47 protein-coding genes and 1 pseudogene (1 of these 48 cut by a window edge) are annotated in these 57,671 nt (G+C 39.8%); 22 read left to right on the plus strand and 26 right to left on the minus strand.

Annotation, left to right across the window (positions count from 1 at the left end):
* Positions 1 to 938, plus strand: partial view of a DHA2 family efflux MFS transporter permease subunit gene (locus tag J2X07_RS11005; RefSeq protein ID WP_310258757.1) — the 3' portion only. 490 nt of this gene lie to the left of the window's left edge; 938 of the gene's 1,428 nt are visible here — the last part of the coding sequence; its start codon lies beyond the left edge, outside the window; its stop codon occupies positions 936 to 938.
* A 108-nt stretch (positions 939 to 1,046) separates the two neighbouring features.
* Here the strand turns inward: J2X07_RS11005 and J2X07_RS11010 are convergent, their stop codons facing one another.
* Together J2X07_RS11010 and J2X07_RS11015 are read right to left on the minus strand one after the other, a co-directional pair.
* A complete protein-coding gene (locus J2X07_RS11010; RefSeq protein WP_310258758.1) occupies positions 1,047 to 1,643 on the minus strand; it encodes a hypothetical protein in 597 nt (198 codons plus the stop codon).
* 277 nt (positions 1,644 to 1,920) lie between these two features.
* Positions 1,921 to 2,688 carry a LamB/YcsF family protein gene (locus J2X07_RS11015; protein WP_310258759.1) on the minus strand — a complete coding sequence of 256 codons (768 nt, stop codon included), beginning with the start codon at positions 2,686 to 2,688 and terminating at the stop codon, positions 1,921 to 1,923.
* A 105-nt stretch (positions 2,689 to 2,793) separates the two neighbouring features.
* Between J2X07_RS11015 and J2X07_RS11020 the strand changes: the two genes are divergently transcribed.
* On the plus strand, positions 2,794 to 3,174 hold the full coding sequence (locus tag J2X07_RS11020; protein WP_310258760.1) for a hypothetical protein: 381 nt from the start codon (positions 2,794 to 2,796) through the stop codon (positions 3,172 to 3,174).
* 110 nt (positions 3,175 to 3,284) lie between these two features.
* On the opposite strand, the gene J2X07_RS11025 is transcribed toward J2X07_RS11020, so the two are convergent.
* The 4 genes from J2X07_RS11025 to J2X07_RS11040 form a co-directional block, all read right to left on the minus strand.
* Positions 3,285 to 4,424 (minus strand): glycerate kinase, encoded by a 1,140-nt coding sequence (locus tag J2X07_RS11025; protein WP_310258761.1) that lies wholly within the window; start codon positions 4,422 to 4,424, stop codon positions 3,285 to 3,287.
* 14 nt (positions 4,425 to 4,438) lie between these two features.
* Positions 4,439 to 6,112, minus strand: coding sequence for an alpha-amylase family glycosyl hydrolase (locus tag J2X07_RS11030; protein ID WP_310258762.1), 1,674 nt, complete (start codon positions 6,110 to 6,112; stop codon positions 4,439 to 4,441).
* A complete protein-coding gene (locus J2X07_RS11035) occupies positions 6,113 to 8,776 on the minus strand; it encodes a glycoside hydrolase family 38 C-terminal domain-containing protein (protein WP_310258763.1) in 2,664 nt (887 codons plus the stop codon).
* 312 nt (positions 8,777 to 9,088) lie between these two features.
* Positions 9,089 to 11,047 carry a fructose-specific PTS transporter subunit EIIC gene (locus tag J2X07_RS11040; RefSeq protein WP_310258764.1) on the minus strand — a complete coding sequence of 653 codons (1,959 nt, stop codon included), beginning with the start codon at positions 11,045 to 11,047 and terminating at the stop codon, positions 9,089 to 9,091.
* A gap of 170 nt (positions 11,048 to 11,217) precedes the next feature.
* Here J2X07_RS11040 and J2X07_RS11045 point away from each other — a divergent pair, with 170 nt between their 5' ends.
* From J2X07_RS11045 to J2X07_RS11075, 7 genes are all read left to right on the plus strand, one after another.
* Entirely contained in the window at positions 11,218 to 11,961 is a 744-nt protein-coding gene (locus J2X07_RS11045) for a MurR/RpiR family transcriptional regulator (RefSeq protein WP_310258765.1), read from the plus strand.
* Positions 11,962 to 12,194: 233 nt separating this feature from the next.
* Positions 12,195 to 12,920, plus strand: a complete 726-nt coding sequence (gene pssA, locus J2X07_RS11050; protein ID WP_310258766.1) for a CDP-diacylglycerol--serine O-phosphatidyltransferase — start codon at positions 12,195 to 12,197, stop codon at positions 12,918 to 12,920.
* Between the two features lie 162 nt (positions 12,921 to 13,082).
* Positions 13,083 to 13,412, plus strand: coding sequence for a hypothetical protein (locus J2X07_RS11055; protein WP_310258767.1), 330 nt, complete (start codon positions 13,083 to 13,085; stop codon positions 13,410 to 13,412).
* Positions 13,413 to 13,635: 223 nt separating this feature from the next.
* Entirely contained in the window at positions 13,636 to 14,406 is a 771-nt protein-coding gene (locus J2X07_RS11060; RefSeq protein WP_310258768.1) for a DUF2628 domain-containing protein, read from the plus strand.
* 245 nt (positions 14,407 to 14,651) lie between these two features.
* Positions 14,652 to 16,034, plus strand: a complete 1,383-nt coding sequence (locus J2X07_RS11065; protein WP_310258769.1) for a spore germination protein — start codon at positions 14,652 to 14,654, stop codon at positions 16,032 to 16,034.
* 7 nt (positions 16,035 to 16,041) lie between these two features.
* Complete coding sequence (locus J2X07_RS11070; protein ID WP_310258770.1) at positions 16,042 to 17,106, plus strand: GerAB/ArcD/ProY family transporter; 1,065 nt, start codon at positions 16,042 to 16,044, stop codon at positions 17,104 to 17,106.
* A complete protein-coding gene (locus tag J2X07_RS11075; protein WP_310258771.1) occupies positions 17,103 to 18,221 on the plus strand; it encodes a Ger(x)C family spore germination protein in 1,119 nt (372 codons plus the stop codon). Before J2X07_RS11070 ends, J2X07_RS11075 begins: the two co-directional genes overlap by 4 nt.
* Before the next feature lie 592 nt (positions 18,222 to 18,813).
* Here the strand turns inward: J2X07_RS11075 and J2X07_RS11080 are convergent.
* From J2X07_RS11080 to J2X07_RS11090, 3 genes are all read right to left on the minus strand, one after another.
* Positions 18,814 to 19,290, minus strand: coding sequence for a DinB family protein (locus J2X07_RS11080; RefSeq protein ID WP_310258772.1), 477 nt, complete (start codon positions 19,288 to 19,290; stop codon positions 18,814 to 18,816).
* 53 nt (positions 19,291 to 19,343) lie between these two features.
* Positions 19,344 to 20,426, minus strand: coding sequence for a glycerophosphodiester phosphodiesterase family protein (locus J2X07_RS11085; protein ID WP_310258773.1), 1,083 nt, complete (start codon positions 20,424 to 20,426; stop codon positions 19,344 to 19,346).
* Positions 20,427 to 20,589: 163 nt separating this feature from the next.
* Positions 20,590 to 20,748, minus strand: coding sequence for a hypothetical protein (locus J2X07_RS11090; protein WP_310258774.1), 159 nt, complete (start codon positions 20,746 to 20,748; stop codon positions 20,590 to 20,592).
* 226 nt (positions 20,749 to 20,974) lie between these two features.
* On the opposite strand from J2X07_RS11090, the gene J2X07_RS11095 reads away from it, so the two are divergent.
* The 4 genes from J2X07_RS11095 (at position 20,975) to J2X07_RS11110 (ending at position 26,428) form a co-directional block, all read left to right on the plus strand.
* On the plus strand, positions 20,975 to 22,252 hold the full coding sequence (locus J2X07_RS11095; RefSeq protein WP_310258775.1) for a helix-turn-helix domain-containing protein: 1,278 nt from the start codon (positions 20,975 to 20,977) through the stop codon (positions 22,250 to 22,252).
* A 231-nt stretch (positions 22,253 to 22,483) separates the two neighbouring features.
* Entirely contained in the window at positions 22,484 to 23,761 is a 1,278-nt protein-coding gene (locus J2X07_RS11100; RefSeq protein WP_310258776.1) for a helix-turn-helix domain-containing protein, read from the plus strand.
* 78 nt (positions 23,762 to 23,839) lie between these two features.
* A complete protein-coding gene (locus J2X07_RS11105) occupies positions 23,840 to 25,117 on the plus strand; it encodes a helix-turn-helix transcriptional regulator (protein ID WP_310258777.1) in 1,278 nt (425 codons plus the stop codon).
* Between the two features lie 24 nt (positions 25,118 to 25,141).
* Positions 25,142 to 26,428: a helix-turn-helix domain-containing protein gene (locus J2X07_RS11110; RefSeq protein ID WP_310258778.1), complete on the plus strand. Its 1,287-nt coding sequence runs from the start codon at positions 25,142 to 25,144 to the stop codon at positions 26,426 to 26,428.
* 499 nt (positions 26,429 to 26,927) lie between these two features.
* Here J2X07_RS11110 and J2X07_RS11115 read toward each other — a convergent pair.
* The 5 genes and pseudogenes from J2X07_RS11115 to J2X07_RS11135 all read right to left on the minus strand — a co-directional run bounded on the left by J2X07_RS11115 (position 26,928) and on the right by J2X07_RS11135 (position 31,713).
* Positions 26,928 to 27,984 (minus strand): annotated as a pseudogene (locus J2X07_RS11115) (IS3 family transposase).
* A 293-nt stretch (positions 27,985 to 28,277) separates the two neighbouring features.
* Positions 28,278 to 28,571 (minus strand): ferredoxin family protein, encoded by a 294-nt coding sequence (locus J2X07_RS11120; protein WP_137790879.1) that lies wholly within the window; start codon positions 28,569 to 28,571, stop codon positions 28,278 to 28,280.
* A complete protein-coding gene (locus tag J2X07_RS11125) occupies positions 28,572 to 29,867 on the minus strand; it encodes an FAD-dependent oxidoreductase (RefSeq protein WP_310258779.1) in 1,296 nt (431 codons plus the stop codon). It lies immediately after the preceding gene.
* A complete protein-coding gene (locus J2X07_RS11130) occupies positions 29,860 to 30,885 on the minus strand; it encodes an electron transfer flavoprotein subunit alpha/FixB family protein (protein WP_310258780.1) in 1,026 nt (341 codons plus the stop codon). The genes J2X07_RS11125 and J2X07_RS11130 overlap by 8 nt, the downstream gene beginning before the upstream one ends.
* A complete protein-coding gene (locus J2X07_RS11135) occupies positions 30,886 to 31,713 on the minus strand; it encodes an electron transfer flavoprotein subunit beta/FixA family protein (protein WP_310258781.1) in 828 nt (275 codons plus the stop codon). It lies immediately after the preceding gene.
* Positions 31,714 to 32,064: 351 nt separating this feature from the next.
* Here J2X07_RS11135 and J2X07_RS11140 point away from each other — a divergent pair, with 351 nt between their 5' ends.
* The 6 genes from J2X07_RS11140 (at position 32,065) to deoD (ending at position 39,043) form a co-directional block, all read left to right on the plus strand.
* Positions 32,065 to 32,946 (plus strand): DUF1672 family protein, encoded by an 882-nt coding sequence (locus J2X07_RS11140; protein ID WP_310258782.1) that lies wholly within the window; start codon positions 32,065 to 32,067, stop codon positions 32,944 to 32,946.
* Between the two features lie 27 nt (positions 32,947 to 32,973).
* Positions 32,974 to 33,852, plus strand: a complete 879-nt coding sequence (locus J2X07_RS11145) for a DUF1672 family protein (protein WP_310258783.1) — start codon at positions 32,974 to 32,976, stop codon at positions 33,850 to 33,852.
* Positions 33,853 to 33,909: 57 nt separating this feature from the next.
* Positions 33,910 to 34,833 carry a DUF1672 family protein gene (locus tag J2X07_RS11150; RefSeq protein WP_310258784.1) on the plus strand — a complete coding sequence of 308 codons (924 nt, stop codon included), beginning with the start codon at positions 33,910 to 33,912 and terminating at the stop codon, positions 34,831 to 34,833.
* Positions 34,834 to 34,849: 16 nt separating this feature from the next.
* Positions 34,850 to 36,967 carry an SA1320 family protein gene (locus tag J2X07_RS11155; RefSeq protein WP_396194127.1) on the plus strand — a complete coding sequence of 706 codons (2,118 nt, stop codon included), beginning with the start codon at positions 34,850 to 34,852 and terminating at the stop codon, positions 36,965 to 36,967.
* 114 nt (positions 36,968 to 37,081) lie between these two features.
* Positions 37,082 to 38,257, plus strand: coding sequence for an MFS transporter (locus tag J2X07_RS11160; protein ID WP_310258786.1), 1,176 nt, complete (start codon positions 37,082 to 37,084; stop codon positions 38,255 to 38,257).
* Between the two features lie 72 nt (positions 38,258 to 38,329).
* Complete coding sequence (gene deoD / locus J2X07_RS11165) at positions 38,330 to 39,043, plus strand: purine-nucleoside phosphorylase (RefSeq protein ID WP_310258787.1); 714 nt, start codon at positions 38,330 to 38,332, stop codon at positions 39,041 to 39,043.
* Between the two features lie 57 nt (positions 39,044 to 39,100).
* On the opposite strand, the gene J2X07_RS11170 is transcribed toward deoD, so the two are convergent.
* Together J2X07_RS11170 and J2X07_RS11175 are read right to left on the minus strand one after the other, a co-directional pair.
* The gene (locus J2X07_RS11170) at positions 39,101 to 39,859 is read right to left on the minus strand and encodes a TrmB family transcriptional regulator (protein ID WP_310258788.1); all 759 of its coding nucleotides are present in this window, start codon (positions 39,857 to 39,859) and stop codon (positions 39,101 to 39,103) included.
* A gap of 436 nt (positions 39,860 to 40,295) precedes the next feature.
* Positions 40,296 to 41,213: an aldo/keto reductase gene (locus J2X07_RS11175; RefSeq protein ID WP_310258789.1), complete on the minus strand. Its 918-nt coding sequence runs from the start codon at positions 41,211 to 41,213 to the stop codon at positions 40,296 to 40,298.
* Between the two features lie 261 nt (positions 41,214 to 41,474).
* On the opposite strand from J2X07_RS11175, the gene J2X07_RS11180 reads away from it, so the two are divergent.
* The gene (locus tag J2X07_RS11180) at positions 41,475 to 41,678 is read left to right on the plus strand and encodes a hypothetical protein (protein WP_310258790.1); all 204 of its coding nucleotides are present in this window, start codon (positions 41,475 to 41,477) and stop codon (positions 41,676 to 41,678) included.
* Positions 41,679 to 41,763: 85 nt separating this feature from the next.
* On the opposite strand, the gene J2X07_RS11185 is transcribed toward J2X07_RS11180, so the two are convergent.
* From J2X07_RS11185 to J2X07_RS11215, 7 genes are all read right to left on the minus strand, one after another.
* A complete protein-coding gene (locus J2X07_RS11185) occupies positions 41,764 to 42,843 on the minus strand; it encodes a Gfo/Idh/MocA family protein (protein WP_310258791.1) in 1,080 nt (359 codons plus the stop codon).
* On the minus strand, positions 42,840 to 43,481 hold the full coding sequence (locus J2X07_RS11190; RefSeq protein WP_310258792.1) for a YesL family protein: 642 nt from the start codon (positions 43,479 to 43,481) through the stop codon (positions 42,840 to 42,842). The genes J2X07_RS11185 and J2X07_RS11190 overlap by 4 nt, the downstream gene beginning before the upstream one ends.
* Positions 43,482 to 43,524: 43 nt before the next feature.
* The gene (locus J2X07_RS11195) at positions 43,525 to 45,831 is read right to left on the minus strand and encodes a glycogen debranching protein (protein WP_310258793.1); all 2,307 of its coding nucleotides are present in this window, start codon (positions 45,829 to 45,831) and stop codon (positions 43,525 to 43,527) included.
* Between the two features lie 16 nt (positions 45,832 to 45,847).
* Complete coding sequence (locus tag J2X07_RS11200; protein WP_310258794.1) at positions 45,848 to 46,723, minus strand: carbohydrate ABC transporter permease; 876 nt, start codon at positions 46,721 to 46,723, stop codon at positions 45,848 to 45,850.
* A gap of 3 nt (positions 46,724 to 46,726) precedes the next feature.
* Positions 46,727 to 47,674 (minus strand): carbohydrate ABC transporter permease, encoded by a 948-nt coding sequence (locus tag J2X07_RS11205; protein WP_310258795.1) that lies wholly within the window; start codon positions 47,672 to 47,674, stop codon positions 46,727 to 46,729.
* A 74-nt stretch (positions 47,675 to 47,748) separates the two neighbouring features.
* Positions 47,749 to 49,047: an ABC transporter substrate-binding protein gene (locus J2X07_RS11210; protein ID WP_310258796.1), complete on the minus strand. Its 1,299-nt coding sequence runs from the start codon at positions 49,045 to 49,047 to the stop codon at positions 47,749 to 47,751.
* 176 nt (positions 49,048 to 49,223) lie between these two features.
* Complete coding sequence (locus J2X07_RS11215) at positions 49,224 to 50,243, minus strand: LacI family DNA-binding transcriptional regulator (protein ID WP_310258797.1); 1,020 nt, start codon at positions 50,241 to 50,243, stop codon at positions 49,224 to 49,226.
* 290 nt (positions 50,244 to 50,533) lie between these two features.
* Between J2X07_RS11215 and J2X07_RS11220 the strand changes: the two genes are divergently transcribed.
* Together J2X07_RS11220 and J2X07_RS11225 are read left to right on the plus strand one after the other, a co-directional pair.
* Positions 50,534 to 50,809: a hypothetical protein gene (locus tag J2X07_RS11220; protein ID WP_310258798.1), complete on the plus strand. Its 276-nt coding sequence runs from the start codon at positions 50,534 to 50,536 to the stop codon at positions 50,807 to 50,809.
* 29 nt (positions 50,810 to 50,838) lie between these two features.
* Entirely contained in the window at positions 50,839 to 51,114 is a 276-nt protein-coding gene (locus J2X07_RS11225) for a hypothetical protein (protein ID WP_310258799.1), read from the plus strand.
* A 97-nt stretch (positions 51,115 to 51,211) separates the two neighbouring features.
* Here the strand turns inward: J2X07_RS11225 and J2X07_RS11230 are convergent, their stop codons facing one another.
* The 3 genes from J2X07_RS11230 to J2X07_RS11240 all read right to left on the minus strand — a co-directional run bounded on the left by J2X07_RS11230 (position 51,212) and on the right by J2X07_RS11240 (position 57,502).
* Positions 51,212 to 52,474 carry an O-antigen ligase family protein gene (locus tag J2X07_RS11230; protein ID WP_310258800.1) on the minus strand — a complete coding sequence of 421 codons (1,263 nt, stop codon included), beginning with the start codon at positions 52,472 to 52,474 and terminating at the stop codon, positions 51,212 to 51,214.
* Between the two features lie 584 nt (positions 52,475 to 53,058).
* Positions 53,059 to 54,696 carry a thiamine pyrophosphate-binding protein gene (locus J2X07_RS11235; protein WP_310258801.1) on the minus strand — a complete coding sequence of 546 codons (1,638 nt, stop codon included), beginning with the start codon at positions 54,694 to 54,696 and terminating at the stop codon, positions 53,059 to 53,061.
* 13 nt (positions 54,697 to 54,709) lie between these two features.
* On the minus strand, positions 54,710 to 57,502 hold the full coding sequence (locus J2X07_RS11240; RefSeq protein ID WP_310258802.1) for a sensor domain-containing phosphodiesterase: 2,793 nt from the start codon (positions 57,500 to 57,502) through the stop codon (positions 54,710 to 54,712).
* Between the last annotated feature and the right edge of the window lie 169 nt (positions 57,503 to 57,671).

Consider the following 57,671-nt stretch of genomic DNA (forward strand, 5'->3'; position numbering starts at 1 on the left):
CTTGGAGAGTCTTATTTTTCATTATTTTGCCTATAGCCCTTATCGATATTCTGGTTGCCTTTTTTGCCCTGAAAAATGTAACGGAGATCACCAAGCCTAGAGTAGATATTCCATCAATTGTTTTATCATCATTCGGATTCGGCGGCTTGCTCTATGGATTTACATGCGCTGGAAATAATGGTTGGCTAGCCTCCAGTACAATTATTTGGCTAGTGGTCGGTTTGTTGGCATTGGTGTTCTTTATTACAAGGCAACTTCGGTTAGAGCATCCGATGCTTGAGTTTAGAGTGTTTAAGAATTCCATTTTCCCCTTGACTGTCTCTATTGGAATGATTACCTTCATGGGATTGATCGGGGCAGAAACCATTATTCCGCTGTTCATGCAACATATGAGAAATTTTACAGCGTTTGAAGCTGGCTTAGCTATTTTGCCGGGTGCGTTAATTACCGGTATGATGTCACCAATTACAGGTAGAATCTTTGATAAAGTTGGTGCTAGATGGCTTGCCGTTACGGGCTTGTCGATTATTACTGTTTCTTCATTCGCCTTCTCAAATTTAAATCCCTCGACATCCTTTACTTTTATCATGGTCATGTACGGGGTGCGAATGTTCGGATTATCAATGGTAATGATGCCTGTTGCAACAGCAGGGTTGAACAGGTTACCTGAACGATTAATTCCTCATGGAGCAGCTATGGATAATACAATGAAAATGATTGCGGCGTCAGTCGGTACTGCCATACTTGTTACCGTAATGACGATGACAGCTGAGACTGCCAAACATCGTCCAGAAATCTCTTACCCTGATATGTATGGAGCGAATATGGCATTTATCGTCGTCTCCGTTCTTTCTTTACTAGGTCTTATCATCTCTTTTTTCATTAAAAATGATAAGGCACCGGAAAAAGAAGCAAATGATCAAGTACTAGATAAATAAGATTAACAAATAAAAAACAGCTTCCCGTTCAAAAGGGAGCTGTTTTTTAAATTGTGATTTCGATTTTCGTATCCTCACCCAAAATAGTAAATGTATTCATAACTAAATTCAGCGCCCCATTAGTTCGTCTTTATAATGAATAGCGGTCAGCAATTTAAGCCCCCGCAATGTTTTCATCTGGTCCTCGACGATCCCTAAAGCTTCTTCTTTTTTACCTGCAAGTGCTTTTTCTTCTGCTTCAAGCCAGGTTAAGTAAGCTGCATCATTTAGTTGGCTCTTACTCGCGGCATATTCTTGTAGATTTCCTTGTTTTTGTGCAATGACAGCAGTGTAATAATGTTTAAAATCATCATTTTTCATTCCGCTTAAAGTGCTCTTCGCTTCTTCATATTTTTCTTGCTTCGTCCACAGCATCACTTTTGCCATTTCCTTAACGGCATTTTGTTTTATTTCCGCTAGTGAGTTTTCCGCTTTTTCTTCATCCTGATAAAGCAGTTCATAAATAAATCGGTAATATGGATGTCTCGATTTCTTTAGAAATTTTTTGGTTTTTTCAGCGTTTTTCTCCCAAGCTAACGGATATATACGGGTAAGAATGATCCATATGAAAAAGGCTAAAATCACAAGAATGAAACACCACTTCGGTAATTCAAAAGCCGCCATGACAAAAGAGGCTAGAAATAAGAATACATAGGCCCAGATCATTTTCGTTCCTTCTCTCTATATTGATATTTTTATCTTACACAATTGTGGACGAAATGAGGAGAGGGTATGTTGGCTGAAATGTGTGTCGAAGTTTGGCTGCTCGTGGCTATTTGAACAAAAAATGTGGGTATTAGCGGAAAAAGTGTGGGATTAACTTTTAAAAATGTGGGATTCGAATTAAAAAGTCTGGGAATAAAAATCCAGAATGTGGAATCCTTCATGAAACGAGCTACATATATGGAAGAGGCTGACTCATTAAGCCAGCCTCTCTCTTCTTTTATAAACTTTCACTGATTTTCCTTACAGTAATTCCCGATTCTTCAAGCGTTTTTCTGATTTTTTCTGCAAACGACAAGGCGTGAGTTCCATCACCATGAATGCAAACAGTATCTGCTTGTATATCCACATCAACATCTTGCTGTGTGAGCACTTTCCCCTCTTTTGCCATGCGGATCACTTGTGCGACTGCATCATCATCGTTTTCGATCATGCAGTTCGGCAGCTTACGGGAGGTCAATGTGCAATCCTGCTGATACGTTCTGTCTGCAAAAACTTCAGATGCGGTTCGAAGCCCAATTTTCTCGCCTGCTTTTACTAGTTCGCTGTTCGCAAGTCCAAACAGGATCAGCTCTGGATTCACCTTATAAACCGCTTCAGCGATCGCGTTTGACAAACCCTTGTTCACAGCTGCCATGTTGTAAAGTGCCCCATGAGGTTTGACGTGCTGAAGGTTTCCGCCTTCAGCTTTTACAAAAGCCCACAAAGAACCGATTTGATAAACGACCATTTCGTACGCTTCTTGAGGTGTGATATCGATGTTCCGGCGGCCGAACCCAGCAAGGTCAGGCAATCCGGGATGCACCCCGATTCCCACGTTATGTTCGAGCGCGAGTTTTACCGTCTTAAACATCGTTGCCGGATCACCCGCATGGAACCCGCACGCAACGTTAGCGGACGTCACATACTTTAAAATCTCTTCATCCGTACCGAGCCGGTAAGCCCCGAAACTTTCACCCATATCACAGTTAATATCAATGACACTCATGCAAAGACCTCCTGTATGTTAAACACTTGTTTAATTTACCCCAACTGTACGACAAGAATAAACTGTTGTAAAATGATAAGAACGATGAAAAAGGAGGTGAGAAAGGTGGAAAAGGTCTTAAATGAAATTTTGTTAAAACTGAGCAATCTTGAGGATGGACAAAGAGGGCTAATGGGTACAGTAAGTCAGTTGGACACTAAAGTAGATAACTTGGATGTTAAAGTAGATTATTTGGATGTTAAAGTAGATAACTTGGATGTTAAAGTAGATAACCTGGATGTTAAAGTAGAAAACTTGGATGTTAAAGTAGATTGTTTAGAATCCAATCTCCATGAAATACGTGATATCGTGACGCGCATTGAAGTTAGCCAGAACGAAGATGTTATTGCTTTATTGAAGACATTCAACAGCAAGATTGACTCAAAATCGGAAGCGCTGAACAAAAGGTTATTTCGAGTAGAATCAAAATTGGAAGCCTCTAAATAAACCCCGAGAGTTTCAAATCCAAATTTTCCAATCAAATATCTCAAACCTATATAAGTTAGGAAGCCCCTTGAGAAAAAGGGGCTATTTCATTTGTATGACTACCTTTTTTATTAAACACGAATCTTCAGCACCCGCGCCACGTTTTCAGCCGTCTTTTCCACATTCACCGCACCGTCCAATAGTGCTTTTTCCAATGTGACTACTCCATTCACAACGCTAAACACTGCATCGATGCCATGTTCATAAACTGCTTCATATCCGTCGCTGATACTTCCGGCAATCGCGATTACCGGAATCCCATCCACTACGGACTTCGCTCTTTTTGCCACCCCAACAGGTGCTTTCCCATGAACAGTTTGTGAATCGATGCGGCCTTCTCCTATAAGTACGAGATCAGCATCTCGAACCGCATCTTCAAAACCGATTACATCGAGCACCAAATCAATACCGCTCTGCAATTCACCATTTAAAAACGCAACTACACCAGCTCCGAGCCCTCCGGCAGCCCCAGCTCCCGGCAGTTCGTCAACGTTTATTGCCAGATTTCGCTCGATGACTTCTGCGTATCTTTTTAAACAATTGTTTAAATTCACGACCATCTCTGGAGAAGCGCCTTTTTGCGGTCCAAACACGGCTGATGCGCCAAGCGGTCCAGTCAGCGGATTCGTCACATCACACGCGACATCTACCTTTACAGACTTTAAGCGAGGGTCGATTCCTGAAATATCAATTGCAAGAAGCTCTCCCAATGCCTCACCACCGAAAGGAAGTTCGTCTCCGTTCACATCGCTGAATTTCACGCCGAGTGCCTGTGCCATCCCAGCTCCGCCATCGTTTGTTGCTGAACCGCCGAGTCCGAGAACGATCCGCCCCACTTTTTTATCTAGCGCATCTAAAATGAGCTCTCCCGTACCAAACGTTGTTGTAACCATTGGATTTCGAAGCTCCCAAGGAACAAGGTGCAAACCGGAAGCTGCAGCCATTTCGATCACCGCTGTCTTCCCATCACCTGTAATACCATAAAATGCTTCAACTTTATTCCCAAGCGGTCCCGTTGCTTCTACGGCAACGATTTTACCACCTGTTGCGTCAACCACTGACTGAACGGTTCCTTCTCCTCCGTCACCGATCGGGACATGGATGTATTCTGCGTCAGGCAGCACTTTTTGAAAACCGGCCTGTATAGCAGCGCATACTTCGGCCGCTGTCAGGCTTTCTTTAAACGAATCGGGTGCGATCACAATCTTCATCGCTTCCACATCCTTTATTTTTTTATCCACATAAACTGATACGGCGACAGCTCTACATTTCCTTCAACAAAGTTATCACTCCACAGATCAAAACCGCTGAATGGAAGTTCCACATTTACAGCCTTATTTGCCGCATTTACAACAAACAAAATCGTTTGATTCGTGTCTTTGTTTTTTCGCTCAACTGCAAAGATCTGATTGTCTAATTCCAAAATCGTTTGATCAGAAAAAGGTGAGAAAGCGGATTGATTCTGGCGAGTTCTAATCAGCTTCTTCATGCCGTCAAAAACGCTCTGCCTTCTTGATGACGTCTTTAACTCTCCGACCAACTCTTCATAGCTAAACTTCTCACGATTAATTCTGCGGTTAATCCCTGAAGATGCAAGACCCTCGTAATCATTTCCGGATCCAAGGAGCGAGTGATAATACACAGCAGGAACACCCATGACCGAAAACAGAACAGAGTGTGCCGCAAGCATTTTCTGAACTTGAATGTCTTCATTCGTATCTTCCTCTTTGTTGATCAGCGCGTCCATGTAATTTATGTTTAACTCGTAAGGTGATTCGGTGCCATCCGGATTGCTTTTATACGAAACGCGGCCGCCATTCTCCAGCACTTTCTCCGCCAAAGCAAAACGCTCGTCTTCAGTTAAAATGCCTTCCGTCGGACGCATGCCGATTCCGTCATGACTCGCTAAAAAGTTGAAGTACGTTGCTTTATCTGACACTTTTTCGATCGTTTTTGCCCAATTCGTGAGTTTGGAAGCATCATGCGTCGTTAACGTATGCAAAACAAGCGGCGGCAAAGAAAATTGGTACACCATATGCGCTTCGTTTTCACCATCGCCAAAATAGCTAATATTCTCATTATGCGGAACATTTGTCTCGGTAATGAGGAGCGTATTCAACTCCAGCTCCTGTAAAATCTCGCGCCACAGCTGTATGATTGCGTGTGTTTGTGGCAAGTGGATACACGTTGTTCCTGATTCCTTCCACATAAAACCGATCGCATCTAATCGGATGCTTGTCCCACCCCGATACGCGTATTCTAGCAAAATTTCCGTCATCTCGAGCAATGCGGGAAAATGCTTAAAGTTTACGTCGACCTGATCTTGGCTGAACGTTGTCCAAGCCGTCTTTCCGCCTTCATAATCATGAAAAAGCGGAGACGTTCGAGGGCGAACCACGTGTGATGCATCAAAATGATCTTCTTTTGGAATAAAAAAGTTCCTATAAGCCGGCTCATCATTCAAGTAGCCTTGAAACCACTTACTCGATTTTGACATATGATTCGCCACGAAATCGAACATAAGGCGGTAATCCTTTGAAAAATGTTCTATATCAGACCAGTCACCAAGTTCAGGGTGGATTTCACGGTAATCGACAACTGAAAAACCATCATCAGACGTGTACGGAAACATCGGGAGTAGATGAACATCCGTAATCTCTTCCTTCGCATACTCGCTGATAAACTTGTTCAAAGTTTTTAACGCTGGCTGTCCATCTTCCTTAATAATGTCGCCGTACGTGATCAAATACACGTTTTTTTCTGTGACCGGCTCTGTCGTTTTCCATGACTTTTGTTTCCACTCATCAACCGTCTTCAAAAGCTTTTCTTTATATGCCTGGTTAAAGTCTTCACCATATATCGTCTTTAAGAGCTGCTCTACTTTTTCTGGAAAACTCATTTACACATTCTCCTTTACTAAAAGCTTCAGCGTGACATAGCCCTTAGCTCGAATCGTTACTTCATCTTTCACATCGGTTACACTTTTTTCGTTCAATTTTGTTTGAGAGACTGAGTGGATCAATTCGCTTGATAGCTTGAAACTTTGCACTTTACTAGCCGGATTGAACAATCGTAAAATCAGTGAATGATCATCATGCGCTTTTTTCATCGAACTATAAAAGACATCAGCGTCTGAAATATCCAGCAAACTAAACCGTGCTGGCAGTGCATCAACAGGGTAAGGAATCTCAAAACGGTCGAGTCGTTCTTCAAATGTGTTCAATGATTGCTTTTGATAACTCACATTGTGTCCGCGATATTGATCCACTAATTTAAACAGTTGTTTAACATCATGACCCATTCCAACATGAACTGCATATTCAAACGTCATTTTGTCCTGCATTTGAGCATCCGGTGTGTAAACGACTTTGTTATTGATTCCGGACGCACGGCCCGGACGCCAAGCCAGGTTATCCCGGCCAAGCAGACCAACACTGCGGAACAATGTCAATGCGAGTTCACCCGTTTCCTTGATCAGCTGATATTCCTTGATTCCCTTTGTTACCACGGCCATCGTCAATTCGCCATTCGTTGCTCCAGCAATATTTTCAAGCGGATAAATCGGGACTGGTGCCTCAGCAAACTTCTCTTCCTTCCAGTTCTCCATGTACGGATTCACTGTCGGACGCTGAATCAAGCTGAATCCTTGATCGCCGAATGAGTGTTCAGGGGCTTCAATGGATGTTTGCAATAACACACGAACGCGGTGATCTTTTATGTCATTGTCGATTACATGCGTGACCCGGATAAAATCTTCACCTTTTTGAAGTTCAAAACGTGTAGTGATTACAAGCTCTTTAGAAATAGTGCCAGCTTTTCTTTCTTCCAGAACAGCAGGTACTTCTAGCACATGCTTCACTTCCATTATTTCAATGCCGCTGCTTGCATGTACACAAACTGACTGCACTTTTTTTACGATTAACGGAGCATCTCCCTCTAATGGTGAAAAATCATAAGAGTCCCCAGCGTCAGCCGCATTTTCAAATCGAATAAAATCAGTGATCGTTTTTCCTGCTGATTTCACTTCTAAATTCAGTACATCCTTCTCTTCAAAAATGCAGAAATATTCGTTTTCAATTAAACGCTTGTTTAACTTTTGAAGTGTATCTGAACTTGAAATTTTACCTTCAACCACTTCAAACGTCTCATACCCCATTGCTGGAAGTTCAATATTATGAAGAAGCACTTCATGACGGAAGTAGCCTGGTGCATCCACTTCCTTCTCGCCTTCTGCTGTTACGACAATCGTTTTTCCGCCACTAATGTTTTCTTGATTTAATACATCCATCTCAATGGCGTTCCCGTCTAAGTCATGAACTGAAAATTCTTTTTCTCTCGTAAAAAGAACAACCTTCTGCGAGCCGTTAAATGCTTTTGGAAGCAGGTGGAAAATAGTAAAAATAGAATCCTTCCCTAACTTTCGGCTCACCGCTTCTGTCACCTGTTTTTTCAAGAGATTCATGCAGCCATCAGCAATTCGAATCACTTTCGTCAATCGGTTTACGATCTCCTGATTCGTGTCGTCCGAGTTGCAACCTCCGATACTGTCATGAGCATGCACGTCAAACAGCATCTTCCACATTTCATCAAGCCACGCTTGCGGATATTTAAAACCAAGCGTACTCGCGATACTAGCTAACGGTTCCAGTTCATTGATTACTTTTTCTTCTGCGATATCGTTTAATTTCTTAATGTCATAACGCTGAGAACGAATCGTGTTGTGGATGCGGGATTTTTGCGTGGCGATCAATTCTCCCTCGATCACATTCTCGAAGCTATCCTTTTCCCATGTGTCTTTCATGAATGTTTCATAATCTGAAAGCACATATTCATGTTTTTCGTCTTTTTCGTTCAATGCTTTTACCGTTTCAGGAAACTGTTCACGAATAAGAACTTGGTCACCGCCAGCAGGCAGCAGCAAGTGGTTTGTATTTGCATTCATGTCCGCGATTTTTTCTAAAATCGGCAGCAATCGTTCTTCCATATATTCTAGATCAGCTGATAAAAACTTCCCTGGTCCATACCCGAAATAAATGTTGTTCGCTTTAACGCTCTCACCATCTGGAGATTTCCACGTGAAATTCAAATCACCATTTAGCTGGTCCGTATAAATGCCGCGCTGCAGCACACTATAATCGATGTCGAATTCCTTGAACATCGATGGCAGATACGTGTTCTGACCAAAAATATCAGGCAGGTAGCCGACGTTCATCGAGTGACCCATTTTTTCGGCAATCCGAGTTCCATATAACAAATTGCGAATCAAAGACTCCTTGTTTACGAGTAGTGAATCAGCCTGTGTGTACCAAGGTCCCACGAAGATTCGTTTTTCGCTGATCAATTTCGCTAAACGCCCTTTTTCCTCTGGACGGATTTTCAAATATTCATCGATAATAGAACTTTGTGCATCAAACACATACCCGGTATAATCCTGATCGTTTTCCATGACGTCCATCAGCCGGTCCATGTTCTCCACGAGTAAAAGGTTGGAATCTTCTATTGTAAAGTACCACTCACGATCCCAATGGGAATGTGGTACGACGTATACTTTTTTCTGTTTCATGGTGATTTCCCTCCCAAGGTGTCTATCTGTCTTTTTAAAAACTGTTATTGCAAACTTTGTTGCTTTTGGAAGTAGCTGATCTCCGTTCCAGGATGCTCGCTTTCCTCGGGGCGTGCGGTGAGCCACATTGGCGCTACGCACCTTTAAGTGTCTCACCTGTCCCGCTGATCCCGTAGGAGTCTCGCACCTTACACTCCAACGAACCTGCCATTGGAGGTAATAAAATCATGCCTCGTAACCAACAATCTTTTAAAACACAGCCTAATAGAAAGAGGGGTCACCTTTTTCAAGATGCGCCCCTTTTTCATTCATTTATGCCTGACGTTCTTTTTTCTTTAAAATCGCAAATCGTACAAAAATGTTCGCAAATGCGATGAATGCTGCACCTACAACCAGTCCAAGAAGGTAAGCCCATAAGTTCTCAACTAACGGCCAGCCCCAGATCGCCGGAAGCGGCAGCCATTGTACAGCTCCTAGTAATACAGCTGTACTTGCGCCAAGGATGGCACCGATAATATTGATTGGAATCGTGATGATCGGGTTGCGAAGCATGAACGGAATTGCCCCTTCACTAATCGCGAGGAATCCTAATAATAATGACGTATTACCCGCTATACGAAGGTCAGCCGGGAAAACACGGCGTCCTACAACATATTTATCAATGATTACAGCTAGTCCAAGTCCGATCGGCGGAATAACGATTGCGAGTACACGAGCCGTCAACGGATACACTTGGTCAGCCGCAAGTCCGATTGCAATGGCACCTGCTGCTTTGTTGATCGGTCCGCCTAAATCAAAAGCAGTCGCAGCAGCGATAATGGATGCTAGCACAACATCTCCAGTACCTTGTGCGGATTCGATCCAGTTGCGCAGAACAACATTCAATCCGCCAAACACAGGGTCTACAATGTAAAAGTTTAAAAAGAAAATGGATAGAACAGAGATTGCTGGAATGATAAACATCGGCTTCATCGCCGCAAAATTTCTGCTCAGTTGAATTTTTCTGTTCAAGAAGCGTGCGATATAACCCGCTGCTAATCCGAGAATCAATGCGCCTAAAAATCCAGAAGGAATCCCGTCTGTGATACCCCAAAATGTGTAATGAAGTCCGCCTGCAAAAGCGCCTCCGATAAATCCGGCTACAAGACCTACTCTGTCAGCCAGTGAATACGCGACAAACGCTGCAAATATCGGATACATGAATTTAAAGATCAATCCGCCAAATGCATCCAAGAAATGGAGAATAACAAATAATTCATTTGAGTGTGTTGCATATTTCGGATCGCCAAGCTCGTTTACAAGACCAAACGGCATTGCACCAAGTTTTGCGATCCCCATCATCAATCCGCCGGCAACGATCACGGGAATCATGTACGAGATCCCTGTCATAACCGCTTGTACCATGTCTTTGAAGAATCCCCCGCCATTTGATGAAGTTGAAGATGACTCGTCTGCTTCACCGCGTTCAACAACCCCATCAGGATGGTTTAGCGCTTTTTGGATCATTTCTTTTCCTTTTCGAAGAGGTTCAGCTACACGCGTTTGTACGTATGCTTTCCCTGCAAAACGTTCTTTTTGTTTTGGAGCGATGTCTGTTGCGAAAATAACCGCATCCGCTTTTTCAATCACACTCCGTGATAGCTCGTCCTCGATCCCGTTCGCCCCTTGTTTTTCAACAAGTACGTTCACACCAAGCTCTCGGCCCGCTTTTTCCAAAGCCTCAGCCGCCATGTACGTATGTGCGATTCCTGTCGCACAAGCAGTGATCGCTACAACGGTTTTTGTGAACTCTTTTTGAGATACAGCTTCTTCTTTTTCCACGTCTAAACGGTCTAAGAATTGTTCCTTTGTTTCTGCAGCCATCAACCCTTCTAAGTAGCCTTCCTTCATTAAGTTCGTGCTCAATGTGGACAGTACTTTTAAATGAGTTGTGCCTGCTTCGCTTTCTGGAATCGCGATTAAAAACACGAGCTGCACTTTGTTGCTGGGGTCGATGCTCTCCCAATCTGTAAGTGGCGTTTTAAGACGTGCCACAGCGAAAACTGCTTTTTTCACAGTTTCTGATTTTCCGTGCGGTATCGCTAGACCTTTTTCCATACCCGTCGGAGAAACTTCCTCACGATTTAAAACCGCTTTCAAAAATGTTTGTTCAGAATCGATATAACCTTCTTGTTTTATGTTAGAAATTAGCTGCCTGATGACTTGCTCTTTATCTTGAGCATCGGCATCGAACACGACTAAATTCGGATGTGTCATGTTTCGTAGTTGCATGACATTCACTCCAATCTGCACTTAGTATGAAAGCACTTTCATGTTTCTATACTTTAGTTGTAACACAAAAGAAACAGCAGTCTTTGTACAGAGTCTGTATATTTGTACAGAATGAAAAATGGGCATGCTATACTTAATGAAAGAATTGTGCGGAAATGAGGAGACAGCAGATGGGGAAATTCCTGGATCAGTTTGGCAACAGCCTGTCCAATTGTACACCGACGGAAAAGCAAGTGCTTTACTACATCGATCAGCATTTAGACACAGCAAAAAAGCTTTCGCTGACCGAGATTGCAAAAGTAAATAATGTGAGCACCACAACGATTGTAAGGATGTCTCATAAACTCGGATTAGAAGGCTTCTCGGAGCTTAAATATATATTAAAAACGATCGAGAGCCAGACACTGATGAACGATAATCCAGTGGACCGGTATAAAGACGAGTTCAACACGGCTTTTGAAACCATTAACCTAGACGAGTTGGAAGCCTTGAGCGAAAAAATCAAACATGCGAAACGCGTTATGGTTGTTGGCGTTGGTTTGTCCAAAATGATGGCGGAATACTTTTCAAAGCTGCTCATGCAAACGAACAAGCAAACCCATTATACATACGAATCACACATGATCGACCTGCTGCCAAACATGGTCGAACCGAATGACCTCGTTTTCTTCATCTCATCGAGCGGGGAAACGAAAACCTTGATCCAGTCCGCTGAAAAGCTTTCATATAAAATAGTCGACACGGCGGCGATTACGAATTCTGCAGACTCCACTTTAGGAAAAATGGTTATAACAAACTTGAGCATGACAATCGACCGCGTTAAATTTGCCGGGTATGACATTACTGCGAGATCCACACTGATGCTGTTGATTGACTTGCTTTTTGAGAGGTATTTGAAGAAGAGCGTGAAGTAGTTTCTTATTAGATGCAAAAAAAGTGTCTTATAACTTTTGGTTGTTTTGCAGAGGACAAATAACGTGGAAATAGCTTTAATGTGCCCCATTATGGCGCATTTATAGGGAAAAACGTGCAGCTCTTTATCACGTTCAACATTTCTGATAAGCTTGTCGATATCCAAAAAAGTATAACCTTTTGATCTCGAATCATTTATTATAGAAGGAACAGTATTATTTTAAGGACGTGAACAATGAAAAAACATATTCCGAATCTCCTAACTTTAGGGAACTTATTTTGTGGTTTTCTTTCCATCGGGTATGCCGCTCATGGCGATTTCCGAAACGCAGCAATCCTTATATTTATCGCGATGATGCTGGATGCTGTTGATGGAAGAGCAGCGCGAATCCTGGGTGTTTCAGGCACGCTTGGCAAGGAACTGGATTCCCTGGCAGACGTCGTTTCGTTCGGTGTGGCACCTGCCTTTATTACTGCCCATTCCTATTTTGCAAATTTAGGCATGTGGGGTTTTGTTCTCGCAGGACTATTCCCGCTTTTTGGCGCTTACCGTCTGGCTCGTTTTAATATTACAGACTCTGAAGAATCCATGAAATACTTTAAGGGCATCCCGATTCCCCCGGCTGGTGGAATTGTCGTCTTTTTAGTCTTTTTTGTAAAAATGATTCCGTTATGGGTATTCGTTTTAATCTTTTATGGATTGGCACTCATGATGGTAAGTACAATTAAAATTCCGAGTTTAAAAGACATCCCGCTGCCAAGATACGGCACGATCGTCTCATTATTTTTATTTTATATGTTTTATCTCGTTGCCAAAAACCAATTCGAAAGCGTTCCAATCTTCTTTTATGTCGCACTCATTACCTACTTCATATTCATTGGCGTGAGGTTCATTAAGGTCAAAGAAATCAAGATCATCAGAAGAAGACGGAAGCCTCGTAATAAAAGAAGACGTTTTTAAAGAAACAGCTCTACTCCGAGCTGTTTTTTATTTTTCTAATCGGGCATCTGCCTAACATTTTTTCACAACTCACTTCATATAATGACGTAATAAACGAAACATGGTTTTCATTGATAATACAAAGAATCGGACAAATCATGTTGTTTTGAAAGGAGAGATCGTATGGGCGATTATCCGAATCTTAGGGAGTTTTATCAAAAGGGGCTCATTCTTATCGGAGAGAATGATCGAGCGTCCCTTCTACAAAAATCACAGGAAAATGCATCATTTGAAGGATCTACCCATTGGCTGATCGCCATGGAAGGAACCGAAAAACAGCCGGATGTTTTTCATTGGAAGGTCCGCATTTACCCTTCGGAAAACAATAGCGTCAAATGTTACAAATCACCTTATTATTCATCTCAGCATTTTACATCCATCCATGATGCGATGAACTTCTCCAATGAGCTTAGCCTGAAAGCTCGCGAAGATCAGCTGAATACCCTCGAATAAATACCCAAATAGAAAGATCACCAGATTTACCCTCGCGTTTCTTTTTACCCTGGTATGTGAAATAGTGTACAAATGCCTTCAAAAATACATAAAGCACCAAGTCCAATGAAGTGGTTTTGCCAGTTCATTTTTATTATGTTTTTTAAAAAAACTTACAGACGTTTTTACATAATAAAGGTATAGTAGAAAAATAAGGAAACATTTTTATAAAGGAGTAACGAACATGAACGAAGCACGTTTGGAGGATTCTTCCTCATTTGATGAACAACACATCGTGGTACAAAAAAACATATCTTATTTTGACTTAAAATGGAGAGCGGTGAAAGATCCGGCAAAGCAGAACACATGGAACTGGATAGCCTTTTTCTTTTCTCCATTTTGGCTTGCATACAGGAAAATGTACAAGCCATTTTTTGTATTGGCACTTATTGAGCTTTTATACGCAGTCCCTTTTTATCTAGTAGATCTTCCCGCTTGGCTCGACGGCCCATTTTATCTAATTATTGCTATAGTAGTAGGGTTAAATGGTAATCGGTGGTATTACAAACACACATTGAATATTTTAAAACAGTCAAAATCTCTTTCTGATTCGCACCAAGCTTCCTACTTACAGACCAAAGGCGGAACACACATTGGAATTTTGGTTGGATTAAATGTATTAGTCATTGCGCTTTTCTTCTTGTTAGATATGGGATTAAGCTATCTGCCATCTGAAACGAACATAAAAGATGTTGTACGATTGAGTGTTGATGCGGAAACGCTAGAAATATTTACCGATGATCCGAAGTGGAGCTATGTAAAAAAAGACGGTCGCAGCTATATCGTGGAGTTTACAGGTTACGATTATAGCGAAAAGGAAGATGTCCGAATCGTCTTCAACGTATACTTGGATAAATATATATATGAGTGGAAAGAAATCTACATTAACGGCAAAAAGCTTAATAAAAAGGATGCAGAGGATTATGAGTTATGGATTGAGGATAACTCGTATTAATTATGCTTCCCTTCTATAGAAAAAGACTTTCGGATGAAGGTCTTTTTTAAAATTTCCTCTTAGAAAGTCCGCTGTATCAGTATAAATACTGATAAAAATATGGAATATATCCTCCATTTTTACATTGTCTTCCGTTTTTTTACATACTTCGTTTTTATCCTTATAAAAGTTTCAGAGAATATTCGTTGAAATTAAGGTGCATAATGCATACTATCAACTTTTTAAAGAAAGTAGATTGATGCGATGTGGCAAAATCACAGGATGAATTTCTTACAAAAGATTTAAACCAAAACTTATTAATTATTGAAGAAAAAATGTTCCATACAGAAGATTTAAAACAAAGAAAGGTAATTTTTCATAATAAAGCGATCATCCTTCTGTATCTTGATACGATCATTGATAAGGAATCGATTGAAATCCATATTATCGATTCGTTGAATAAACAAGAAAATGAAAGAATTGAAGAATCAATAAGCACGAAACAATTTACAACCCTGACAACTTATAAGGATATAAGTTATTCATTGGCACAAGGTAATACCATTTTATTTATGGAAGATTGTAATTTTGTCTATTCTATTGTGACCTTAACAGATGAGAAGCGGGCAATTAATGAATCCTTAAACGAAAAAGTAACGCTTGGCGCACATGATAGTTTTGTTGAAAATGCGAGTACAAACATTTCTATGCTTAGAAAAAGGGTCCGAACACCTGAATTCAAAGTGGAGTATAAACACTATGGGGCTTTAACAAATGCAGAAATCGCCATTTGTTATATCGAATCTAAAGTTGAAAAGGATATTATTCATTCTATCAAAAACAGATTAGATCAAATAAAAGAACCGGAACTTATACAATCCAGGCAACTGCAGGAAGTTCTCGAAGATTATCCATTTTCGCCATTTCCGCAAACGTTAAGAACGGAGAGGCCAGACAGGACGGCAAATAATCTCTTGAAAGGCAGTGTCGTGATTTTTCTTGAGCATGAACCTTCTGCTTTAGTGACTCCTGTTTCCTTTTACGCGTTTTTAAGAAGCCCAGAAGATGTTAATTCACGATGGTTTATTAATCTTTTTTATTTCACGTTAAGAATGCTCGCATTTATCTTGTCAGTTACTCTTCCAGCTTTTTATATTGCTGTGAATGCCTTTCATTCTGCAATTTTACCCGTAAGCACCTTTTATACGCTAAAACTCTCGGTGATGAATGTTCCGTTTCATCCTTTAATCGAAGCGGTCATTATGCAGATTGTATTGGAATTATTGAAAGAAGCATCTGTAAGACTGCCTTCCGCTGTTGCCCAAACAATCGGTACAGTTGGGGCTATTGTGATCGGCTCAGCCATCGTTCAAACCAATTTTATATCGAATACGATGGTTGTTGTTATCGCTATTACTGCCGTTTCATCATTCGTTATCCCAATTGGCGAAATGAGTACTTCGATCCGGTTAATGAGTTTTCCTTTAATTTTCCTGGCAGCTATATTTGGTTTTATTGGAATTGTCTTCGGGTTAATGGTGTATTTGACTCACCTTGTCAAGCTGACCTCTTCAGGAAAAGCGTATGTGGATTCACCTAAAATTCTTCAATCAATCGTGAAATCTAAACCAAAAAAGCGAGAGGGTTAAGATACAAATGCTTACAAATAAGAATTTGTTTTTTTTGATTATACAAGCCCAGATCGGTATTGGAATCCTTGGTTTGCCCTATATCCTCTACAATGATGTACACCAGGACAGCTGGATTTCTTTTTTAATCGCTGGAATCCTCGCGCAAGGGGTGATTATTGTTCTTGTTGCATTAAGTAAGGTCTCTCCTAAAAATACATTGTACGAACTAAATCTTAAACTGTTGGGGAATTTTTTCGGGAAAACCTTAAATTTTATGTATATTTTGTATTTTATAGCGGTTTCGATGTTATTGATCCTATTAGTTACGGATGTTATAAATACTTGGATTTTGCATCAAACACCTCGCTGGGCAATCATCTTGTTGTTACTTCTGGCTTCATCCTATATTGCCAAAGAACATCTGCTGACGATTTCAAAAACATTTCTCTTTTTTTCTATTTTGTTTATCGTTTTGATCTTTTTGCTCATTCTCGTTTACTCAAAAGCTGATTTAACCGTTGGAAGACTGTTGCCTATCGGGGCAAGTGGATTTTTACCGATCTTGAAAGCAAGTCCTGATGCTTTCGTATCCCTCATCGGATTCGAGTTCATTCTTTTCATCATGCCGTTTTTGAAAGAGCCTAATAAAAGCTTGAAAGTAATCTCATTGGCAAATATATTCACTGTATCTCTCTATTTGTTTTTAATTATCACTTGTATTATTTACTTCAGTAGCGCACAATTCAGTCTTGTGCAGCAGCCGTTACTATATCTTTTCCGAGGGCTTTCATTTGAATTTGTTGAAAGAATTGATATTATCTTTCTTTCCTTTTGGCTTGTCCCGATCTCTACGACTCTTGTTATCCAGCTTTTTAATGCAAGCCTTGGCGTTCAAAACCTATTTTCCATCCAAAGAAAGACTTCCGTGTACTTGATAGCGTTTTTATTATTTGGTATAGGTTTATTTCCTGTCAGCCCTTCCTTGAAAGAATCACTATCAAGTTTAATGACCTATTTAAATATTATCTTTGTATTTTTCATTCCCATTTTGTTATTAATCATCTCAAAAATAAGGGTGAAAAAAATATGATGAAAACCTGCCTAAAATTGATTACCATCTTATCCGTTTTCCCTTTGCTAACAGGCTGTTGGGATCAGAAATTAATATTAAATTCTGAAGTCATTAATGGAATCAGTTTCGATTTAAAAGATAACAAGATCAAATCAACGATTGTTGTCCTTCAGATCATCCCAAAAGGTTCAGGATATTTTGATTTTAACAACCAGCTATCATCAGCAACCGGCGATTCTCTAGATGACACCTTTAGTGAGTTAAGAATGTATCATAGAGGACCATTATCCGCTTCAAAATCAAGAATCATATTATTTGGGGAAAGCTTTGCAAAGAAAAATTTAAATTCCTATCTTGATCTGTTTTATCGAAATCCAGACCCCTATTTAGGGAGTAAGGTAGCCATTGTGAAAGGATTGGAAGCGAGCAAAATTTTTTCGTTCAAAGAGATCGGGACAGACCCGATTGCATTTGGATTGTATGAGATCATCGATGCAGCTGAAGAGAATTCTACGATTCCTGAAGGGAACCTAAACACCTTGTTTTCTTTATTTAATGAAGCAGGAAAAGATTTCATCCTCCCTGTTTTAGAACAAAAAGGGGACGGTATTTTAGTCTCTGGAGCAGGTTTGATCAGTCAAAACGCTTATTCTGGAAAAATGATTCAATTAAACAATTGTTCTCTTCTATTGCTGCTCATGGATAATTACGAAAAAAAGGTTGATCTACTGACTTATCTGAGTGAAGAGAAAAAATTAAATAATCAAGTCTCCTATCGGATTACAAAGGCAAAACGAAAAATAAATATTCAAAAGGATGCCTTTCATAAACCGGTTGTAAACCTTAAGCTTGATCTTGAAGTCGGACTTAAACAGTATCCTAAGACGTCAAATATAACCCCTAAGCAGTTGAAAAAATTACAAACTACGATATCAAACGATTTGACTAAACGGTCAAATCATATTATGAAAACAACGCAGAAAGCGAATAGTGATGTATTAGGAATTGGCCAGAGAATAAAAGAAACAGATCCAGGAACATGGCAATCTCTTGATTGGAAAGAAACGTATCCTTCCATCAAAATTAACACGCATGTTAATGTGAAGATCGTAAAAACAGGTATTATAAAGTAGCTGGTGATATAAAATAAAAAACCATCAAAAATGCTGTTTTTTAAGACCATACATTTTCATCTGGCCATCCACTCAGACGTATAGATGGATAAATATCGGATTGGTGTCGAATGATGTCAGTTCGTGGTTATTCAGAACTTTAAGTGGATATATCGCCGGTTACCGTGGAATTATTGAAATTACCGTGGATATATTGAGGATTACCGTGGATATATGGTTTGTAAAGACTTATTAAGGCTGAAAAGGTTTTTATTTATTAAGTTCTGTAGATGGAATGATTCATCTTCTTCCGTATTGGTCTTATTTCCTGGCGATCTTTTCACCTTTTTTGACCGGAATCTTGCTTTTTATCTCTAAATTGGTAAGGGAAATCACTTACAACGAAAAAAGAGGCTGCAACAAAAAGTATAAATTACTTTCCACTAAGCCTCTTCCCTATTTATTTTAATCCCCATTCTCATTTTGTTTAGAGATCTCGTGTTACCATTAGAAACGTCTAAAACAACGAATTTTAAAGAATGGAAAATCCTGGGACATCTTGTTTCAGAAAAAGAAAAAATATAACCTAATTTGATTCTCACAATAAAGGTTCCTATCTCTCCCCTTTTAAGGCATTCAATAGGCTCTTGATCACCCCAATATGCTCACTCTCATGGAATGCAGCAAATGAAAGCAGATCTGCAATCGTTTCTAATGTTAATGGGCCAGCAATGAGTGGCTCTGAAAGCTTTTCATCCAGACGGCCACGAAATGTTTCTTTTACACGTTTCAACTGTTCAGACAATAAAGTTACAATTTCTTCGATCGTCGGAGGGGGTGTTTTCCATTCAGATGGCTTTGTTCCTTGATTAAATAATGCTTCATAAGCAAGTGGTAGAATTACCTTCTCATCTGAACTCTGGAAAACTATTCTCTCAACAGAAGTCAAAATATGACCAAACTGCCAGCGCAGAGAATTTGGGAAACCGTGAAAAATGACATCAGCGTTTTCTTCAGTCGTTTCTTTTGCAACGAGCAATGTAAGATTACGAGCAAACTCAAACTGATCAAATAGGATGTTTTCTTTCATGAAAACACGCTCCTTGCTCATAAAAAAAGCTTGTTCAATCCTGTCTAAGGCTCTCATTCTACTGGCGCAGGATAGCGCTTAGGCAGCTTGATGTCACGCTGCTCCATAACCTCACGTAACCGATCCGGATAATCCGTGATCATACCATCTACTCCGTCGTCCATGAGTTTATTCATGGTTGGCTTATCATCAACCGTCCATGGAATGATCTTCATTCCTTTTTTATGCGCTTCCATTACCATTTTCTTTGTTACATAAGGCTCATAATTATCATCAGTTACTTTTCCGTTTTGAGGAAATCCATGCACAGGTGAAAGTGCATCCGCGCCAAACGAGTGTGCAGCAGCTACAGGGTCACCATTGAAATCATCGATGTCAATTCCACCAAGCCATGGCGAAGCTCCAGGCTGACCAGGCTCCAAGAATTGCGGGCCGTTTGTGAGTGCAACTAACGGCAAGCTCGGTTCTACCTCATGCATACGCATAAGTGAGCCCCAATCAAAGCTTTGGATCGATACTCGTTTTAGCATACCGGCCTCCCGAACTTGGCGGGCAACGATTTGTACGAATTCTTCACGAGGAGCTGTCTCTTCTGGTGCGCCTGCTTCTACCTTTGTCTCTACGTTCATCCAAACATTGTTTGCATGATAGCGTTTGACGAGATCGAACACCTCAGTGAGTAATGGCATTCTAGCACCGGGACTCAAGCGCTGATCTGGGAATTGCGCCAATCTTTTTGAACCGCAGTCCAAAGTCCGGACCTGGGCGAGCGTAAGATCTTTGATGTATTTGCCTGTATACGGAAAAGCAGGGTCACCATCATACACCGGTTTTGTGTCCTGGCATTTGTCACCCGATATTTTTCGGTCGTGTGTAACGACAGCTTGATGGTCCTTCGTAATTTGCACATCGAGTTCCAGTGTGTTAATTCCGAGTTCTAATGCCCGGGAAAAAGAAGCGATTGTAGATTCAACAGTGAGCCCAATTCCACCGCGGTGAGCTTGAAGGTCAAAGTTTTTAGGACCGTAGCTATCTGAATCCCCAGCCGCCGAGACACGGTTTGCTGAATCAAAACCCGTTGTCGATAAAATCATAAGAGCCGTAACTGTGGTTAATAACATCTTTTTCTTATTCATTTGTCCAACTCCTTATAAATTCTATTACTCTTTTTAGTTTAAAGAGCCAATGTAAAGGTACATTTACGCAAATGATAAGAATCAGTGAAGGTTAGAGAAGAAACAAAAAAGCACGCAATCTGCGTACTTTTTAATCAGCAATTTAAACACTTGTTTAATTTTATTAACCTTGAATAACCACTTCTGATTGATGCACTAAAATAACACGTGGCACATAATCTTCATCTACTTTTCTTATTTCAAGATAGTCAGACGTATAGACGTGCAGTACGATATGAAGTTCATCTTGGTATGTAACGTAATTTCCTCTTTGTATCTGCATGCTCTCACCCTAGCTGTAAGTTTCTACAGTTAATTATACCTAGAATATAAACCGATACATATTGGGAAACATAGCGCTTTACAGCCGTTTAATCACTAAAATATGATCAATGTTTCCCAACTAGCATACACTACCATTTTCGTATTAAATCACTATTCTTCTATTCAGGTACTTTTTTGGCAGCATTAAATGTTAAAATCAAAAGAAGAAAGGCGGGATAAAAGAAATGAATCTAGGAGAAAAGATTCGGTACTTCCGAAGAGTCAAAAACTTATCCCAGCAAGAACTGGCCGCCGGGATCTGTTCCATTCCCTATTTAAGCAAGATCGAAAACGGAGTAACCGAACCCTCAGAGGAGATACAGCAGCATTTAGCAGAGCGATTAGAAATCCGATTAGATACCATAAACGAGGACGAGATACTGCGTAATTACGTTGATCTTTTCTATTCACTTTATCAATTAAACTACCAATCAGCTGATGAGAAGTTTAAGGCTTTAGCGGCTTCACATACACAATCGGTAGACGAAGAAATTTTGCATAAAATATTCAAGTGTATCTATCTCATGCAAGCAAAAGATGAAATACAGCCCGTACAAGTTTTGTTAAAAGAAGTTTCGTACATAGATAGTGTGATAAACGGAGAGAAAGCCTATTATTACTTTATCGCCAAAGGACTGCTGAGTTTTTATTCAAATAGTTTAGAGGAAGCTCTTCACTATTTTTTCACAGCTGAAAAACAACTGGAGGAAAATCGGTTCCAAGAATGGGAACATGCTTATTTGTTTTACATGATAGGTCTTACAGCAAATAACCTTCATAAAAATATTGTCGCTTTAGAATACACCAAACAAGCTTTGGACATATTTGAGAAGAATTACTTTTTTAAAAGAAGTGCCAATTGCAGAATTATAATAGCCATTATTCATCTCCGAATCAAAAATTTTGATGAATCTACTAAACAATTATTACTTGCTGAAACCATTGCAAATTCCTTTAATGAAGAGCCTCTAAAGGGAATGATCTATCACAACTTAGGAAGTGTTGCCACTCACAAAGGGGAAAATGATAAAGCAATTAAACTCTTTTCTCAAAGCTTGAAAGCAAAAGAACAGGTGCCCTTGGCCGGAAAAATTATGACAATCTATGCACTAATAAAAGAATTTCATAAAACGAACTGTCCTCAAGAAGGACTAAATCTCATTGAAATTTGGCTGGAACAAGTACAAGCTGACCCCATTCACCGTGAATATGAACTTCACTTCCTTTATCACAAACAATTATTTACTTTTGGGGAGCATAACGAACAAATCATTCAATTCATGGTAAATGAACTAATTCCTTATTTTCAGCAAAGAAACGAATGGATGCATTTAGCTAATTATTATCCCATCATTGGAAAATACTTCGAAAGTAATCAGAAGTATAAACAAGCCAGTATGTATTATTCTTATGCCTTTGAATCCATGAGAAACATGCATGAAATGGGAGTTACTTATCTGTGATGAATATTTAAAGCACAGCCAGTATAGTTGGTTGTGCTTTTCTGTTTGATGATTGGAAACAAAGGAAATATTCCTTTGCTTAAAAGAATATTTAACATCGAGAACATCATGGCGTTGAATTCCAATACAAGCACTTTTTTAATCGAATATGCCCCATAAAAGTCTATTTGCATACTGAAATGGCCCTATTAAATGGTAAAATAAAAACAAAAAAGGATGGGGTAAAAGAATATGAATCTAGGAGAAAAGATTCGTTACTTTCGAAAAGTCAAAAACTTATCCCAGCAAGAACTGGCGGCCGGGATTTGTTCCATTCCTTACTTAAGCAAAATTGAGAACGGGGTAACCAAACCATCAGAGGAAATAAAGGATCACTTAGCCTCGCGTTTGGGAATCAAGTTGGATTCCATGAACGAAAACGAGGTTATTCATAAATATGTTGATCTTTTCTATTCGCTTTATCTGAGAGATTACCTATCTGCCGAAGAAAAGCTCAAGACTTTAACCGATTCACATTCACAATCGGTAGATGAAGAAATTGTGCACAAAATATTTAAGAGCATCTATCTTATATTGGCAAAAGATAAAATTCAAGAAGTACATGCTCTTTTAGATGAAGTAGCATACATCGACAGTGTGATGGAAGGAGAAAAGGCTTTTTATTATTTTATAGCAAGAGGGCAGTTAAGTTATTTTTCAAAAGATTTCGAGCAAGCCCTCCACTATTTTTTGAGAGCCGAAAAACAATTAGATTTAAATCATTTTCAGGAATGGGAAAAAGGATATTTGTTCTATGTGATCGGTGTCACAGCGAACCAGCAATATCAAAATGTAATGACTTTAGAATACGTAAACAAAGCTTTAATTATTTTTGAAAAAAATTACTTTTTTAAACGATGTGCCGATTGCAGAATCATTCTAGGAATTATTCATTTGCGAATCAAAAATTTTGATGAAGCCTCAAAACAATTATTGCTTGCTGAAACCATCGCGAACTCCTTTAATGATAATAGTTTACTGGGAATCATCTATCATAATTTAGGCAGTATCTCATCTCATAAAGGTGACTCGGAAAAAGCCATCGAACTCTTTTCTCAAAGTCTGAAAGCAAAAGAAAAAGACCCGCTAGCAGCAAAAGTAATGACCATCTCCACACTGGTGAAAGAATTCCAAAAGACAAATCGTCCCCAAAAGGGCTTGGAACTCATTGAAACCTGGAGGGAACAAGTGCAAACTGATCCTCTTAACCGTTTATTTGAACTTTATTTGATTTATTACAAACTATTGTTTACGAATGGAGAGCATAACGAGACGGTAATTCAGTTTATGATAAACGAGCTGATCCCTTATTACGAACAAATAAATGAGTGGGTTTATTTAGTTGATTTTTATCCGATAGTCGGAAAATATTTTGAGAACAATCAAAAATACAAACAAGCCAGTATGTATTATTCCTCTGCCATTGGAACATTGAGGAAAATACATGAATTAGGCGTTACGTATGTGTGATGAAATATTAAGCATGCCCAGTACAGATGGCTGTGTTTATTAGTTTAATTATTATGAAAGAAAAAGGCGGGATAAAAGATGAATCTAGGAGAAAAGATTCGGTACTTCAGAAAAGTCAAAAACTTATCCCAGCAAGAACTGGCGGCCGGGATTTGTTCCATTCCCTATTTGAGCAAGATCGAAAATGGAGTAACTGAGCCTTCAGAAAAAATCAAGCAGCAACTAGCCGAGCGGTTGGAAATCAATTTGAATTCAATCAATGAAAACGAAGTACTTTCAAACTACGTTGATCTTTTCTATTCTCTTTATCAGAGAGATTATCAATCTGCTGATGAGAAGTTTCATACATTTTTAGAAACACCCTCACAATCTATAGAGGAAGAAATATTGAATAAGATTTTCAAAAGTATTTATATCCTGATGACTTCTCAGGAAACTCTGAAGGTACAAGTTTTTTTAAATGAAGTAGCTTACATAAATAATGTGATAAAAGGCGAAAAAGCATTCTATTATTTTTTCGCCAGAGGACTGCATAGCTATTATTTAAAGAAGTTTGAGGAGTCCTTCAATTATTTTTTGGAAGCTGAACAGCAGCTGGAAAACAATAATTTTCAAGAATGGGAAAAAGGGTATTTGTTTTACCTAATCGCTTTATCAGCCAATCAGTTATATAAAAATATCGTCGCATTGGAATATACAAAACTAGCTTTAGAGGTTTTCGAGAAAACTTATTCTTTTAAAAGATGTGCTGATTGCAGGATTATACTAGGCATTATTCATCTTCGGATAAAAAATTTTGATGAGTCGACTAACCATTTACTGCTTGCTGAAACAATCGCTAACACCTTTAATGATGATGTACTCAGAGGGGCAATTTATCAAAACTTAGGAAGTATCGCCACACATAAAGGTGAATCAGATAAAGCGATTGAACTCTATTATAAAAGCCTTAAAGCTAAGCAAAATCAGCCGGTATCTTATCAATTAACCACTATGTATACATTAATAAAAGAATATGAAAAATGCGAGCGTCCTAAAGAAGGTTTGAAGCTAGTAAATGCAGCGCTGAAACTAGTTAATGGAAACCCAATTTTCCGCGGATTTGAACTTCACTTTATGTATTTCAGACATGTATTTACATACGGCAATTTTCACGAGGTTCAAATCGATTTTATGATCAATGATCTCGTTCCTTACTTCGAGCAAAGAGGCGAATGGGTTTATTTAGCCGAGTATTATCCGATAATCGGAAAATACTTTGAAAACAATCAGAAATATAAACAAGCAAGCATGTATTATTCCTCTGCCATTGAAGCATTGAGAAAAATACATGAATTAGGCGTTACGTATGTGTGATGAAAGAAAAAGGTGGGATAAAAGATGAATCTAGGAGAAAAAATTCGGTACTTTAGAAAAGTCAAAAACTTATCCCAGCAAGAACTGGCAGCCGGGATTTGTTCCATTCCCTATTTGAGCAAAATCGAAAACGGAGTAACTGAGCCATCAGCAGAAATACAGCACCATTTAGCAACTAGATTGGATATAAATTTAGATTCTGTGAACGAAAGTCAGATCATTCGACATTATGTTGACCTTTTCCATTCGCTTTATCAGAAAGACTATAAATCTGCTGAACAAAAGTTTCAGGCTTTGACCGAATCCCCTTCACAGTCTGTTGACGAGGATATATTGAATAAGATTTTTAAAAGTATCTACCTTATGATGACAAGCCAAGGAACTAAGGAAGCTCATACATTATTAAACGAGGTAGCACATATAGACAATGTAATCAAAGGAGAGAAAGCCTTTTATTACTTGCTTGCCAAAGCGCAGCTAAATTACTTTTCAAATAATTTCGAGGATGCCCTTCACTATTTTTTTAGAACTGAAAATCAGTTGGAGGAAAATCGTTTTCAAGAATGGGAAATTGGTTATTTGCTGTACATGATCGGTCTCTCAGCAAATCAGCTATATAAAAATATTATAGCTTTTGAATATACCCAAAAAGCGTTAACGATATTTGAAAAAAACTACTTCTTTGAAAGATGTGCCTATTGCAGAATCATACTAGCCATCATCCATCTCCGAATTCGAAATTTTGAGGAATCTACTAAGCAATTATTACTTGCTGAAACAATTGCGGATACCTTTAACGATGATGTTTTACGAGGAATTATCTATCACAACCTTGGCCGTGTCGCTGCACATAAAGGAGAGTCAGAAAACGCGGTTGAACTCTTGACTAGAAGTTTGAAAGCAAAAGAGAAAGAACCCCTTTCTGCAAAAATCATGACGATTCTTGCTTTAGTAAGAGAATATGAAAAGATCAACCAGCGTAAAACAGGGTTAGAACTTATAGAAACATGGATCGAACAGGTTCAAACAGATCCTCTTTGCCGTGATTTTGAACTTCACCTCATTTATTACAAGCAATTATTCGCTTACGATGAACATAATAAAAAAGTCATTCAGTTTATGATAAAGGAACTGATTCCCAATTTGGTTCTAAAAAACGAATGGTTTTATTTATCGACTTATTATCCCATTATCGGAAAATATTTTGAGGATAACCAAAAATATAAACAAGCGAGTATGTATTATTCATTAACCCTGGAGGCAATGAAAAAATTACATGAAATGGGCGTTACGTATGAATCTAAACTATAGTCAACATAAAAATGTAAAAGTTCAAATTCTCATGTGTTCGGTTGTTTGTTTTACTACATAAAATGGGTAAAAATATCAAAAAAGTATACGGAGGGATTGTGTTGAGGCTAAAACTAAAACACCTTTTACTAGTTGCTGTGGTACTATGTCTCATCACCTTTCCCCTATTCCCACTCACTGAATGGCTCTTGTTTTCTCTTCTTTTTATCACTTTTTTTCTCATCGTCAGTTTGATTAAAACCAAAGTAAAATTATTTTGGATAACCTTTCCAATCTCATTCCTATCTGTACTTCTTTTGACGTATTTAATAAACACATATACTTCTGCAAAAATCTCCTATCCGTTCATGATCGGAATGGGATGCTTTCAATTTGTTTACGGGCTAATCTTAAAAGGAAAGAGAGATAAAGAATATTAATGGGTTTGTTTTAACTCTGGCCATAAATGTGAATAAGGATATTAGAAAAACGACCAGACAAAATGAAGTGACCCCATTTATTAGGCAGCTTCATGGGCTTGGGTTCGGTATTGTACCGGACTTAAGCCTTTTAGTTTTGCCTTTATTCGCTTGTGATTGTAGTAATTGATATATTTTATTAATTCTTGTTGAAAGTGATTGATGCTTTCAAACTCTTGGGTATATAAAAATTCAGATTTTAAGATTCCAAAGAAGCTCTCTATTACAGCGTTATCGTAGCAGCTACCCTTCCGAGACATACTTTGTGTGATATTTCGTTCCCTTAAGGCATGTTGATACTGTTTCATTTGGTAATGCCAGCCTTGATCCGAGTGAATAAGCAACTGGTTCTTCTCTGTTATACGTTCAAATGCCTTATCCAACATAGTTGAAACAAGCGCATAACTTGGTCTTGATTGAATTGAAAAGGCGATGATCTCACCATTAAACAAATCTAGTATTGGAGAGAAATATATCTTTTCACCGAAGATTTTAAACTCAGTAATATCGGTAACCCATTTCTCATTTGGTTTTTCTGCTCGAAAATTACGATTTAAAATGTTCGGTGCGGTTTTGCCAACTTTGCCTTTATAGGATTTATACTTTTTCATACGAACAATGCATTTTAAGCTCAACTCTTTCATTATTCGTTGAACTTTCTTGTGATTAACGCAAAGTCCCTTCTGCTTGAAGTGCTTCAACTGATCCTTCAACGTGAGTTGATTTTCCCGGTTTCTTCTTCATGGTTGAACGCCTCTTTCTCTTTGGTTTAAGGGCGTCCATTCCGTGTGATTCATGTTGAATTCTCCATTTTCTGATTAGTGCAGGAGAAGTTATTTTAAAGATTACTGCAGTTTCATTCGGAGACGTCCCATGATTATTCATATAATTAAGTACGTCTAGTTTAAACTGTGCTGTGTAACTTGTATAGGATTTCCTAAACAACATTTCTACACCATGAAGCTCGTATTGTTTCACCCAATTCTTTAAAACACTACTAGTTGTGCCAATTGAGGACGCTATCGAAGCATAACCGTCTAGACCTTTTAAATAGCATTGAATAGCTGCTAATTTGTCATCTTCAGTGAATTTAGCCATAAAAAAACTACACCCCTTATTGTTAGAATGTGTCTAACAATTGGGGTGCAGTTCAACATCTGGTCGTTTTTGATGTTTTTTATATATTAGATTACTATGTGAAAATGGCTTTTGCTCGTAGAAATGATGTTTTTGCTCATAGAATTTGATTTTTGCTCGTAGATTTCATGTTTTTGCTCATAGAATTGTGTTTTCGCTCATAGAATTCACGTTTTTGCTCATAGACTTAAAAAAAGAGTAGTTTCCATACGATTCAAAACGATTATTTAAACATTTGTTTAAATTTCATCTCTTTATCCCAATCTGAAGACGATTCCATGGCCGCCTTTTGGGTATTCCCACTTAATATTTTGATGCGGGCAGCCGATCCGGCAGCTTCCGCATTCGTGGCAGCCTTCGTACCCGACGTGCATCCGGATTTCTTCCCATTTATACACCTCTGCCGGGCAAAAAATCGTACAGATTTTATCCGGACAGTGATTCAAACATACGTCGGCATCCATGACAGTGAGATGTGATTTCGTATCTGCGTTAAAACGAACGAGGTACTGCTTCTCTTCGATGCTTTGACACTTTTTTTCGCTCATTTACTTCATCACCTTCCATGCTCGGTATGCATCACGAGCCAATTTGAGTTTCTCCCCTGCCGATCCTACATCACGCCAAATCTTTTTCTGCTTTTCCCATTTCGATGTGCCGTCGACCGTAAACATCTGGCTCATCGCTTTGTTCATCATCGGAATATATTGCTCAAAGTACTGGGGGAACTTATCAAAATGATGAGTGGAATCCTTATATTTTTTCATATCCTGACCGACAAAACTGCTCATCAATCGTGATCGGTAGTGATTGAGTGTGCGTTCGGAATAATCGTCCCGCTCTTTTGCGAGCAGCACAGTTTCAGCAGCTAACTGGCCAGAAGTCATCGCCAAGTTTGAGCCTTCACGGTGAATCGCGTTTACGAGCTGAGCCGCATCTCCTACTACAAGCACGCCGTTTCCTGCAACCTTTGGCATCGATTTGTAGCCGCCTTCTGGAATCATGTGCGCCAAATATTCAACCGGCTCCCCGCCAGCCAAGTAAGGACGGATCATCGGGTGATTCTTCACATACTCCAAAAGCTCATACGGTTTAATTTTATGCTTAATCAACCCGGATAGAAGTGAACCAACACCGATGCTTAGCGTATCTTTGTTCGTGTAAAGAAATCCAGTGCCAAGAATTCCTTTTGTCGCATCACCAAAAAGCTCAATCGTCGTGCCCTGATTTTCTTCAAGATTAAAGCGGTCTTCGATAGTCTTTTTGTCGAGCTTAATAATTTCCATCGTCGCAAGTGCCACTTCATCTGGACGGAACTCTTTATGAAAACCAAGCGATTTTGCTAAAAGAGAGTTTACTCCATCCGCTAATACCACGACATCCGCATAAAGATCACCATCAGGACGGTCAGTTCGGACACCTACCACTTTTCCGTTTTCCACAATACATTCAAGCACAACCGTTTCGTTCACGAGCAACGCGCCTTGTTCGACGGCCTTATTCGCGAACCACTGATCAAACTTCGCCCGCAGTACGGTAAAATTGTTGTACGGTTCTTGACCCCATTCCATCCCTTTGTAGCCAAAGGTAACGGCAGACTCCTTATCCATCATCATGAACCGCTGTTCCACAATTGGCCGTTCGAGTGGTGCTTCCTTCCAAAAATCAGGAATGACATCCTCCATCATTTTACGGTAAAGGACCCCGCCCATTACGTTTTTCGAACCCGGATATTCCCCGCGTTCAAGAAGCAGCACTTTCACCCCTGCTTTAGCGAGCTCATACGCACATGAAATGCCGGCAGGACCTGCCCCGACGACGATACAATCAAATTTTTCAGACATGGTCGACCACCTCACTGTTAAACGCTTGTTTAAATTGTTCGATCAATAAAGGTACGATTTCAAACGCATCGCCTACGATTCCGTAATGACTCGATTGAAAAATAGCCGCGTTCGGATCGTTGTTGATTGCGATAATTAGCCCTGAATTCTGCATCCCGACAATGTGCTGGATGGCCCCAGAGATTCCGATCGCAAAGTAGATTTTAGGTGTGACGGTAACCCCTGTCTGCCCGACTTGATGATGGTGCTCCACCCATCCCGCTTCGACGACATCCCGGCTTGCGCCAACTGCTCCACCGAGTGTTTCTGCGAGCTGATGAACAAGCTGAAAACCTGCCGGACTGCCTAACCCTTTTCCCCCAGCAACGATAATATCCGCTTCATCGATCCTGACTTTTTTCTCTGCAAATTGCACGATCTCGAGTACTTTTGTACGGATGTCTTTTTCTTGTAATGTCGTTTTTTCTTCTACTAGTTTGCCTGTTCGGCCTGGTTCAGGCGTGAGTGATTTCATCACTTTCGGCCGGACCGTCGCCATCTGCGGCCGGTATTTTTTACATAAAATTGTCGCCATGATGTTCCCCCCGAACGCTGGGCGGCTCGCGAGCAAGAGTCCCGTATCCACTTCAATATCCAATATGGTCGAATCAGCTGTAAGACCCGTCGGAAGGTCCGTCGCAACCGCACTCGCCAGATCTTTTCCAGTCGAAGTCGCGCCATATAGAATCACTTCCGGCTTGTATTTTTGACAGCACTCAAGCAATGCCTTCATGTAGGATTCAGTTCGGTAATTTTTAAAAATAGCATCGTCATACACGTAAACGGTGTCCGCTCCGTATTCGAAAAGCGAGTTTGCTAGATGTGTCACGTTTTCCCCGATCAAAACACCCGCAAGTTCGGTCCCCCTTTTATCTGCAAGCTCTTTCCCTGCTCCAAGCAGTTCGAGGGAAACCGGCACGACTGCCCCTTCCTTTACCTCGATAAAAACCCATATTCCTTTGTAGTCCTCAAAATTCACTTAAGCCCCTCCCTTCCCGACAAAAAGTTCTTTCTTTTCAAGCAGGATGTTTAAAAGTTTCTCTGTTTGCTCTATTGCTGAGCCCTCTAGCATCTCTCCGCCACTCGGTTTTGTAGGTGCCCACACTTTTGAAACGATTGTTGGTGATCCTTTCAGTCCAAGCTGAGGTCGGTCCACATCCTCCAAATCGGCAACAGCCCAGATGATCGGCTGGTATCTTGCTGCCTTCAGCATGTTTGCCATCGATGAATAAGGTACTTCGTTGATCTCTTTTTCCACCGACATCAAGCATGGCATCGTCGATTGGATTACTTCATAACCGTCCTCGAGCTTTCGGTGGACGATAGCGTATCCTTCTTCTTTGTTGATCTCTTTTACTTTGTTGACGGATGTTAAGGGTGGCATGTCTAACCGGCGCGCGATTCCTGGACCGACTTGTCCAGTATCGCCGTCGATCGTCATCTTGCCGCAGATAATCAGGTCAACTGGCTTTATTTTCGAAATCTTTTCAATCGCTTTTGTGAGCGCATAACTCGTAGCAAGCGTGTCCGCTCCGGCAAAAGCCCGGTCTGAAATCATGTATCCCTCGTCTGCTCCGATCTCGATGCATTTTTTGATCGCTTTTACAGCTGGCGGCGGTCCCATCGTTAATACCGAAACCGTTCCTCCATATCGATTCTTCAAACTAACCGCCTCTTCCACCGCATGCGCGTCATAAGGATTTAAAATCGCGGGCGCACTCGCACGGTCCATCGTATTCGTCTTCGGATTCATCTTGATGATCTTCGTATCCGGCACCTGCTTAATACAAGCCACAATGTGAAGCATCCAACCCCTCCTCTAATCACAAGCTCCATCAAGCATTCAATGTTGTTGAGCCCACTAGTATGATGATTACTACTACTATATGGGGGGCTTTTCCAATACATGACGATTTTATCTATAAAAGAAGTCTGCGAGAGATTGTTGTATTGTGTCGGTTCGGGAGTATATGAAGAAAACTCGGTGGATTATTCAAATCACAAGGACTTTTTTCATAGATTTTTCCAAAAAAACAGGTTCTCTTTTTACTTTTTTTGGGTATATTTCAAGTGGCATGCCGTTTCTATTACCTTTACACTGGATAAGACCGGCTTTGTACCTATATAAAAGTTCATTAGACTCAAGGAGGTTCAGCGGTTGTTTTTACATAAAAAGCTAGCTATTACTCTATTAAGTATGCTAATCCTTACAGGATGCTTAATGAAAAACGAAACGGAAAAGGACAATATGGTAAGTGTGCAGGATTATACGGGGCAAGGCTATGAACTGCCTAATGGAGAAGAAAACGATAAAATCGCTGAAGCGCATCTTAAAGAAATCGATAAAGCGACAAAGGCATTTTTCTTAGACAAGTACAAAACAAAAGTAAAAGTACATAACATCGTCGGAAACAAAGACGGCGCAACCATATTTGTCGAGTCGATAGGAGAACCACACTTTTACACGTATGCCATCGTCCCAATAAATGGTGATGAAAAAGTAATTACGAAAGGCATTTGGACCCAAGAAGGTCAGGTAGAAGGATCTATTATGAGCGGTATTTATGCCATGATTTATGATGAACAATTAAAAGATTTAGACAACTATCTAGGAAAATTTGTATCGGAACACCCAGTCATTGGGGTAAGAGATGAAGCCGTTCAAAACACATTTTCTACCGGGTTCACCACTCCTTACTATTATATTACCGTGCTTGACGATGCTTACGACGAATTCTATGAATCCTATATACAAAATCCTAAAACGACAAAAGAAGAATGGAAAATCAAAGCGCAATCATTGAAGATTGACCCAAGAGGATATCGCGTTACAATTCATTTATTTATGAAAGGTAAAAAACAAAAACCAGATCAAAAAATATTGGATGTCATCGTGTCAGATCTTGAGAATATGACCACTCTTTCGCCTGGTTACTACAGTGTTTACTTGAACGACAATTACATCCTCAAAGATTCTGCTGACGGAACAAAAGACAATACGATCCAACGGGCAAATCCTGATTATATTATTAAACAATAACCAAGGAAAACAAGGAGGTTTAACGAGTTGTTTTTGAACAAAAAGCTGATTATTCCTCTTTTAAGTGTAACTATTCTGCTTACAGGATGCTTGATGAAAAACGAAACGGAAAAGGACAATATGGTAAGTGTGGAGGATTATACGGGGCAAGGCTATGAACTGCCTAATGGAGAAGAAAACGATAAAATCGCTGAAGCACATCGAAAAGAAATCGATAAAGCAACAAAACAATTTTTCTTAGATAAGTACAAAACAAAAGTAAAAGTACATAACATCGTCGGAAACAAAGACGGCGCAACCATATTTGTTGAGTCTATTGGAGAGCCGCACTTTTATACGTATGCCATCGTGCCAATAAACAGCCAAAAGAAAGTAATTAAAAATGGCATTTGGACGCAAGAGGGGCAAGTTGAAACATCTATCAGAAGCGGAATTTACGGCATGGCTTATCATAATCAGTTAAAAGAATTAGACAATTACTTAAACAAAACAGTCTCAAAATATCCGATTATCGGTCTAAATGAAAAAGCCATTCAAAACACTCGTTCAACCGGCTTCACCACACCCTACTATTATATTTCTGTACTCGATTATGCTTTCGATCCACTCTTTGACACATATCTCCAAAACCCTAAAACAACTAAAGAAGAATGGAAAAACAAAGTACAATCTCTGAAGATGGACCCAGAAGGATACCTCATCACCATTCAATTGTTTATGGGAGAAGGAAAAAAGCCAGATCAGAAAATTCTTGATACTATCATTGCTGATCTTAAGTCAATGAACAACCTGCCCCCTGGAGATTACAGCGTATACTTGAATGATAATAACATTTTGGCAGATTCATCGGATGGAACAAGTGATAATACCATAGAACGCAAATTATCTGTCTCTATAACAAAGTAAAAATAAAAAATTTTATTTCACAGCTTTAGAATCTATTAAACCAAGGAGGTTTTCCAGATGAAAATTAAAAAAAAGTCTATTAATCATAAATTGAAGTTAGTCACTGGAATTACAACATTAATGCTGTTAGGAGGATGTTTGAATATGAAGAGTACAGCACAAAACGATCCTAAAAGGCCAGAAACAGAAGTAAGCGTATCATCATATACCGGCGAAGGCTTAAAACTGGATAACGGAGAAAAAACTGACAAAATTGCTCAAAAGCATAAGAAAGAAATTATAACAGATGTAGAAAAATTCTTTCTCAACAAATATAAAACAAAAGTGAAAGTTAATAACATAGTAGGCGCAGTAGATGGAGCTACAGTCATTGTTGAATCCTTAGGTAAACCGCACTTTTATACATATGCGATTGTCCCTATTGATATCGAGCAAGAAAAAGTGATGACAGATGGAATATGGACACAAGAAGGACAAGTAGAAGGTGCCATAATGGATGGCATATACGGAATGATATATGAAGATGAATTCAAAACACTAGAAGCTTATTTAAAACAATTTGCAAATAAATATCCCGTTGTTTTTATGAAACAAGAAGCCATTGATAAAGCAGCTGGAGACGGTTTCATGACTCGTTATTATTATGCAACGGTTTATGACCGATCATTCACTCAGCTTTACGAACAATACATCAAGAATCCAAACACCTCAAGTGAACAGTGGAAATCGGCATTCAAACAAACAGAGCACTTACCAAAAGATTTTATTATTACTATTCACCTTTATATGAAAGAAAAGGATGCTGAGCCTGAACAAAAAATATTTGACCAGCTAAAAGCCGATATTGAAAAAATGGACGGATTACCTATGGGAATGTATAGCCTTAACCTTCATGATAATACAGTCGATAAAACGAACGCGATTAATTCAAAACAAAACACGATCGAAACCTTTGATAAAGATTATATTCCAAAAAAATAGAGGAGGAATTATATTGATAAACTCTATAAAGAAACCTTCTCCTTCAGAAGAAAACATTTCTCAAATAAGTATAACGACTCGTGATCAAGATTTAGTTGAAATAGCTGGTTACCACTCTTATCGAACACTTACTAAGGACAAAAAAGTGCCTGTAAACGGTAATTGGTACAAGGTAATGAATACAAACTATAATCATCCTACGGGTCTTGATGCTGTGACTTTAAAAAATACAGCTACAGGAGAAATCATTATTGCCTATACGGGCACAGATTCTTCTCAAGGCACGGATTTGGTAACCGACGCCAATCTGTTAAGTGATCGTATGCCTTCTCAACTTCAGGCTGCCCGCGACTATTTCGATTTTGTAGAAAATAAAATTGGTCATGTATCGTATGTTTGCGGAAACTCTTTAGGCGGAGGGAACGCTAATGCTGTCGGTGTACTGCATCCTGATGTAAAAACAGTAACACTGAATCCTGCACTGTTACCTGATGGAGTTGTGGATCCAGACAAAAAATACACGAATATCACTAATTATTTCAGTAAATACGACGGTCTAACAAAGATAGAGACAGCTCTAAATCTTGGGCATCGTATTCCTGGTAAACAATACGTTATCAACAATGGAATTCCTGAATTGTCTAAGTTTGCAACCAATCATACTGGTTATATAGGTAATAATGATGATAATGGTATTCAATATTATATAGTCGGTGAACCCGGCAAACCTGGCTACGGAAAGATCTATATTGACGCGGATGCTCATATTGTTTCAAGCATATGGACTGGAAAACCGCTCTATAGCGAAAAAACGGAACGTATTCACATCGATCAAAAACAGATGGATGTACTCGCCACTTCTTTAAAAAGCCATGTAATCAAACGCGTCGATCTGGTGGAGACCTACTTAAAGCATTCCAATGAAATTGTCCAAGATGAAGGAAGCCGTTACTACGAAAGGCTCTCCCGCTTGCAGGAAACGTTTCGAACGATGTTCGAAGAGGCAGCCGGGAGCCCCCTATTTGCAGGAATTACAACATCCGGTTATCTTTTAAAATCATCGATTGATGGCTTGATCACCCTTTTGAACACAGCAGAATCAAAGGCTCAGGCATTGAATTTTGTTCTGAATTCCCCACCAGCTGAAATCGTGGAACATGTTTTCCATCAGAACATTAGTACAGAATCTCTTTTTACAGATGCCCGTAATTTTTTGCTCATGATTCGTTCAGATGTAGACAACCTTGCACAAGTGTTGCCACACTTTGTAGCAAGCAAGATTCCTGAATTGTTTGAGGGCGGAACCGATCATTTTATGGACGCTGTTGTCGGTGAACTTCAGGCGCATTATACCATCATCAGCAATAACAATAAGCTGATTGGAAAGCATCTGGCTGACTATGAGAGACAAGTCACGTATGTCGCGGCAGATTTTGAGAATCGCGACACGTTGCTTGCAGAAGCGATCCGCAACGGGGCTACCGCTTCCCTTGGAGCCCCAACAACAGAAGCCACCCAAACGTACCACCTTGAAGGTTCTCCTTATCTAAAAATGGGGATGAAACTGTTAGAAATACAACTCGAACTCGCCTTCAGCAAAGTCACACAAGTCTCTCATACGGTCCTTCTCCCTATTCTCGTGGGACTAGAAGGCTTCACCAGAATGCTCGAACAAACCCTTGAAAGCATTTCTTCTGTCATAAAAGGCGGTTTGCAAGTAGCTCTTAACGGAACGGTTCCAGGTAAACTCATCGGGTTCTTCACTGATTTTGATGATAAAATTCGCCAAAAAGTATATGACGCACTCGAACCAATCGATGAAATGGCCGACACGGTAGAAGGCCTTCGACGGGGAATCGGAAATCTAATCATTTTTTACCCACAGCTTCTTCAGAACTTCAAACCATACCTCTACTCTGCTCTCTTCAGCCAGACGAAATACTACAACGTGCATCTTTACAACCTAGCAGCCATGGGGATTTTAGAAGAAATGGATTTGCTCTTTAAAGACATCGTGTATCAATTATCAGATCAAGAAGCAAACGCAATCGATGCCCTTTGTGATGTTTCATCAGCCGTTAAACACAACATGAAAATTTTGAACGAACAAGTGGATCGCGGAACCATTACTTAGAAAGCCTCTCAGCAGAGATTGAGAGGCTTTCTTCATATAAATTAATGATTGATATACCTCTCTGAATAAGTTACCATTACAGGGGTAACTTTTAATAAAAGAAGGTAGATATACATGAACAAACGTGTTTATTTATTGACGATCGTTTCGTTTGTAGTAGGAATGGTCGAATTAATTATAGGTGGGATATTAGATTTAATAGCTGACGATCTTAACGTTAGTCTTGGAAAAGCTGGGTTCCTCATTACCGTTTTCTCACTCGTGTTCGCCATTGCGGCACCTATCCTGCTGACGATGACTGCTAGAATTGAGAGAAAGCGATTAACTCTTATCTCCCTATTTGTATTTTTAATAGGAACCGCTTTAGTTATCATAAGTACCACTTATACAATGTTGCTAATCGCACGGATTTTATCGGCGGCAAGCGGGTCGTTACTCGTTGTACTATGTGTGACGATCGCTTCAAATATTGTGGATGAAAAATATCGTGCTCGGGCAATTGGCGTCGTATTTATGGGAATCAGTTCATCCCTCGTACTTGGCATTCCGATCGGCTTAATGCTCGGAAATGCCTTCGGTTGGCGCGCTCCATTTATTTTTATTGCTGCACTAACCGTATTATCGATCCTCGGTGTCTATTTCTTTATGGAGGGGCTTGATCCAAAGCCAGTTATCCCAATTATGCAGCAGCTTCGTACATTAAAAGACCGAATCGTTTTATTTGCACAGCTTACTTCTTTCCTGTTCCTCGCTGGTCATCTTACGTTATACGGATATTTAACACCGTTTTTAAAGATGACGCTGGGCCTTAACGGGACATGGGTCAGCATCGTATATTTGATATTCGGTGTTGCTGCTGTATTTGGCGGGGGCATTGGCGGATCACTTGCCGATCGATTTGGCACGAAACCAACTATCATTTCTGTTATTATAGTTTTTGGCATTTCAATCTTTATGATTCCATATACAACCTTTGCTTTTCCGTTATTTTTAGCAGTCATGATCATATGGAGCATGCTCAGCTGGGCGATCACACCAGCCATGCAAAGCTATCTTATTGAGTCTTCTCCAGAAACATCTGATATTCAGCAAAGCTTGAACAACTCTGCGCTTCACTTCGGCATTGCTTTCGGGTCCATGATCGGCGGAATCGTGATTGAAAATGCATCTGTAGAGATGAATGCAACAGTTGGCGGTTTTTTGGTCATACTGGCTTTAGGTGCAGCTGTTTTTTCAATGAGTAAAAAAGAACACTCCACAAGTTCCACAGAAGCGAAAACTATGGCATGATGAAGGTAGAGATAAAATTTAAGGAGGTGAAGCCATTACACGTCTGATTTCAAGGCTGTAATGGTGGACAACATGAGTATTCATATCGGTGCAAAACAAGGTGAAATTGCAGAAAGTATTCTTTTACCAGGAGACCCGCTTCGTGCAAAATATATTGCTGAAACATTTTTAGAAGACGTAACTTGCTACAACGAAGTTCGCGGAATGTTAGGATTCACTGGAACGTACAAAGGAAAACGCGTATCTGTACAAGGGACAGGCATGGGGATTCCTTCAATTGGTATCTATGTAAACGAATTGATCCGTGAATATGGAGTAAAAAACTTGATCCGCGTTGGAACTTGCGGTGCGATCCAGCAGGACGTAAAGGTCCGTGACGTAATTTTAGCAATGACAGCTTCTACAGATTCTCGTATGAACCACTTGTCTTTCCCAGGCATCGATTTCGCTCCATGTGCAAACTTTGATTTGCTTAAAAAAGCGTATGATGCTGGAACAGAAAAAGGCTTAAAAATCAAAGCTGGTAACGTATTAACAGCTGATTTGTTCTACCGCGAAAGCATGGATATCGTGAAAAAATTGGCTGAAAACGGCGTATTAGCAGTAGAGATGGAAACTACAGCATTGTACACGATCGCAGCGAAATACGGTGTGAACGCACTTTCAATTTTAACGGTTAGTGATCACATCTTCACTGGCGAAGAAACAACATCAGAAGAGCGCCAAACAACATTCAACGACATGATTGAAATGGCGTTAGAAGTTGTAAGTTCAGAAGATAAATAAGCATTAAAAAAAGGAGGTTCTATATCGATTATGATATAAGCCTCCTTTTCTCTATCCTTAATATCTCAATTTCATCAATACACTTCTGATTTCTTCATCATTCATAAGCATCTCAGCGTGTTTTTCATTGATTTTTGCCAGTGCCACATCATGATAAAAGAACTCGATGAACACTTTGATAAACGGCCGGGATTTAGTTTTTAACGCCTGCCAGCTTTCATTCTCCACACCTGCAAAAATGACCTCTTCCTCATCCACAACAACTAAGCGAAACCGCTCTAAGGAATGATGTTCTTGTGCTGGGATTAAGGTATGTACATTTGATAATGGTGATTTTAGCTCGCCGACGACTAAAACTTCCACATCTACTCCCTGCTCTTCTTTTTCTTGTAAAAGAGGCAATATTTCAAGGATGTCGTCATGCCATGCTGAAACCTTTATAGATTTTTCTGCGCTCTGCAGAAGCTGCCTCGTTTGGGCCCGGATTGATGAATCCACTTTTAAGCTCCAAACATGTTCATCGTAAAACTTTCTCTTGTTCGTATTCGATTTTAACTGCTCGACGTTTTCCTGAAATTCTGTGGTTAATTTTTCGATTACGGTAGAAAGCGGAAGCGCCGTATACAATTTTTTCTTTTCAGAAACCGAATCGAGTACCATCCCTTTCTCGATCATGCGGGTTAGCACTTCATATATTTTTGATTTAGGAACTCCAGAATATTTAACGATGTTCGTCGCATCCATCGGTTCCTCACTCGATGCAAGAACTTCAAAAACTTGACTTTCATATTGTGAAAAACCGAATTTTTGCAGCATGGTTCCTCCTAAATTGACACGATAAAATGAAAGGTAAATGGATAAAGTTTTCTTTATATCTATCATTCTTTCCTTTCGTTATCCGTACAACTCTTCCTCACAAAATTTGTATGTATTCTACTGTTATCTTATAGCAATTCCGGTGTTTCCGCAAAAAAGCTCGTAGCTAGGTATCTATCCTTTCACTTCACGGCAACAGTTAAGAGCAAAGAATAATTTAACTGTCATCGTATTTAGACACTATTCCCTAGGAAATAGTGTCACTTTTATAAACCATTTGTCTAATTGTGTCTGTTTCACACGTACAAATAATCAATATGTCCATTTATGGGGTCTGTCCCCATAAATGCTTTAGAGCGTTAAAAACACCCCCCTTTTCTTCACCAAAAGGGGGGTGTCCGTTTTTCTATCTTTCAAATTATGTTTAACTAATCTCTTAAGGCAGCGTATTGCCTGCTGATCTGTATAGGTCGTACCATTCTTCTCTTGTTAATTCAACGTGAGATGCTTTTGCGATATCAGCTAAACGGCCTGGATTCATTGAACCGACAACCGGCTGGAATTTTGCAGGGTGGCGCAGAATCCATGCGATCGCTATCGCCGAATCTGTTACACCTTTTTTTTCCGCCATTTCCTGAAGCTTCGCGTTTACCTCAGGGAATTGTTCGTTACCTACGAATGGTCCTTTAATCATTCCATATTGGAATGGAGACCAAGCCTGGATTGTCATATCATTGAGACGGCTATATTCGAGAAGACTGCTATCACGGACAATCGATGGGTCATGCTGCATGTTAACGTTTAAGCCCGCATCAACTAATGGAGTGTGCATAAGGCTGAATTGCAGTTGATTGACAATTAAATCTTCCTTCAAATATTTCTTCAATAGTTCAATTTGCATCGGGTTTTGGTTACTTACACCAAAATAACGGACTTTCCCGTTTTCCTTTAATCTTGTGAAAGCTTCTGCCACTTCCTCAGGGTCCATCAACGTATCTGGACGATGAAGAAGGAAAATATCAATATAATCGGTTTTTAAACGCTCTAGACTGTTATCCGCCGATTGCAGAATATGCTCTTTTGAAAAATCGAAAAAACCATTTCGAATGCCACATTTTGTCTGAATCAGCATTTTTTCACGAATTGAAGGATTCATATCAATCGCGTCCGCAAAGACTTCCTCCGATTTTCCGCCGCCATAAATATCGGCATGGTCGAACAAGTTCACTCCGAGTTCCATCGCATTTTCAATCACGTGTCTTGCATCTTGTTTAGAAAGATCAGCCATACGCATACAGCCGAGAGAAATTTCACCTGCCTGTAAATCACTAGTACCTAATTTGATTTTTTTCAAAGTGACACCTCATTTCAAATGATAATACTATACTAACATTTAGTTAAGAGAAGGTCTTGAATTAATAACAGCTTCATTACGAGAAAGTGCCATTTCGCGTTTTTTCTCCTTTACGGTACGTCTTATTTTAATTTGTTACAGAACTGATCATAGAAATCTCTTTTTTGCTCATAAAAATAGCGTTTTTGCTCATAGATTTTCGATTTTGCTCATAGAATAGGCACTTTTACTCCTAGAAATCTTGTTATTGCTCATAGAGGTTTGCAAGTAATTGACGAAACACTCCCACTCTTTGGGGTTAACGTTCCGCTAATCGGAGTATTGCTGTTCATTTACGGTTTAGGAACAGTCTACTATTTTGCAGTCGGACGCCATAAACTCCTTCCGATCGAAGAAGAATTCGGAGTGTTTGATGAACTGGAGGATGATGATACAGAAGTGAATTCTAGTGAAAAAGTTATTTAAAACTTTGCCAGACACCTAATCAATCAGTGTCTGGCTTTTTTGGGTTTTATTTAATTCGAAAAAATAGTAAACGGGCTGAAGAATATTAGAAATACACTGCCTTCCCTGTTCTAGAGGATTCATAGATTGCTTCAAGAATTTGCGTAACAACCAGTGCTTCCTCTGGCTTTACAACTGGTTCTGTTTCGTTCAATATGCATTCGATCCATAGTCTTGCTTCCAGATCTGAATCGTTTTCCGTTTTTCCATCATAAAACGCAACTCCGGTAGAAGAAAGATCTACTTTCTGTGTGTGCAGCTTTCCGAACTTTTCACCATTTAGTCTGAGCCCGTCTTCCATATCCGCTCCACCTTCTGTCCCTGAAAGCACACATCTTGCTTCTCCGATTTGGAGAGTGTTTAATGCCCAGCTGGACTCTAGAATAATGGTTGCGCCATTTTCCATTGTGATGAATCCGAATGCAGAATCTTCCACTGTGAATTCTTCTGGATTCCATGAACCCCATGCGTTTGCTGCATCTTTTTTCTGACCCAATTTGTGAAAGCTCGATCCTAATACTGCCTTGGGCTTATAATTATTCATCATCCATAAAGTTAAGTCGAGAGCATGGGTACCAATATCGATGAGAGGTCCACCGCCTTGTTTCTCCTCGTCGAGAAAAACACCCCAAGTTGGAACGGCACGACGTCTAATGGCTTGCGCTTTTGCAAAATAGACTTCACCAAGTCCGCCTTCTTCACAATATTTTTGTAAATACTGACTATCTGGCCGATAACGGTTTTGGTAACCGATCGTTAATTTCTTTCCCGTTCGTTTTGCTGCTTCAAGCATTTTTTCTGCTTCTTCTGAAGTTTTTGCCATAGGTTTTTCACACATGACATGTTTTCCTGACTCTAAAGCTGCAACCGTAATTTCAGCATGAGAATCATTCGGCGTACACACATGCACGACATCAATGGAAGAATCATTTAACAGCTCTTGATAGTCTTGATAGACAATTGACTCTTCTCCCCCAAACTCCTCTTTTGCCTTTATCGCACGCTCTTCCACAAGATCACAAAATGCGACCATTTCTACAGTATCCAGCTTTTTTAGTGAAGGCATATGTTTTCCGTTTGCTATTCCACCACAGCCTATGATGCCCACTCTTAATTTTTTATTCATATGTGATCTGCTCCTGAATGTTTAATTTTTTGTTCCATTTTTGCAAAGACTTGGTGACTGATTAAGGTAATCCAAAAGGCTAGAGAACTCCCGCCTAAAAAGAGAGCAATTCCAGAAAAGTTAATGACGAATAAAAACATGAATACACTTCCGCAAATCATGAGAATACATTGTAAGGGATAAGACACTACAATCAGCAAAACATTTTTAACATACTGGAAAGGCTTAAATTCATAATGGACGTAGACTGGGAACATAAAAAATAGGAATAAAACGTATAGGACAAATAAACCAACTAAGAAAAGTTTTACAGGGAGAAAAACAGTAGCATTTCCTTCCATATAAAACTGGTAATCGATCCAAAATACGAATCCTATCAAAATAAGTAATAGTCCAAACGGCTGCACCTGAATAAATTCTTTCCGGTAAATCTTCCAAAAGGTTGTAAAGATTTTAATGTCGCTGTTTCCAAGCACCCATTTTCTAGTCACTGCAAACATTGCCGTTGTTGCTGGCACAAGCCCAAACAGAATCAACCCGGCACAAGTAAAAAGAATCCATAGAATATTTAAATAGGCTAGTCGAGCGATCCATTCGCATAAACTAAAAATCTTCCCTATATACCGAGTTCCCTCCATTGCATTTTTCCTCCTGTGTGCTGTTTAAGTACGTTTAGTTGTTTTATTTACATACACGAACGGTATGGCTGGATGCATCGTTTATCGTAATTTGACCTGAGGCAATTTCTGCTTCCCCATCATCTACAAAAACTTTAGACCGATGCTCAAGCGGCAGATCGATAATCAACTTCCATCCACCCTCTTTTAGAGAGATTTCATATCTATCCTCTGTATCACCTAATAAAATAGATACATTTACTTCGTTTGATCGTTCACCTGTTCCGATCTTCACGTTTTCAACTTCAGCTTGATTCCAGCTTTTCGGAAGTCTTGGCCGTATCGTTACTTCATTCCAGTAAGCTGTCGGTTGAATACCAAAAAAGTAGCTAATTAAAGGCGTCACAAGACCATATGAAGTCCATGCTTGAACAAAACAGCCATAATCCGGAGACATTTCATAAATGGACCCAGGGAGTCTTTTATTGAATGTGCTTGCTATCAAGTTTACATACCTTAGCGCTTCATCACTGCGATCATACCGGCATTCCGCGACCGCCTGCACCCCTGTCGAAATCGTCATCATTGCCGTCTGGTACATACCAGAAAGATAGGTCCCCCATTCTCCAGTAAATTCATCAGTACCCATTCTGTTTAACGCTGGGATGGCTTTTTCCATGGGAGCAAGACCCGTTTCCATAGGCGTATTGATGACCCAGTTTTTGAATAACCAAGGCTGTTGAACATTTTGTTCAAGCTTAGACATTTTTTCTTTCATCACTTCCATTTCAACAGCTGCTTTTTCCGCACCGTCTCTTCTTGCTCGTTCAATGTATAAATCGATTCTTCCTAAGACCATTTCGGGTGTTGCCATCGCATCTGCATACAATTGTTCGTCTTCAATCCAAAGCTGATTATTGATGACTTCTTTTAGTTTGTCAGCGAGAGCTGTATATTCGTCTGCTATTTTGTTTTCCTGAAAAATTTGAGCCATCAGTGCTCCAACGCGCAGTGCCTCATAGGTATAAACAGCAGAATCGATCAATTCAACGTTAAGACCCTCAATTTCAATGATTCCGTATCCTTCAGGCAGCAAGTCACGATCTGGATCCATTTCCTCAAGCAGCCAATGAATACCCATTTTTACAGTCGGATAAATATTTTCTAAAAACGGCAGATCTCCCGTCCATAAAAAGATATCCCACACACACTTGATAAAATGCGGCGTTTCCTGAGTGTTCCCTTTATTCGAAACCGCACCATACGTCGTAACTTCATGGATGATGCGGCCGTTTCCGTTAGTTGCTTTAGAAACCTCATGAATGAGGTTAATCGTATCTTTAGCCAAATCCAAGTTCCCGATCGGCAGATTTCCTTGAAGAGCATAGCTGTTGTCGCAGCCAAACCACCAAGAATACTCAGGATGTCCCGCAGCAAGCCCTCTCCCGATCGCTGGGACCTCCATCGTGAGCCAATCCATATGGAATTTGTTCCAGTTGAATACTTTTTCAAGGTGTTTATCTGGAATTTTAATATTCGTTGTTTGGAGCATATCGTTATAGCGCTGCTTCTTTGATTCAAAAAGAGATTTTCTATTTTCTTTCAATCTCGCAAAAGACTCCAATGCACTTTCCAATGATTCATTTGAACCCGCGATATAGAAATTAAGTTCAGTAGTTTCCCCCTTTTTGATTGAGATACTTTGATAAGTTAGAAAACCGGAAATACCTTTTCCAACCGTCTTTTCAGGCCCGAAGTATGTACGGTCAACGATTCCTTTTTCAAAAAATTGATCCCCGCCAAACACTACGAACCAAGGATTTTTTGAATCATTTCCAATAAATACACCTTTTTCCTCGTCCAATTTTCCGTCATCCAAAGCATCTTCAAACCCAATATTCTCTGAAAACCAGACAGGGCTCAATTCGGTTCTCCCTAAAAAAGAAAAATCAAACTGCCGATCGCTTTCGCCAACATTTTTTACAAAGTAGGAGACGATCACTCCTTCTGTACCATCGGGACAGAACTGACGCCGTACAATCTCTAAATGATTGGCCAATGAATAATCGTGCTCATTGTAAAATGGATAATTATGAAACCGATCTGCTTCCTTTAGCCAAAACCCCTGTTCATCATCCGTTTCTTTTACATGCAGCCAATAGCCATCCAACAGTTTAATAGGATGCGTCCATACTCCACCCATCTCATCTTTGACATGATGGCCGAAGTCGGGGAATAGTCCGTTCTGAGATCCTATAACTGAACTTCGATCGCCTGATGTTATATATAAATCTTGCAAGTTATCGGTCTTGCTTTCTATAAATTGGTCAACACCCGTTTTTCCTAACTCTTTCTTCTCCTGAATGCTCATAACCGCTCCTCCTCCATCAACCTTTTATTCCGCCTGATAAAGAAATACCTTCAATAAAATATTTTTGCCCTACAAAGAACAAAATCAAGGATGGCAGCATTGTCACTAATGAAGCAGCCATCAAGTAGTTCCATTGGACATCGTTCTGGCTTTTAAAGAAATTGATTCCTAGCGCTAACGTATAGAGATCCGGTTTACTTAAATAGAGCAACGGACCCATAAAATCGTTCCAAGCTCCATTAAACTGAAAGATGGCAACCGTAGTTAAAGCTGGCATAGTAAGCGGAACAATGATTCTCCAAAGAATACCGACTGTTCCGAGACCATCGATTTTTGCTGCGTCCTCAAGTTCAGTCGGGATCGACATGTAAAATTGACGAAGCAGAAAAATAAAGAAGGCGTTTCCAAAGAAAGCCGGAACAATTAAAGGATAAAAGGTATTGATCCAACCCAAGCTCTTAAATAAATAAAAAACTGGAATCATCGTTACCGCTGAAGGGAGCATCATCGTGGCAAGCATCACAAGAAATAGCACATTTCTTCCTCGAGCTCTAAACCTGGCAAAACCGTAAGCCACAATTGTACATGAGAGCAATGTGCCTACAATCGTAGATGCTGTAATAATTACCGTGTTTACCAGCCATTTTCCGAACGGTAAGGAATTAAAGGTCAAAACATAGTTATCCCATTTGATTGGATCAGGTATCCATTTAGGAGGAAATGAAAAAACTTGGAACGATTCTTTTAAAGAAGTTGACAGCATCCAGAAAAAAGGGATAAGCATTACGATCGCACCAGTTATTAGTAAAAGATAGACAATAACTTGCCATACTATTTTTGCAGGCTTCAATCTCTTTTTGTTTGTGATTTTCTCTCTCCCATTCATCGACATCTTTTACTTCCTTTCTCCCTCGTAGTGAACCCACAAAGCTGAAGATTTAAAAACAAGGAGGGTAAAAATAAAAATAATGATAAATAAGATCCATGCAAGAGCTGAAGCATATCCCATATCAAACTCTTCAAACGCTTTCCTGAACAAGTAATAGTTAAAAAATAAAGTAGAATTCATCGGTCCTCCCTTAGTCATTACATACGCTTGACCAAAAGTTTGAAGTGCCCCGATGATGCCTGTAATCAAGTTAAAGAAAATGGTTGGTGTCAGCATGGGGACGGTGATATGCCTAAACTTCTGTATCCTGCTGGCACCGTCTAGATCAGCGGCTTCATACAGGTAGTTTGGAATGCCGTTCAATCCTGCAAGCCAAATGATTATACCTCCGCCCGCTCCCCAAAGACTCATAATAATAATAGAGAACAACGCCCATTTCGGGTCGAAAATCCAACCAGGTCCTTGAATACCGAAATAACTAAGTATGGTATTTAAGAGACCAATCTGCGGATTAAAGATATACATCCATAAAACCATTACGGCGACACCGCTCACAACAGCTGGCAAGTAGTAGATCGTTCTAAATATCGACATGCCTTTTACAGCCTGATTGAGCAGCATGGCTATCCCTAGAGATACAATTAGTCCGAGTGGAACAGAGAATATGGAATAAATCATCGTTACCTTAAGAGCCTGCCAAAACAAGGGATCCCCAGTAAAAGCTTTTATATAATTTTCAAAACCTACCCATGACGCTGAAGTTAACAAATCCCAATCCGTAAAACTTATATATAACGAGGCAATCATTGGTCCTACTATAAAGAAGATAAACCCAATGATCCACGGAGAAATCAAAGCATAAAAGGTCAACTCTTCTTTTCGGGCTGCAGTAAGTTTCTTTTTCTTTACTGGCACGATGGTTCTCGGTACAACCGGAGTCGTTTCATTTTGCATGTACTCACCTCTCTTATCTACAATAAGGTGGGCATGCGCCCACCTTATTTTTACTAGGTTAAAAACTTAAATTATTATTTAGCCGCTTTTTTGAGAAGCTCATCTGACTCTTTAGCAGCTTTATCTAGTTCTTTATCTACATCCATCTTTTTCCCTGTCATAAATTGTTCCATAAATTTCATATAAACATCTCTTGCCCCAGATGAAGCATAATAAGGGCTGATCAATTCAGGGAAAATTTGAACATCCTTAATCCCATCTACAAATGGCTTTAACACCGGATCATTCGTTTGTCCTTTTTCTTCTGCAACTGATTTAACAGCTGTGAACGCGTGATCCGCGAAGACTGCTGCCCCTTCTTTACCTGTCAAGTATTTCAGATAATCCCACGCAGCATCTTTATGTTTTGACTTCGAATACAAACCATATCCTGCATAGAAAATACTGTTTACTTTACCATTCGGACCTTGTGGCAGCTCAACTGTTCCGAACTTAAGATCAGGATTTGCTTTGTAATCATTAACCGGCCAACGACCCATAAGGTTCATTGCTACTTTACCGGCACTAAATAAATCTACACCTTTAAAGGCTTCCGTATCTGATGTTGAAGGTGCGACTTTATCTTTAAAATACATATCATTGTATAGATTGAGAGCTTTTTTAGATCCATCACTGTTAAAATAGCCATCAATTTTCTTTCCATCATCACTGATTACACTGCCTCCATAGCTATAAAGAAGAGGTGAAAGGAAACGCTGTTCGGCACCGCCCAATCTCACTCCCCATTGAACAATTTTTCCATTATCCTTTTTAGTTAATTTCTTAGAGATTTCATAAAAGTCATCCCACGTCCAGCCAGCTTCTGGATAAGCTACACCAGCTTTGTCAAACAACGTTTTGTTATAAAACACAGCAAGTGTTGAATAGTCTTTCGGCATTGTATAAAGCTTATCGTCAATCTTCCCTACATTTAAGACGTTTTCATAATAATCTTCTTCTTTAATTCCGCTTTTACCATCTACAAATGGGGTAAGTTCTTCTAAAGCACCTTTTTCCATAAACGTTCGAATGTCCCCATCCCCAATTTGGAAGATATCAGGAGCATCACCAGCAGCAATTTGCGTGAGCAGCTTTGTTCCATATTGATCTGGAACCGATTCGATAACGATTTTCACTTCTGGATGCTTAGCCATATAACCGTCAGCAATTTTTTGCTGCATCGCTTGTCCGTCTCCGCCTTCCCAAGTACCTACACGCAATGTCACTTTATCTCCATCTTTTCCTTTTCCATCAGAAGAGCTATCACTGCTGCAGCCTGTTAACATTAGACCAAAAGATAAAGATAATGCTAAAAACAGCCGTCCTTTTTTCATTGTTCTTACCCCCCACATAAAATTTTTATATTGAAGTAACAGTTCACAGACTAGATGCGGTCGAGCACTGTCACAAGCAACCTTAATTGATGAATAGTAAACGTATGAATCAAAAACGTTTCGGTTTTGTAGGGCAAACCAAGTAATCTTTAACGTTTCGGATTTTTAGTAAGGAATTATTGTTTATTATGAAGTGAGGTAGATTCTCTGATGACAAGGTGAGTGTTTAATAATCTTTGATGAGGAGTCGTGTTGTCTTTTAACATACTAATTAAAAGTTCTGCAGCCTGATAACCCATTTGGTACTTGTCTTGTGAGATCGTGGTGAGTGAAGGAGTCACATATGACGCTAATAAGATATCATCATATCCTACGATCGATAAATCTTCAGGTACTTTGATATTTAACTTCGTCGCTGCCTTAATTACACCTAGAGCCATCAGGTCACTTGCGCAAAAAATGGCAGTAATTTCAGGATTGTTCTGGAGCAGTTCATAAGCTACTTTTTCAGCAGTACTATCTAAAAAGGATCCATTTACGATCCATTCATTATGTATCGGGAGTCCTGCTTTTTCCAGGGCTGACAAATAGCCTTCTAACCTCTTTTTGCTTACATAAGCAAAATCATGCCCATTCATAAATGCGATTTCCGTATGTCCCAGCTCAATCAAGTGCTGCACAGCTTTCATAGCACCTAATACATTGTCTGTTGTAACGAAACCCACAGAATTTGAATTGACGGGTATATCAATCAATACACAAGGGATATCACTTGTAACAACTTCTGTTAAATAGCGATCGCTTGTCTTAATACCAGAAATGATTACACCATCAACCCTTCTTTCACGGCATAGCTGAGTGTATGTTTTTTCTTTTTGCTTATCTGAACTCGTACTAAACAAAACTAAATCATATCCCAAATCACCGGCACACTTGTTAATCCCAGTCAGAACTTCAAACGTAAAGTTATCTTTAACCCCTTCACGCATTAAGTCTGAAACAAGAAGACCGATTGTTTTTGTTTTCTTCATAACTAAGCTTCTAGCGATATGATTAGGACTGTAATTCAACGCTTCGGCAACTTCCTTCACTCTTTTTTTAGTCTTAGGACTAACGTCATAATAATCATTAAGAGCTCTAGATACAGTTGTTATTGAAAGTCCTACTTCTTTTGCTATGTCCTTAATTGTAGCCAATTGGTCTTAGCCTCCCGAAACGTTTTGGATTTATATGTAAAGAATAAACCATTAAGAAAGCGTTTACAACTATTATTTTTGAATATTCAAAAAATATAGATTCACTTCATTTTTGAAGACAAGTCTGCATTGTCCCCTTGTAGATGAAGAACGGGCCAAATATAATTTTACATAGTTTCTGGCTTTATTTTTGTAAGCTGGATTTAAACACTTGTTTAAAAATCACGGTTTTTTAATAGGTTTTTATTGTAAAATGAATTCATCATGAATGTGTTTGAAAGGATAGAAAAATGGAAGAAACTCAAATACCAAAACGGAGCGAGCGTATTAAAAACAGAAAAAAGTCTGGTCCTCCAATGATATTAATTGGCTGGGGTTTAATGTGGCTGCTTCTCTATACTGTTCCTGAAGAATGGAAGTCGATATGGCTTTCTATAGTTATTGTGGTAATCTCACTTCTTGTATCATTCCTAATTGATAAAGCTAACATTAATTCGAAAATAAAATGGATAGTATCCTTATCCATTTATATCGTTGGCATCATTATATATGTTCTGCAGCATTAAATAGATAACTCTTTGTAAGGATTGGTTTTATGGACGCACTCCTATTCGGTCTTTTATTTTTCATCCCTGGCGCATTGTTTTTCTTTTGGATCATTTTCAAATATACTCCGGAAGAACATGAGAAGGAACTTGAAAAACACAGGTGGTTTCGCGAAGATAAATTCAAGTGGCTATGGGACTCGGAATTCGCACTCTTTACTAAAATTGCAGAAAAATCATTTGTTATCACAAAAGTCATCATGCTATTATTTGCACTTTTTCCGGTCGCTTTCGGTGTGCTAGGGTTGTGGATCTATTTTAGTTAAACATATTTTGTATTAGCGTCTTAATTGCAGCAATTTATTTATACAAAGCTTAACAAAAAAAAGACAGGAGCTTTCCCTGTCTTTTTTTTAGTATCATCTATAATTTCGAATGACTCTTCTCTTTGGATGTTTTTAATGTCGAGCTTACTACCCTTTTGGCAGCATATACCACTTTCGGATTCAGCATGGTCAGTCTCTCTGTATACTTGTCCCAGCATGCCATTAAGATGATGATTAATAAGGCAACCTGGGGTGAATACAGAACATAGTCAAAAACGCCGGTTAACAGGACGACTGGCAGTGAAAATAAAAACACATCGAGATACACCTTGTTGTCTTGTTTGGAGAAGTATAGTGAAAACACTTTATAGCCGTTGATGACCACAACGGTAAGAAAAGCAATTCCTCCGAGCGCTCCGTATTCCGTGAAAATCCCTAGCAGCATGTTATGCGCATGCGGAATTTTTTCGAGAAAATAATGATAGTACTCCTTCTTAAAACCTAAAGGCGTCATTCCAAACAAGGAATGTTTCTGCCAAAGTTCAAAGGAATGCCTCCAAATTTCTTTTCTAATATCTGCTGATTCGAAAAGCTGATCACTTCTTGGCATCCAGTTTAAGATGTGCTGAATATTCAATCCCATCATCATTGTAAGAATCAAAGTCCATAATTTGTTTAATCTAAAAATAAAGAGCAGGAAAATAACGAACATAATACCAAATCCGGCCCTTGATCCGGTCAAGACGATAGCATGAACAAACATACAGGCGATCGCAGCTTGCAGACTAAGTTTGAAATACGATCTTTTTCTTAAGTTCTTCATACCTTCTGCAAGAAGAAAGGATAGTCCAAACAGCAGTACAGCCACAGAAAAGTTAGGATTATACCCTGCTCCAATCAGTCGTTGGTAATCATGTACATTCGAGACACCCAACAATGCTGTCCCAGTAAAGTAACTGAGGATCTTGTGATTCATGATGATTTGTTGAAATGGGTATAAACTATAAAAATACAGACCACCGAAAATCGTGATCCACTTGAATCCTGATAATACTTTTTGTACGCCTTCATTCTTAATTCTTATATATAAACCGAAGTATGCCAGCAGCAGCGCTGAAACGAGAAAAAATGAATAATTCTTCATGATAACCGCTGCTCCAATCGATGAAACAAACATACAGCCGATTAAAAATAAACCAGGTGATAGGTTGATCTTCTTCCCTTCTTTGCAGACTTGATGCAAAGAATACCAGCCTGTGAGCAATAAATAAGTGATACCAACTGGCGGGAGAACGAAACAAAGAAAGATTCCTATTTCTAGAAAATACTTTTTGATGAATCCTATAATAAAGTTTTTCATATATAACCTCTTTTTGTGTCGCATAATGATTCATCATACTAAAAGAAAAAGGATATAATGTCAATTTTACAATAACAATACAATACGTTTAGGATTCCTCAATATGTCCTTTTTAATCGCTTTTAAACCGTTGTTTAATTTCTCTGAAGAGTATGACAAAATTCATAAACCTAGCTACATCAAGAAAAAGGGGATCTAGTTAACATGACCTTCTGGAAATAAAATCCGTAAATGTGTAAATTCACATGAAAGTGTGTAAATTTTACTACATAAAATTTTTCACCAATAAAAAGTCCCTTTCACACCCACTATAAGATTTATGATGAAGATTTAAACGGATGTTTAAATTCCTAATCCTGTTTGTCGAACTATGACCGCCCGTGGTTATTTTAAAATAAGTGTGGATATTTTATAAAAATATCTGGCATTCGAACTCAAAATTGTGGGAATCCACAAAAAAAGTGTGGGATTCCGCCCCATAACTCTGGGATTCACGCTAACCCAGCACAAAACTCCCCACCACTACCCCTTAAAAACGCAAAAAAAAGACTGAACCTTTTAGATTCAGCCTCAACTCACTTTATTTACTTCCCAAACGAAGATAAAAACTTCACCCGGTCGCCCATCGGCGGGACATTGTTATCGACCAGTGCGATTTCCAGCACGGCCGGTCCCTTATTGCCTTGCAAAGAGCTCAACAATTCGAGGTTGATATCCTCCAAGCTCTCTACTCTCGCACTCGGGATGCCAAATGCTTCAGCCATTTTTGAAATGTTCACTGGTTCTTGCTCGAAGCTTGGATGGGATCGCTTGTATTGAAGCGAATGTCCGTGATACACCATTCCTAAACGCGCGTTGTTCATGACCACGAATAAAATCGGCAAGTTGTATTCCTTTGCCGTTAGCACTTCCATGCCGTGCATGAAGAAGCAGCCATCACCTGTAATACAAGCCACTGGCCGTTCAGATTCAGCTAGAGCTGATCCGAATGCAGCACTTAGTCCACTTCCCATCGCTCCAAAGTGGACGTTGATATCAAACGTATCCGAATCGAGAACCTTCATATAGTGGATGACGTATGACATGAACTCGCCGATGTCGATCGTGTACCGGTTTGTTTTCGGAAGGTATTCTTGTAATTTCAGCAGCACGTTTTGCGTATTATACTCTTCATTCACACGCGTGCTCTTTTTAGAATTCCACTCACTACCAGTTCTTTCTAATCCGAGACGGTGCAGTTCGCCAATGAGCATTTCCAAACTGACATTCACATCACCATGGATCGGATAATTCACTTCATATTTTCTGTTAAACACGGATTCATCAAAATCGATCTGAATTACTTTTCTTTCTTTTGCAAGGTTACTGTTCCAGTTGTTCGTTGCCGTTTCCCCAAGACTGGATCCGATCACCAAAAGCGTGCTGCCAGCGCCGTCATTGATGAGTTCTGACGCACTTTCATGCCCGGCAAATCCGAAGACCCCAGCATTTAGCGGATGGTCAGTTGGAATAAACCCTTTTGCTTGTGGCGTTGAAACGATCGGCCATTCTAGCAGCTCTGCTAGTTCAACGAGCAGCTCGACTGATCCTCTTATTCCTTGGCCGATAAAAACGTATCCGCCGCCTTTTGATTCAACCATTATACGAGCAGCGTCTTGAATGATACTCGCTTCAGGAACATACACTTCTCTTTTTGGGAATGCTGGCAATACCATTTCATCCACTGTCTCAAGCTGAACATCTATCGGCATCGCGACATGAACGGGTCCAGGTACACCTGACAGCGCGATTTCTACCGCTTTTGCCACTTCCTCTAAAAGCTGGCTCGAATCCCTCACCGTCACACTGTACTTCGTAACGGGTTTAAAAATCGGATCAGCGTCCAATTCTTGTGAAGCGTTCAATCCTTCTGTATTAACCGGAACAGCTCCCGTTAAAAACAAGACTGGAAGGTGCTCTCTCATTGCATTTGCTGCACCTGTAATCAGATTCGTTGCACCAGGACCGCTGCTCGCGATACAAACACCAAGCGATTTTGAGTATTTTGCGTATGAAGCAGCCATATAGGATGCTGCTCCTTCATGCTTCGTAACGATCGGTTTTATTTCGGGCATTTCGTATAGTTCATCGAAAAAAGCGTTAACTGAACCGGCTGGAATCCCAAAAATGTACTCTACTCCGCCTGTTCGTAAAAAGTCCAATACTGATTTTACAGCTTTCAATTAAACCGCCCCTTTAGTTTGTAATCGTTGCATAAAATAATTTTTCAACGTCGCTCCCGCTAACTGGACGACTGAAATAATAACCCTGCATATATGAACAATTGCTGGACAATAGAAAATCAATTTGTTCCTGCGTTTCTACACCTTCTGCGATCACGTTTAAGTTCAGGTTTTTCGCCAAAGAAATGATCGTGTTTGTAATGGCTGCGTTGTTTTTGTCTTGAACGATATCCTTTACAAAAGTCTGATCAATTTTCAACGTATCGATCGGGAAGTTTTTCAAGTACCCAAGCGATGAATAGCCCGTACCAAAATCATCAATCGCAATTCGAATCCCTAATTCCCTTAATTGCTTCATCACACAAATCGTGGCTTCTGTATCTTTAATAATGGCGTTCTCTGTTAGTTCCAGCACGAGAAATTCTGGTGATAATCCCGTCTCTTCCAGGATTGCATGGATCATCGGAATAAGCGATTTTTGTTTAAATTGCTGAGCCGCCATGTTCACTGATAAATAAATAGGCGGGAACCCTTGGTCGTGCCATTCTTCGACCTGTTTGCAAGCCGTCTTCAGCACCCACTCGCCGATCGGTACGATCAACCCCGTTTCTTCAGCGATCGAGATGAACTCCATCGGCGAAATCATTCCTCTTAAAGGATGTTTCCAGCGGATTAAAGCTTCAACTCCGACGATTTTTTTATTCAAAAAATCGACTTGCGGCTGATAGTAGATCTGAAACTCATTATTTTGCAGCGCTTTATTCAGATCACTTTCTAGCTTGATGCTATCGAGCGAACGAAAATCCATGTATTTTTCATAAATACAATAGTTGCCGCCTGATGATTCTTTCGCTTTATACATGGCCGTATCCGCGTTCTTCACTAAAATATCAGACGTGTTGCCATCCTTGGGATAGAGGCTGATTCCGATGCTCGTCTTAATAAAAACTTCGTTGCCGTTCAGGTCAAAAGAATTCGAAAATGTTTCCAGTACTCGCTCTGAAAACTGCCGCACATCCTCTTCACACTTTACTCTCGGCAGGATGATCGTAAACTCATCTCCCCCTTGGCGAGAAATCGTGCACTCTTCTGGGATGAATGCAACGAGACGTTCCGCGACCTTCTTTAAAAGCTCGTCACCAATGCTGTGCCCCATCGTGTCGTTGATGGTTTTAAAACGATCGAGATCCAAGAACATAACAGCGAGCTGTTCATTGTGCTTTTCCGCATAACTAAGCTCTTTATTCAGCATGTCCCGGAATAAAACGCGGTTCGGAAGGTTCGTAGAGCTGTCATAATACGCGTGATATCGAATTTTTTCTTCCATCTTTTTTCGAACGGTGTTGTCTTTAAACGTGATCACATAACCGACAATCTCTTCCTCTTCTTTAATGCTGGACGTTACAAACTCAACAGGGAAAGGCGTCCCATCGTTTTTATAAAAGTGTTTGTCCGTCAAGAAAGAGTTTTCAGGAAGAATAAAATTGCCTTCTTTCACGTTGCTTTGGAGATTCTTATATATCTTATTAAAAGGCTGTCCGATCAGCTCATCCTTCACTTCATACCCTAGCATCGTTGCTGCCGCTGGGTTGCAGAACGTGAAATTCCCCTCAAGGTCTAATCCAAAAATCCCCTCACCTGCAGAATCCAGGATCAATTCGACCTCCCTGCTCAAACGGCTTAGCTTACTTACCGCGGCATTCAAATCCTCATTTTTTTGCATGAGTTCAGAAGTACGCTCTTGGATAATCATCTCCTGTTTTTCAACAAAAAGAAGGTTGAAAAGAGCTAAAGCTGTAGCATCAACAATGGATTGAGCGAGCTGAAGATCATTGTCCATAAAATTTCTGTAACTGTCACACAGGATGGCAATCGGAATCGTTCCAAGCACTTCTCCCATGGCGACAAGCGGCATAATGTACATCCCTTTAATACCAAAGAGTCGGCAAGCTTCATGATTCGGTCTCGGATCCTGGAAGACATCCTCCACATAGATCGCTTTTCGAGTCGTGATCACTTCCTGAAAAAGAGGATCTTTTTTAAAATCGACATCAATTTGGCCATGCGTTTTTTTCCAGTCTTCTTCCGTCCATTCGCTCTCTTTACTCAAGCTAGCTGGATGCAGCTTTCTCTCTGCGATCGGATCAATGATATGCGCCGCAATATTTGTGTTGCCAAGCACCTTTCCAACATATAAAAAACAAGTATCGAGCACATCCTGCATCGACTTACATTCGGACAGCTCCCGGTTCACATCCAGCAAAAGCTGCTTTTCTGATAAAAGATTCTCTTTTCGGTGCAGATTGTTCGCATTCCGAATCGCCACTGCCGCCATATTCACATAAGCCTCGACCGTCTGAATCTCAGACTCCGTGAGATTCATCGGAATTCCATAATCAAACATGAACACCAATCCGTACGTCTCATCTCCATTGAATATCGGCACACAGAGCAAGGACTTGATACCAAACTTACTTACCGGTCCCGGATCCGGACGGTTGTCCTTAGACGTATCCGGAATATAGATCGCTTCCTTCGAATCGAGAACTTCCCTCGCCAGTAAATCCACTTTCGGATCGATAATGAGCTTATCTATTGTAATCCCGTTAATAACATCCGGTTTGCCCGCGTATCCCTTGTATGTCCCGTCATCCTGAGGCAAATAAATGCCTATCGAATCGCACTGAACAATCTCCTCACAGATGGCGGCAACCACATGTTCCAGTACATCTTTCAATTCAAGCTTTGTATTAATCATCTTCGTTATATTCGCTAGTCGAGAATATCTCGTTTGGTCCCCTGACATATCCATCCTCCACATAATTGTGCATTTAATCTACGTATGTACGTTTCAACCCGTAACTAGTTAACTACTCCTTTCATTTATCGGAAAAATGCTGGGAATTTGAAGTACTTTGTGTTTTTTGTGGACAAGAAATGACCAACAAAGAAATGACCGAGGGCAAATAAAAACC

Origin of the sequence: Fictibacillus barbaricus (assembly GCF_031457135.1) — a bacterium.
Classification (GTDB): Bacteria; Bacillota; Bacilli; order Bacillales; family Fictibacillaceae; genus Fictibacillus; species Fictibacillus barbaricus_A.

What these genes read in the sequence shown, in the direction of transcription:
- J2X07_RS11035 (WP_310258763.1), bottom strand. Translation starts at nt 8,776, where the DNA reads ATGAAACAGAAAAAAGTATACGTCGTACCACATTCCCATTGGGATCGT.
- J2X07_RS11040 (WP_310258764.1), bottom strand. Translation starts at nt 11,047, where the DNA reads ATGCAACTACGAAACATGACACATCCGAATTTAGTCGTGTTCGATGCC.
- J2X07_RS11025 (WP_310258761.1), bottom strand. Translation starts at nt 4,424, where the DNA reads ATGAAGATTGTGATCGCACCCGATTCGTTTAAAGAAAGCCTGACAGCG.
- J2X07_RS11080 (WP_310258772.1), bottom strand. Translation starts at nt 19,290, where the DNA reads ATGAAAGAAAACATCCTATTTGATCAGTTTGAGTTTGCTCGTAATCTT.
- J2X07_RS11190 (WP_310258792.1), bottom strand. Translation starts at nt 43,481, where the DNA reads ATGGAGGGAACTCGGTATATAGGGAAGATTTTTAGTTTATGCGAATGG.
- J2X07_RS11195 (WP_310258793.1), bottom strand. Translation starts at nt 45,831, where the DNA reads ATGAGCATTCAGGAGAAGAAAGAGTTAGGAAAAACGGGTGTTGACCAA.
- J2X07_RS11055 (WP_310258767.1), top strand. Translation starts at nt 13,083, where the DNA reads ATGGGCGATTATCCGAATCTTAGGGAGTTTTATCAAAAGGGGCTCATT.
- J2X07_RS11090 (WP_310258774.1), bottom strand. Translation starts at nt 20,748, where the DNA reads ATGCAGATACAAAGAGGAAATTACGTTACATACCAAGATGAACTTCAT.
- J2X07_RS11125 (WP_310258779.1), bottom strand. Translation starts at nt 29,867, where the DNA reads ATGTCTGAAAAATTTGATTGTATCGTCGTCGGGGCAGGTCCTGCCGGC.
- J2X07_RS11015 (WP_310258759.1), bottom strand. Translation starts at nt 2,688, where the DNA reads ATGAGTGTCATTGATATTAACTGTGATATGGGTGAAAGTTTCGGGGCT.
- J2X07_RS11105 (WP_310258777.1), top strand. Translation starts at nt 23,840, where the DNA reads ATGAATCTAGGAGAAAAGATTCGGTACTTCAGAAAAGTCAAAAACTTA.
- J2X07_RS11110 (WP_310258778.1), top strand. Translation starts at nt 25,142, where the DNA reads ATGAATCTAGGAGAAAAAATTCGGTACTTTAGAAAAGTCAAAAACTTA.
- J2X07_RS11150 (WP_310258784.1), top strand. Translation starts at nt 33,910, where the DNA reads ATGAAAATTAAAAAAAAGTCTATTAATCATAAATTGAAGTTAGTCACT.
- J2X07_RS11200 (WP_310258794.1), bottom strand. Translation starts at nt 46,723, where the DNA reads ATGTCGATGAATGGGAGAGAGAAAATCACAAACAAAAAGAGATTGAAG.
- J2X07_RS11095 (WP_310258775.1), top strand. Translation starts at nt 20,975, where the DNA reads ATGAATCTAGGAGAAAAGATTCGGTACTTCCGAAGAGTCAAAAACTTA.
- J2X07_RS11160 (WP_310258786.1), top strand. Translation starts at nt 37,082, where the DNA reads ATGAACAAACGTGTTTATTTATTGACGATCGTTTCGTTTGTAGTAGGA.
- J2X07_RS11135 (WP_310258781.1), bottom strand. Translation starts at nt 31,713, where the DNA reads ATGCTTCACATTGTGGCTTGTATTAAGCAGGTGCCGGATACGAAGATC.
- J2X07_RS11070 (WP_310258770.1), top strand. Translation starts at nt 16,042, where the DNA reads ATGCTTACAAATAAGAATTTGTTTTTTTTGATTATACAAGCCCAGATC.
- J2X07_RS11010 (WP_310258758.1), bottom strand. Translation starts at nt 1,643, where the DNA reads ATGATCTGGGCCTATGTATTCTTATTTCTAGCCTCTTTTGTCATGGCG.
- J2X07_RS11210 (WP_310258796.1), bottom strand. Translation starts at nt 49,047, where the DNA reads ATGAAAAAAGGACGGCTGTTTTTAGCATTATCTTTATCTTTTGGTCTA.
- J2X07_RS11120 (WP_137790879.1), bottom strand. Translation starts at nt 28,571, where the DNA reads ATGAGCGAAAAAAAGTGTCAAAGCATCGAAGAGAAGCAGTACCTCGTT.
- J2X07_RS11185 (WP_310258791.1), bottom strand. Translation starts at nt 42,843, where the DNA reads ATGAATAAAAAATTAAGAGTGGGCATCATAGGCTGTGGTGGAATAGCA.
- J2X07_RS11220 (WP_310258798.1), top strand. Translation starts at nt 50,534, where the DNA reads ATGGAAGAAACTCAAATACCAAAACGGAGCGAGCGTATTAAAAACAGA.
- J2X07_RS11225 (WP_310258799.1), top strand. Translation starts at nt 50,839, where the DNA reads ATGGACGCACTCCTATTCGGTCTTTTATTTTTCATCCCTGGCGCATTG.
- deoD (WP_310258787.1), top strand. Translation starts at nt 38,330, where the DNA reads ATGAGTATTCATATCGGTGCAAAACAAGGTGAAATTGCAGAAAGTATT.
- J2X07_RS11075 (WP_310258771.1), top strand. Translation starts at nt 17,103, where the DNA reads ATGATGAAAACCTGCCTAAAATTGATTACCATCTTATCCGTTTTCCCT.
- J2X07_RS11085 (WP_310258773.1), bottom strand. Translation starts at nt 20,426, where the DNA reads ATGAATAAGAAAAAGATGTTATTAACCACAGTTACGGCTCTTATGATT.
- J2X07_RS11060 (WP_310258768.1), top strand. Translation starts at nt 13,636, where the DNA reads ATGAACGAAGCACGTTTGGAGGATTCTTCCTCATTTGATGAACAACAC.
- J2X07_RS11100 (WP_310258776.1), top strand. Translation starts at nt 22,484, where the DNA reads ATGAATCTAGGAGAAAAGATTCGTTACTTTCGAAAAGTCAAAAACTTA.
- J2X07_RS11045 (WP_310258765.1), top strand. Translation starts at nt 11,218, where the DNA reads ATGGGGAAATTCCTGGATCAGTTTGGCAACAGCCTGTCCAATTGTACA.
- J2X07_RS11240 (WP_310258802.1), bottom strand. Translation starts at nt 57,502, where the DNA reads ATGTCAGGGGACCAAACGAGATATTCTCGACTAGCGAATATAACGAAG.
- J2X07_RS11205 (WP_310258795.1), bottom strand. Translation starts at nt 47,674, where the DNA reads ATGCAAAATGAAACGACTCCGGTTGTACCGAGAACCATCGTGCCAGTA.
- J2X07_RS11170 (WP_310258788.1), bottom strand. Translation starts at nt 39,859, where the DNA reads ATGCTGCAAAAATTCGGTTTTTCACAATATGAAAGTCAAGTTTTTGAA.
- pssA (WP_310258766.1), top strand. Translation starts at nt 12,195, where the DNA reads ATGAAAAAACATATTCCGAATCTCCTAACTTTAGGGAACTTATTTTGT.
- J2X07_RS11230 (WP_310258800.1), bottom strand. Translation starts at nt 52,474, where the DNA reads ATGAAAAACTTTATTATAGGATTCATCAAAAAGTATTTTCTAGAAATA.
- J2X07_RS11030 (WP_310258762.1), bottom strand. Translation starts at nt 6,112, where the DNA reads ATGAGTTTTCCAGAAAAAGTAGAGCAGCTCTTAAAGACGATATATGGT.